This is a genomic window from Calothrix sp. NIES-3974, assembly GCF_002368395.1.
GTDB lineage: Bacteria > Cyanobacteriota > Cyanobacteriia > Cyanobacteriales > Nostocaceae > NIES-3974.
The window spans coordinates 3,575,635-3,633,305 of the sequence record NZ_AP018254.1 but is presented as its reverse complement, the minus strand read 5'-3'; the positions used below and the strand labels follow the sequence as shown (position 1 = coordinate 3,633,305).

Here is a 57,671-nt window from a genome sequence, read left to right as displayed (position 1 = left end):
AACGACTCAATTACTAATTGAAAAGGCTCGCACTCAAGCTGTTGTGGTTAGGTTGAAGGGTGGTGATCCGTTTATTTTTGGTCGTGGGGGTGAGGAAATGGAAGCACTTGTAAATGCAGGGATTCCGGTGGAAGTTGTACCGGGTATTACCTCTGGGATTGCCGCTCCTGCCTATGCAGGTATTCCCCTCACCCATCGATTATACAGTTCGTCTGTCACCTTTGTCACGGGACATGAATCGGTGGGGAAATATCGTCCACAAATTCAATGGCAAGCGATCGCTCAAGGTTCAGAAACAATTGTAATTTATATGGGGATTCATAATCTGCCAATGATTATAGAAAATCTGTTGAATGCAGGATTGAGTCAAGAAACACCGATTGCGTTGGTACGTTGGGGAACCCGTTCCGAACAGGAGGAATTAATTGGCGAGGTAGGAACAATTGTGTCCCTGGTGGAATCTTCAGGGTTTACTGCTCCGGCAATTGTTGTAATTGGTCAAGTTGTTAATTTACACTTTAGTCTAGGTAAAGGAGCAGCAAAAAGTAAAAACAACTCTTCCCACAATCTTTAATGGTTTACCGCAACTTCCGGTGTCACGACAAAAGTCAATACGGTTTCATCAACTCCTTTGAGTTCCAAGGAACTACCTTTAATAATTTCCTCGTCTTGCAGGTAATCAGCGACGGCTGCGGATGCTAGAATTGTCCCGGGTTCAGCTGCTTGTTGAAGACGGGAAGCAATATTGACACTGGGACCAACTGCTGTGTAGTCTGCTCGTTCGGAGCAGCCGAACATACCGACAACTGCTGTACCTTGGTGGATACCGCAACGAAATTGTAAGCCGTTACGCCCATCAGTTTCAAAAATACCCTGTTCTCGCCATTTCTGGTTTAATCCTTCTAAACCGTGTAACATAGCCCTGGCGGTATTAATTGCCCGTCGTACCTGTTCGTTGGGAGTAAGTTCTTCTGGTGCTCCATACAGGGCTAAAATTGCATCCCCCATGAACTTATCCACCGTACCTCCGTTATCAAATACGGCTTTGGTCATCACTTCCAAATATTCATTCAGAATTTCTGCCACTTTACGAGAGCGGAGGGTATTAGAGAGTTGGGTAAAACCGACAATATCGCTAAATAAAACCGTAATTAAACGAGGTTCGGGACGCAAATCTAATACTAATTCACCGCGAGCTGCTTTTTGAACTAAAGCACTAGGTAAAAACCGTTTTAAAACGGATTCGGTTAAATAATTATTTAATTCCAAAACCTGACGTTCTGTTGCTTTTAAGGCTAACAAATTACGGGTTTCAGCTAAAAGTTCGCGGTCATTAAAGGGTTTCGCGAGGTAAGCATCCGCACCCCGCTCTGTTCCCTCAATTCGGGTTTCCTCGTCCACTTTGGCTGTGAGCAAAATAATCGGTGTTCCCTTGAGGGTTTCATCACAGCGAATCATTCGAATCATTTCTAAACCTGTCACCAAAGGCATCATTAAATCAGTGACAATCAAATGGGGTTTGATTTCCTGTGCTTTATGGAAACCTTCGGCTCCGTTGCGAGCGGTTTGCACTTGGTAGCCACTATTTTTGAGGATACTAGAAACATAACTGCGCAAATCGGCGTTATCATCGACAACCAAGATAATTTGTTCCTTGGCGATCGCCGATGTTTCCTGACCGTTACTGACCTGATTTGTCACTGGTAATTCTTCTAGCTCACGCTCAAAACTATCAGTGGTCTCAAGTAGCTCTAAATCTGCTAACTCCACATTAGCACGGCTCAAATTTACTTCGCTGGGGGTGTCTAGCACCTGTTCGGGGGGAAGATGCTCATGACCGGGTTTGAGGTAAACACTAAAAGTTGTCCCAGAACCATAAACGGAATCAACGGTGACTTTACCGCCATGTACTTCCGTTAATTCTTTCACTAAAGCCAACCCTAATCCCGTCCCCTCATAGGAACGACTTTCGGAACCTTCCGCTTGGCGAAAACGCTCAAAGAGGTGGGGTATTTGTTCTGGAAGAATGCCGATACCCGTATCTTGGACTTGTAAGCAGCAACTACCATTCTGATTGCTGACCGTCACCGTAATTTTACCCCCATCAGGAGTAAATTTCATGGCATTGGAAAGTAGATTATAAACCACCTTGTCGAACTTTTCCATATCCAAATACACCGTTGGACAGGGGCTAAATTCGCTAACCACCTGCAATCCCTTCTTCTCACAGTAGGGACGGAAGGATTCGACGATTTGACCGACGAATTCGACCAAATCGCAAGGACGGAAACTCGGTTGCATCCTCCCCGCATCAATCCGTTGTAAATCCAGTAACTGATTGACTAAACGTAATAAACGACGGGAATTACGTAGGGCGATCGCACTTTGTTCGTAGGACAACCCCTGTTGATTGGCAACAGCCGATTCCAATGGTCCTTGAATCAGAGTAATGGGGGTACGAAATTCGTGGGAAATATTTTGGAAAAATTCTGTTTTTTGGCGGTCTAGTTCTAGTAAACGTTCTGCCTGCTCGCGGGTTTTTTGATACAAACGGGACTGTTGAACAGCGATCGCGGCTTGGGCTGCAACTGTTTTTGCGAGTTCAATTTCGGCCACTTGCCATTGGCGAGGTCGCGATTCTTCCCGCAAAGTAATACTACCAATACTTTTACCATCAGCCAATAGGGGTACAACCATCAACGAACGCGATCGCCCCCTCAAGGGTAACTCAAAGCCACTAAACTCTGGCGGACAATTTTGCATATCCGCAATAATTACTGGCTCCTGGGTGCGTAACATCTCTTGTAAAATCAGATTACCCCGAATTGGTGCTTGGGATTGGGGTAAAAATTGGTGATCAATCACCTTCGCCCCATCGGTGGCATCGTATAATCCCACACATTGGACGTACTCATCTTCTTCTGTCCACAGGGACAAAACACACCCATCCACCTGTAAAGCTTGACCAAGTTGTTGGGTAATTGCCGCAAAAATATCCTGGGGATTTAAACTGGAACGAATTGTACTGGTAATGGTGTTCACCAACGCTTCCCGTTGAGCAAGCGATCGCACCTGCTCGTAGGCATAGGCTTGGGATAATGCTAAGGCGGCTTGGTCTGCCACCATCATCACCAATTGTACCTCGTCCTCGCTCCAGGTTCGGGGTTGACGACATTGGTGTAACGCTAACACCGCCATCAATTCCTGACGCAAAATTAAGGGTACAATCAAACTGGAACAAATACCAGCCTTCCCAAAAGCCTGGGAGCGAATTTGTAACTGGGGAGTTTCCCCTTGAATTCGCTCATCGTTGACGACATCATTAATCACTTGGACTTCGTGGGTTTCCCAGATTGTCTGAGCTAACTGGGACTTGTCTACCCAATTATCCCCATCTCCCCCCAAGGTCTCCATACCCTGCTGATAAATAAACCCCTGATCACTTAGCTGACCATCTTGACAGGGACGCAGTAAACAAACATCCACCTCCAACATCTGACCAACGGTATCGACAATTGTTTGCAAAATCTGCCGATAATCCAGCGCACTACGAATTGTATTTGTTACCGTATTTAACAAAGACTCCTGTCGCAAAGTGCGGGTTAACTCACGGGTACGAGCTTTGAGAACATTATGGGTATCCAGAGCTTGACGAACCACCACCTTCAACTCTTCCGCTTCCCACGGCTTAGTAACATATTTAAACACCTTACCGGAGTTAATCGCTTCCACCAAGTCCTCAACATCCGTATAGCCAGTTAATATAATCCTAATGATATCAGGGTATTGGGTTGCCGTTAAACTTAAAAATTCAGTCCCGCTCATCATTGGCATTCTTTGGTCAGAGATGATTACAGCCACCTCTCCCTCTTCAGACAATAAATCAAGCGCAGCTGGGCCTGAAGTCGCTCTTAGCACCTTATACTCACGGTAAAAGGTGCGGTAAAGCAAGTCAAGATTGTCGGGTTCATCATCGACAACTAAGATTTTTGGCTTACTATTTCCTGGAGATTTCATGCACCGTTTTCCTGCTGCACTCGCAGTTGTGTAAAGAACAAATGTAATGATTCAAAATAGTTTGGAGTCCGATCTGCTTCGACCTGATTGACGACAGACCAAAAAAATAAAAGCAATTTTAGAGTTAGTAATTTTAAAATATCGAAATAATTCACAGTGATTAACCCATTGTCATTGTTGACAGTTGACCGCCAACAGAACTAAAACCCAATCACCTAGTTTATCTTCCTGCATTTTGCGTAGACCAGCTACGCATGGCGTTTTCTGCGACAACGCAAAGTGCAGCGTACACTCTTTACAGAGCAGTGAGCAATAAGCGTTGAGTAACGGGTTGATTTTCCCAGCACACCCCACTGACTGCAAGTTTTTGGAACTTGTGAGAAACCCTGGTCTTGTGGTGTTCCCCATAGCCACATATTTATGATTCCCAATCTCGGAGTGACATTAACAACCCCAAGTAAATTTTACTGATTCAAATCATGGTCTAAGTTACGAATATTACATTTTACGTCACCTCTCCTTCCGTGAAATCAGTATAATTAGAGACAAAAAAGTTTGTGTCAGTTAAGCTATCTGTCATATATTCTATGCGTATTTTATGTCAATATATTTGCCCAGAAATACGGTGATAAACCACCAGTATTCCCCATATATTCAAGATTATCGCCAAATTATATGCTATCTCCGGCAAAAAAATCTCATAATTTATACTTAAAAAGAGAGTGGAGAGATAGGGAGTGGGAGAAAAGTAGGTATTTGAGAGTACTTGTCAGGACTTACGCACTCGTTACGGGAAATCAGGTGTTTGGGATTGCTACGCAATCAAGTCGCAATGACGGTGTTTACGTCGTCCTTGCGTAAGTCCTACTTATATAAGGAACCCGACTTGAAGCTTGCTAAGTATATTGAGAAAGACAACCTTGCATAGCAAGCTTCTAAGCCAATTATTTCCTCACAAATAGGACTTTACACGGTTCAAAAGAGAGCTTTTCCTGGAAATAGTTAAGGTTTAAAGGTAAACTTTCATCAGTCAACTGTCAACAAACGAAAAGGGGAAATATATAAATTAGCGTGCGAAGTATATTAAAATCCTAATCTCCCTTTTTCTGTTGCTTCCCTCCCACCTATGTACGAATTTACCCACATACCCTACCGAAGAAAATTCATCCAACCTTTGCACACTAGTCATGGGGTTTGGCGGATACGTGAAGGTATTATTGTCAAACTCAGGGATGACCAGGGGAAAATTGGTTGGGGGGAAATAGCCCCGATTAGCTGGTTTGGTTCAGAAAGCTTTACCGCAGCACGGGAATTTTGTGAACAGTTACCACCAGTCATCGATGGGGAAAGGATTTTTCAGATTAGCGATCGCTTACCTGCTTGTCAATTTGGGTTTGAGTCGGCTTTGGCAATGGTTAAGGGTGATTTATCGTTAATTACCCCAGTTCCTCCGATTTTACCCCTATTTCGGTTGAGCGCTTTGCTACCTGCGGGGGAAAAGGCTCTAAGTACGTGGTCAAATCTATGGCAGCAAGGATATCGGACTTTCAAGTGGAAAATCGGTGTCTATCCCCTTGCAGATGAGTTATCAATCTGTCGGCAATTGTTGCAAACTTTACCTGCTGAAGCCAAACTACGTTTAGATGCCAATGGTGGTTTAGACTTTGACAGTGCTAGTTGTTGGCTATATACCTGTGATATGCATTCCTGTATGCACCCAAATCAGGCTAAAGTGGAATTTGTCGAGCAACCCTTACCCCCGAATGAATTTGCGGCAATGCAAACATTGAGCGATTCCTATGCAACCCCAATTGCGTTAGATGAATCTATTGCTAGTCTCCAGCAACTTCAATCCTGCTATGCACAGGGTTGGCGTGGGATATACGTGATTAAACCGGGGATTATCGGTTCACCTCGCCGTTTACAACAAATTTGCAGTGAATATCCCCTAGATACGGTGTTTTCCTCCTGTTTAGAAACGGTGATTGGTCGTAGCGCAGCCCTCCAACTCGCAAATAACATGTCATCTCCAGGATTAGACCCCCTCGGAACCACCCAAAAAATGCGATCGCTCGGTTTTGGGGTACAACAATGGTTCGCCGATGATGAGTACATCTGGCTAAAATCCCTATGGCAAAATTAAATCATCCATCTTTAGATACATATTTTCAATATCTTCACCATTACCCCCACCAGCTAATTATCGGTCACGAAAACCAAGTTTTACTGGAAAAAATCCAAACCGCTTCCACCCAGTTAAATCAAAGTTTAGCCGACCTATCCCTTCCCTATCCTCCCCGCATATTGATAATTGAACCCGAACCAGTTCAATTTATCAGTCTATTTTTAGCTGCATCCACCACCAACTCTCATATTTTTCTATGTAATCCCCACTGGGGTCAAAATGAATGGGAGCAGGTTTTTCACCTCACCCAACCGGATTTAATTATTGGTTCATACCCCCTCATTTCCACACCCATTCCCCTTCCCCTCCATCCCCCCCATCTCCAGACATCCCCCCAAATCATGATTCCCACCGGAGGAACCTCTGGTCAGATTAAATTCGCTGTCCACACCTGGGAAACCCTGTCAGCTTCTGTATCCGGTTTTTTACAGCATTTCCAATTATCCTCAGCCAATTTTATTTGCACCCTTCCCCTATATCACGTCAGTGGGTTAATGCAATTCCTGCGTACTTTCCTCAGTGGAGGAAAATTAGTCATTGCTGATTACAAACAAATCGAATCAGCCATCCTTCCCACCATTCATCCCCAGGATTTTTTCATCTCCCTCGTACCCACCCAACTTAGGCGTTTATTACAACATCCCCCCCTTATACCCTGGTTATCCCAAATGCAAGCCATACTACTAGGTGGTGCATCCCCAGGAATCGATTTACTCAATTTAGCCCGTTTCCACCATCTTCCCCTGGCTTTAACCTATGGTATGACCGAAACCGCATCCCAAATAGCCACCCTCCTACCCCAGCAATTTCTCCAAGGTGCAAACCACTGCGGTCAAGTTCTTCCCCATGCCCAAATTCAAATTATCGACGAAAATGGAAATCCATTACCAAATCAATCCATTGGTCAAATCCAAATTCAATCCGCTTCCCTAATGGCAGGATATTACAACCACAATCAAATTAATCATATTTCTCAAAATAACTTCCAACCCGACGATTTAGGCTTTTTTGATAGCGAAAAAAATCTCCATATTATCGGACGCAATAGCGATAAAATTATTACCGGGGGAGAAAACGTCTTTCCCGCAGAAATTGAAGCCATAATTCGCTCCACAGGCTTAGTTGCTGACATAAAAATTATCGGTATTCCTGACCCTGAATGGGGAGAAGCTGTCACCGCAATCTATGTACCCCATTCCCACAATTATTTACAACAAAATGTAATTAACACAATAAAATCTCTACTTCAAACTCAACTCAGCAAATATAAAATTCCCAAGCACTGGATACCCGTCTCCACAATCCCCCGTAATCCCCAAGGTAAAGTTAATCGCCATGAATTAGAAAAAATCACTTATGCTTACTTAACGTAAATTCGACGGATTCTCATAAACCCTCTCTTACTTTTGGAGAGAAGTTTGGGAAACATTGATTTTTTGTCAAAACTACGGATTTTCTGCCCCTATCTGAAGTCGGAGATGGGTTGGGGTGAGGTTGATCGAACTCACGTTTACTTACATCACCACATACAATTGTAGTATGAGATGTAATTTATCATACCTACGATATACTCGCAAACTAAAAATGACAGTTATAATCTGAATACACAGGGTTAAGTTATACCATTAAGACTTACGCGCGCAATACTTCTTTAGTTGATATTCCCTAATCCCTAACATTTCTAGGGATTTGAGAAAAACCATATATTGAGAATAAGTTCTACTAATCAGGATTGATTTGATATTCGAGACATTACAGCAGATTCGAGGTTTATGAGGTACAGTAGCAACAATTAGTAAACCAATTTTTTAGATGCTTTGGATCAACTAATGTCAGTGCAATTTTAATTAAACCATCAACTACAGATGCACTTTTAGGAGAAAACTGTTTTAAGAACGCTTTTAATTGTGACCACCAATGTTCAATTGGATTAAATTCAGGGGAATAAGGAGATAGATAAAGAACACTTGCTCCTACAGATTCAATCAAAGGCTTAATCTCTTCGACTTTATGTGCTGGCAGATTATCCATTACAACGACTGCACCAACCCATAATTGTGGAAGTAAAAAATGCTCTACAAAAACTTTATAAGCTTCTCCATTCATTGAGCCATTTAAAGTCATCACAGCTAAGACTTTTTTGAAGCTAATTCCTCCAATTACACTTATTTTTGCACCTCGGTAATATGGTTTAAAATCATAAGCTCTACTCCCGCGATCGCTTCGAGCATGAGTTCTAGTCAAACCAAGCAAAACACCCATTTCGTCTATAAACACAAGGTTTTCTGGGTCTATGTGTTTTACTTTCTCCCAATATTCTAATCTCAGTTTTTGGACTCTTTCTGTTTTCGCTTGGCTGCTACGTAAAGTCTTTTTTTTCGAGTTAATTCTTGTTTTTGCAATGCACAACACATCACACTTGCACACACCCAAATGTTATATTTTTCTCCAAAATACTCGCAATATTCCAATAAAGTTAAATCCGGGTAACTTTGAACCATTTCTGCTAATTCGCCACCGTAATCATCTAGCTTACCCTTCATTGCTCCACCTTGCTTTTTGGGTTCTAGATGCCCTTCCAATCTTTTTTGCCTGATTAGCTTCTGCACATAGCTTTTTGCTATACCAAACTGCACAGCTACTCCTCGAATTGATGTATCACCCTTTTCGTAAGCACTTACTATTTTTTCTCGTAAATCGATTGAGTAGGGTTTCATTTTAATTTTTGATGCACTAATAACAAGTGTACCTCATTTACCTCGAAAGTGCTGTATAGTGTGTTCTTTGTCTGTGGGTTTGCACAATTCGTATTACTTGTATTAACTCAACAGGAGAATTGACTAAAATTTATGTCAGATAATAAGAACTGTAGCTGTGGTCAATGCAGTAGTTGCTGTAATGGTTACGTTCGTGATGTGAAAAACCCAAATCGATACGTCAACTTAGAGACAGGTAAAGTTAGGGATTTAGATAAAAAATCCAATAAATTGGGAAACCTATTGTTTTTGTGGCTTGTCATTATTTGCCTACTGGCACTTTTGAATAATCAAGCAGTTAAAGACTGTCAAAACAACCCCAAACTATCAGATGGTACATACAAACAACACTGTACACCCCTTTCATCCCGTTAACTCGCAGCACATGCGGAGAGTAGGAAGTACTGGCGATTGATTAAGGAACGGGTGACGCTAATAGTTAGGGTTTGCGGAACAATCACTCTTTGGGTAATAGTTCGCAAACTCCTACATTCAGCCAAGAATTTAAAATTTAAATCTTTAATGATAGATTTTCTCTAAAGAAGAGTTGGGAATGTATATACAAGGACAAATTTTACGCCACTTTTTTTGCTACTATTTCTCAAGTATCTATAGCTCATCCTGATAGCTATTTGTATTACTTGACACTTAATTTAATTGCGTATAAGGTAAATATTAATGTTCCAATTCGGCATCGAACATGAAGTTGCATTTTTAAATTCAGAAGGAAGATTTGCTGACTTTACATCAACTGTTTTCACTGATTTTAGTCAGATTGTAAATGAATTGCCAATATTTAATCAAGATTATCCTTCCTTGCGAGTAGGGGATGCAGGAATTAAGCAGAAGCGTTGGTATATTGAAGGATTTGAACGGTTTGCAGACTCAGAAAAAGTGATTGAATGTGTGCCCAAAGGAATTGAAATTCGTACCTCAATTCATTCTAGTATTGATGGAGCGGTTCAAGAATTAGCAGATAATTTTAATTTACTCCAGTCAACAGCACTTAAATATGGATTTAAACCCGTATTAATCAGTTTTAATCCCTACCGAGCAGAATTCATTCCCCAACCACCCCTAAACCCCTACGAACTTCAGCGCAGACAAGCTTCTCCGGAAAAACAAACTGCAAATATACCCATGTTAACCTATGGGCCAGATTTGAATATTTCCATGCAGGGAATGACAACCGAAAAATTAATTGACATCGGGCAAAAATTAACTTACTACAGTCCCTATATTGTCCCTTTCAGCTTTAGTTCTCCCTTCTACCAAGGACAACTTTGGCAAGGTTTATCTGTGCGTACTTTTTTCCGTACAGGTAAGCGTCCCGCAGCGATGGTTTTTGTGGAAAAACGGGAAGATTTGATTAGTAGTTTTCCCTCCCTGACCAAAATAGCTCGTTTACCAGCAGAAGTTGGCCGAATTGAATTTAAAGCCTGTGATAGTTGTGATAATTTTGGAATTTATGCGGGGTTATTGGCTTTGTTAAAAGGATTAATTCTGGATACAAGTTTGAGTGGTCGAGCTATAACACCTGATGCCAAGTTACATCAATTTAGTGCTAAGTATGGCTTTGATGATGATAATATTTATAATCAAGCCAGAAAACTTTTAGATGCTGCAACAGAAGCCTTAGACAATGATGGAGATGTTAAATTATTGACAGAGTTGCAAGTTTTGTTAGAGAAACGGCAAACACCTGCTCATACATTAATTTATAGGTTTCAGCAATTGGGTAGTATTGAGGGAGCTTTGGGACAAACCTACAGTTAGGAAAGGAAAATTCATTATCTACTCTACTATTCGACCACATTTACTTTGATAGCTGAGAAAAGTTAGTAGTAGTGCAAAGAGTACCTTGATGTGAAAGCATTTTCGTAACTAAAGCCACTACTAAAAACCCGCTCTCTATAGGGTTGGCGAAATTCTTCGACCCCAACCAAGTATGGGAGTTGGGTAGTTTTTCATCAGTACATAAATGCAGAGGAGAAAATCACAATCTTGCCAATTTAAGCAACTAAATAGGAATTATTTAGGGGTTGAGATTTTGCTTGAGCTAGTAGTTGAGTTGCATCTTGTACTGATAGGGCTTTACTAAATAAATGTCCTTGCATTAATTCGCACTCTAGAAGGCGTAAACAGTTTAATTGCTCTGGAGTTTCTACCCCTTCAGCAACAACAGCTAAATTTAATCCGTGTGCCAAGGCAATAATTGCAGTTGTAATTGCTAAATCATGAGGATTGGAGGCAATTTCAGATACAAAGGAGCGGTCTATTTTTAAAGTCTTTAACGGGAAATTTTTTAAGTAGGATAGAGAGCTATATCCAGTTCCAAAATCATCAATTGAAAGTAGAATCCCCATGCGGTGTAACTCCGTCATGACTTCCTGGGTCTTTTCCACATTTTGCATGGCTAGACTTTCAGTAATTTCTAATTCTAAATTTTCTGGAGCTAGTTTTGTTTCTGCTAGTATCTCCTGAATTGATGTCGCAATATTTGGTTGCTGAAATTGACAAGCGGATAAATTCACTGCGATTGACAAATTCGGCAGATTAAACATTTCCTGCCAAATTTTAGTTTGCCGACAAGCACTGCGTAAAACCCATTCTCCTATTGGCACAATTAATCCGGTTTCTTCTGCAATAGGAATAAATTTACTAGGAGCGATAATTCCTAATTTAGGATGTCGCCACCTTAGTAGGGCTTCCATTTTGGTAATTTCTCCAGTGGAGATATTCACTTGTGGTTGATAATAAATTGTAAATTCATTCCGCTCCAGAGCGTAATGTAAATTATTTTCTAAAACTAGTAGTTCAGAGGCTTGGGAATTAATTGCTGAATAGTAAAATTGATATTTATTACAGCCTTGTGCTTTAGCCCGGTATAGTGCTACGTCAGCATTTTGAATTAATGTATCCCCATCACGTCCATGTAATGGATATAAAGCAATTCCGATACTTACACCTATATGTAAATGGTGATTATCAATATTAAAACTTGGTTTTAATGCGGCGATAATTCGCTCTTGAACCGTTGCAACAGCACGTGCATCACGAATATTAGGTAGGATGATTGTAAACTCATCTCCACCCCAGCGTGCAATCGTATCTTCTTCTCCAAGACAACTAGTTAAACGTTGGGCTACTGTCTGCAAAAGTTTATCACCGATTGGATGTCCCAGGGTATCATTAATGGTTTTAAATCTATCCAAGTCCAGAAAACAAACTGCTAAAGATTGATTGTTAATACGTGCATTTTGTAAAGCTTTAGCAAGTCGTTCATTAAATAGAACTCGATTCGGAAGATTGGTTAATAAATCATGTAAAGCTTGATGACGAATCTTGGCTTCAGCTAACTTTTGGGCTGTCACATCACGGAAACTCCACACCCGTCCGACGATTTTACCATTGATATATTGGGGTTGGGTGTATCGCTCGAAGATTCGACCGTCTTTGAACGAAATAGTATCATAAATCTGTGTATGGGGATTATTATTTAAATTCCGAAGTACTTTCAAATAATCCTGGGGATGGGTAAGTTGACGCAATGCCTTTTTTAAAGCTAGCCAATTATTTTCAGACATCATCATCTGCTCAGAAATATTCCACATTTGCAGAAATTTCTGGTTATATCCGGAGATATTTCCTTCATTATCTACCACTAAAATTCCATCTGCCGTCGATTCTAAGGTAGCCTGCTGTAGGGAGAGGGATTTTTCTAATTCATGTTGGATAGATTGTCTCCAAGATATTTCTCGCTCTAATTTGGCATTTTGCTCAATTACTTGAGATTCTAATTGCAGTTTCTCTAATAAATGGGTTGCATTCCAACGCTGATATGCAAGAGCGATCGCATTTGCTGTCACCTGCGAAAATATGACTATTTCTTCCAATTTAGATTGAAAAAAATTAATATCTTTGATTTCTAAAATAATACTTGCAATCCATTCTTGCTGCAACATTATTGGTTGCAATAATGTTGCTTTGACTTCACTATTTTCCCTAAATTTATATCCAGATTCATGTAATTTGTGAGTAATCAGATGTTCCTTTCCTCTAACTAAATTATTTTTACAGCCCGCCTCTAGATAATATTGTAATGTATAGTTAAAGTCAGTCAAAACTAGTTTTTTATCTCCAACATTCCATCCGGATACGACTATAAACTCAGTTTGACTATTATGAAATTTTTCTCGTTCGTGAATACATATACTATGAACATTAAATAAATCAGCTAGTATCGGTAATATTTGACTATAGGCTTCTTGATTTGTTTGTGACTCTAATAATATATGTTCTATTCTGACTAGCCCTTGCAGAGTGTTAAATGGCGATAATAGACCTTTATTGGAGCTAAAGTAAGATTCACTTTGATGCGATAAATTATGATTGTGTAGATGATGACTATGCAGTTCAATATGACTATTTAAAGGTGTTTGTTGGTGGGTTTGAGAACTTAGAAACCCACTCTTTTTGGGAAATATATTTTTTTCACCTGGTTATAATCTATCTGGAGATGATGATATGATATTTCGGGACAGACTTTACAATCAATTGTAAACAGGGAATAAAATAAACTGTTATCAAATTGAATCTTTTCTGATATTAATTGTAGTATATATATACATTGATTAAATATATAATTATAAAAAATGTATATGTTTTTTGAAAAATCGTAAATAAATCTTAGGATATTTGTGATAATACAAAACAAACTTTCTTGTAGCCATAATGAATAGACAAATATTCTATTTAGCTGTTTCAGAAGGTTTCTCCGAGAAGGTAATTTAAGTTGTTGTAAATGATTAGCAGGTTTTTTATTACTGTTTATTTGACACTTTAAATAAACATCGAAATAGGAAAAGATACTTTTCCTTCTGGTAAATACACCGAGCAAGAATCCCATCATAATCTAATTAAATAAAAGGAGCTAAATCGTGATTCATTGCTAATACTATAAGAATGATAACGCCAAACCCTGATTAGGAAATTGTTTATGAAAGTCTAAGTATTTAAAATTGTCATTTCATGGTGCTTCATTCCGAAAAATTGATCACCAGAATGGAAATATATCCATCCAGATTTTATTAATTGGATTATGTATCACCTGATAAGACTTATGATAAGTTTTCTTCGTGATGAAAGTTAAGTATTATTATTCCCATGAATAGGATAAACAGTTCATGTTTTTCGATAATAACCGATAGATTGGTAATGTGGATAATTTTTAGCCATTTCTGTAATATTTTTACCTGATTTTCAACTAATTAACTAAATTCAGCTAGATTCACGAAGTAGATTGAATAATACTGGAAAAATCACAAATAAAAGTGCTTATTGAGGATAGTTTTATCGAAGAATTACTGATAGTTTTATCATTTATTCAGAATTTAGCAAATGTGTTGTGCTAATAGTAGGTAGAAATTACTTAACTAAAATATTAAGTTCAAGAGACAAAAGAGAGGAAAATACGGAGCAATTAAAAAGTCGGGAGGTTGCTAAACTGGAATATAGCTAGTTAAAAAGACATTTAACTCAGTATTTTCCTCCTACTCAACTATGGCACCATCCGTTAGAGGTTGTTTAAAAAGTCATTTTTAATACTTGAATTATCGTTTTTGGGGGAAGAGACGCGACATGTCGCGTCTGTACGGCAATAGGGAGAGACGCGACACGTCGCGTCTGTACTCTCAAAGGAAAAATCAGCTTTATAGCTCCATGTCCAAAGTCTGGACGATAGTCAAAATAATGATAATTAATAATTGACAAACATCCTCTTAGGGGGTTGTAAATCCCTTTGTAAAGGAAAAAGTCCTTCAAAGTCTACACTACTCCCTATTTTCTTGTTAGGGTATAGAATAATCTGGGATAACTGCGAGCATGGCGAAAAATGTCTGAAATCAAAATTGGGATTATTGGTGGTAGTGGCTTATATCAGATGGAAGCACTACAGGATGTGGAAGAGGTGGAAATATCTACTCCCTTTGGCTCTCCCTCGGATGCATTGGTTTTAGGTACTCTTGAAGGAACTAGAGTTGCTTTTCTTGCTCGTCATGGTAGAAATCATACCCTCCTACCCAGCGAATTGCCTTTTCGAGCCAATATTTATGCAATGAAAGAATTGGGGGTTGAGTACATTATCTCCGCTAGTGCAGTTGGTTCCCTAAAAGCAGAGGTCAAGCCTTTAGATTTAGTCATTCCTGACCAATTTATTGACCGTACCCGTAACCGCATTTCTACTTTTTTTGGGGAGGGAATTGTTGCTCATGTCACCTTCGGTGAACCCATCTGCAAAAACCTTGCTCAGGTATTAGCTGATGCGATCGCTCAACAAAATTTTTCCGATGTCACTTGTCACCAAGGTGGTACATACGTTTGTATGGAAGGGCCAGCTTTTTCGACAAAAGCTGAATCCAATCTGTATCGAAGTTGGGGAGCAACGGTAATCGGGATGACTAACTTACAGGAAGCAAAGTTGGCTAGGGAAGCGGAAATAGCATATAGTACATTAGCTTTGGTGACAGATTACGATTGTTGGCATCCCGACCATGACAGTGTAACGGTGGAAATGGTTGTGGATAATTTACACCGGAATGCAGTTAACGCTCAGAAGGTGATTCAAACTGCGGTGAAAATGATTAGGGAAAATCCACCGGAATCGGAAGCTCACACGGCTTTAAAGTATGCGATTTTGACCAATTTAGATCGAGTTCCGTCTGCAACGAAACAGAAATTGGCGGCTATTTTGAAAAAGTATATGAAGTAGGGGGAGACAGGGGGAATATGTTGACCGTTAACTGTTGACTGTTAACCGTTAACCCCAAAAATTACGAATTAGTAACTTAGTTAAAAGCCTTCGGGAAGTTTTCATCCCTGGACTAAAGCCGCGGGGTTTTCAACTAAATTATTGATCAATACAGGTTAACTCCGAATCAAATAATCTCACATCCAAAATCGAATGCTTTCTAAAGACACCCTATTTGCAGTATCTTTATTTCCCTATCTTGGTTTTTTGTGGTATCTCACCCGCAGTCAAAAAATGCCCCGTTTAGCACTTTACGGCTTTTACGGTACGCTAGTATTTGTGGCGGTAACGATTCCTGCTGGAATTTACGCTAAAGTCAGTTTACATGCAGCTTTAGCCAACGTCGATTGGTTGCATGGGAGTGCGGAAGTATTTTTGACCTTGGCAAATATTTTGATTGTGCTGGGATTTAGTCAAGCCTTGAGGGAAAAGGAACAGTCAACGGCTTCAACAAGTTCAACGCAAGCGGTCAATAGTCAAGAGTTTTCTGATCAATGATTGTATGGGGGGTTCGATGGAAGTAATTCCGGCAATTGATTTATTGGGTGGCAAGTGTGTCCGACTTTACCAGGGTGATTACGCACAATCACAGGTGTTTAATGATAATCCGGTTGATGTGGCGCGTCAGTGGGAAGAAGAAGGAGCGACACGGATTCATATTGTGGATTTAGATGGGGCAAAAACGGGAGAACCTGTGAACTTAAATGCGATCGCGTCGATTGCTGCTGCTGTGTCCGTACCGATTGAAGTTGGTGGAGGATTGCGAAGTTGCGATCGCGTTCGGGAATTATTCGCATTAGGGGTACGTTGGGCAATTTTGGGTACTGTTGCAGTTGAACAACCGGATTTGGTGGAAACTCTTTGTACGGAATTTCCTTCCCAAATTATTGTCGGCATTGATGCACGTAATGGAAAAGTTGCCACCCGTGGTTGGTTAGAAACTTCAGAGGTGGACGCAAAAACCTTGGCTACCCAAATGGAGGATAGGGGAGCAGCCGCAATTATTTATACTGATATTCACCGTGATGGCACCCTGACTGGACCAAATTTAGATGCATTACGGGAGCTTTGCCAAACCATTTCCATTCCTGTGATTGCCTCTGGTGGAGTCAGTTCGATTACTGATTTATTAAGTTTACTAGCTTTGGAACCCCAAGGGGTAATTGGGGCAATTGTTGGACGTGCTTTATACACGGGGGATATTTCTCTTGGGGAAGCAGTGCGTGCTGTCGGTCAGGGTCGGCTACAGGATATACCACCCGATTTGGGGTTTTCTAGTTTTGCTTGATTTTAGGGAATCGGGAATTGGGAGTTGGATTGGAGCAACAGAGTTATTTGAGTTGTTTCGGGAATCGGGATAGATCGAACTCACTCCCCTGCTCCTGTTTTTCTTGCTCAATAAGCATAAAAATCCTGATTTTATACATTTTTTCGGCAAAAAATTAGAGGGAATTAGGTATTATGGGTGTGGCTTTTGGATCAGACGTGGCGTTAAAAATCTAATTCCGATGCAAATACATAAGTATAAGTTAATTAAATCTCTGGTACTGGGGATAGTTATCACATCAGCGACTGTATTGGCTAACTCAAATCCGATACAAGCTCGATCCCCAATTCCCCTCTTGAATGCCAAGTGTGTCAGTAGTGGAGAAGGGAATGTACGGGAACAAAAACAAAATGTCTCCATTGGCAAAGCTGTGTATACCAGCTTATTTTTTCTCGGTCCAGGGTATCGTTCCGCAGCGATGACCTGTCGAATTAGACCAGAGAACCGTCCTAATCCGGTATTTCAAACTTTGAATTTAGGATTTGGTATACGGGATAACGATGCTGATAGTCCGAATGTGCAGGTAAATATTTTTGTGGATGGTCAGCAGGTGGAAAGTCGGAGTATTGCTCCTGCGCAAGCGCAAAATGTGGTTTTAGATGTCAGCCAAGCGAGTAACATTGCCATTGAAGCAACCTGTACAAGTGGGGTGAGGTTTTGTCCCCGTGTACATTTCTTTCGAGCAAATTTGGAGCGCATACCCAGGAATGCGCAGAAACAGAACTAGATCAAACTGGAAATTTAATCAACAAGTGCGGTTTCCTCCGAATCCGCATTTAAACTGTGAACTACAAACGGTAGCTCCGCACCAAGTAATCCCCGTTGAATGCGATCGCTGGTTTCCGGAAAAATCACGAATAATGGGTATAGGGTATTCGTACCCTGATTGAGGATATGACTGTGACGGGAAGGCATTAACCATTCATATTCTTGGTCTAGGTAGATTTGGCATTGTCGCCAACGTTTTAACAAATCGGAAAAATCCTCATGGGGACGGTGGATAAAAATGAGGATTTCCGAATCAGTTTTAATTTTCCATTCAGGGTCGCACATCACGATAGCGATGTCGCAGGGAAGACTGGTTGCTACTGCTTCTTGGTGATTTTGCCGTAGACGGACGATGGGTAAAGGTATGGTAATAATACTTTCATCCGGACGACGCAAACTCGGAAGCATTTCCAGATAGGGACGGTGTAGCTTTAAAAGTGCGATCGCAGCTGTAGAATTACTATATTCTGTCAAACTTGCTTCGTAATCTGATTTTAAAACCGGCATATGTATGAATAAGTAAGAAAGGGGGAGACGACCCGTAGAAGCAGGTAGCATGTTTTCTCATCGAGTCGGGTCGTCTGAATTCGGATTGTCTGTAATAAATTCAGCATTTGGAAGTGTTTAATTATTAACCCTCCTGTATTTTGTCTCCTTTATCCCAAACTATCGAATACCTTAAACATCGGTAAATACATGGATAACAGAATCACCCCAACCATACCCCCAAGAACAACAATCATAATTGGTTCCAGAACACTAGTCAGAGCTTTAACTGCTTGTTCCACCTCATCTTCGTAGAAATCGGCAATTTTCATCAACATTGCGTCAATTTCCCCAGTTTCCTCTCCAATACTAATCATTTGAATCGCCATTGGTGGAAACACAGCTTCCTTCTGCAAAGCTAAACTAATCATTCCTCCCTGCTGAACCTCTACCCGTGCTGCATCAATGGCATTAGCAACAACCTGGTTTCCAGAGGTATCACGAACAATTTCTAGGGAAGTTAAAATTGGCACACCAGACCGGGTAAGGGAACCAAAGGTTCGGCTAAAACGCGCAACAGAAGACTTTTGAATCAAATCGCCAAATAGGGGCATTTTTAAAGATAAACGGTCAATAGTTTGGCGACCAACGGGGGTTTTGTAATACTGTTTGTAGGCAATCCAAATACCAACACAAATACCGATTACTAGAAATAATCGCCAACTGCGCAAAATTTCACTCACCCACAGCATAAACTGGGTCAGGGGTGGTAATTCTGTTCCCAAATCTTTAAAAATATTGGCAAAAATTGGGATCAAAAATACGGTCATCCCAATAAAAATGGATACAGCCAAAAAACCAACCACGGTGGGATAGGAGAGTGCTGCTTTAATTTGGTTCTGCAAACGAGCTACATCTTCTAATAATTTTGCCAGTCGGTTTAAAACTTCATCTAACACACCACCCACTTCCCCAGCTTGCACCATACTCACATACAGACCATCAAAACATTGGGGATGTTTACGCATAGCATCTGATAGATTTAAACCATTTTGGACATCATTACTGATATCGATTAAAGCACTTTTTAATTTTGGATTTGTACATTGCTCTGACAGAACACCCAAACTGCGAACAATAGCCACACCCGCATTCACAAGAGCAGCAAATTGACGGGAAAAAACCGCCTTATCTTTCACAGAAACCGTGGCAAATTTACTATTTAAATCACCAAGACTAAATCCACCACCAGTTTTTTTCAAATCCTGAACAACGTATCCCTGTTGGCGTAAATTTGTCCGAGCTTTGGCGACAGTTTCGGCGACAACTTTTTCGGTTCGGGAATTACCTTTTTGGTCTCGTATTTTTGCTACAAATGTTGGCATATTTAAGATGTTTTGATAATTTTAACTTAATTTAAAATCCAAAATCCATAGACCCGTAGAGTCTTACCGTAAGGGTAATCCAAAATCCTTTAATGGGCGCGTACCGGAGTTTTAGCAGCCTGCGCCTGGGGTGGTGCACCACCGATAAGACGTTGGATTTCATCAGGTTTAGAAGTTTTAGACATAGCAGCTTCAAAGGAAATGGTTCCCGCCTTATATAAATCAGCTAAAACCTTTTCCAAGGTTTGCATTCCTAATTTTCCTCCCGTTTGAATTGCGGAGTAAATTTGTGCTGTTTTCCCTTCCCGAATCAAGTTAGAAATAGCAGGAGTAACAATCATAATTTCCTGAGCCATGACCCGACCGAATTCGCCAGGTTTAGGATTTTTCCGAGGAACTAAAGTTTGACTAAATACGGCTACCAAGGAGTTAGATAACTGAACCCGTACCTGTTGTTGTCTTTCCGTGGGAAATACGTCAATAATCCGGTCTACGGTTTGTGCGGCGGAACTAGTGTGGAGAGTTCCAAATACCAAGTGTCCAGTTTCGGCGGCGGAAATTGCGAGGGAAATTGTTTCTAAATCCCGCATTTCCCCCACAAGAATAATATCTGGATCTTCCCGCAAAGCTGCTTTTAAAGCATTGGCAAAACTTTTTGTATCTTCCCCTAATTGACGTTGGTGAATCAGGCTTTTAATTGGTTCATAGACAAACTCAATCGGGTCTTCAACGGTGAGAATATGTTCGGCACGGGTACGATTGATTAAGTCAATCATGGCAGCTAATGTGGTGGTTTTTCCTGAACCAGTGGGTCCTGTCACCAAGATTAATCCCCGTGGTTTTTCCGACATTTCTCGAACGACATCGGGTAAACCTAATTTATCAAAGTTAGGAATTTTTGAACTTAAAGCACGTAAACAAGCTGCATAGGCTCCCCGGTCTTTATAGACGTTGACGCGAAAACGTGCTAGTCCTTTGACTCCATAGGAACAGTCCAACTCCCAAGTTTGTTCGAGGGTTTTGCGTTGGCTATTATTGAGCATACTAAAGATTAATCTTTGGCAATTATCAACGCTTAAAACACCATATTTATCTTGGGGTGTCAGTTTACCACTGACACGAAAATAGGGAGGTAAACCCGCAGATAAATGCATGTCTGAGCCGCCTTGCTCAATCATATCTTCCATCAAATCTTCAATCATGTAATCCATATTTTTAGCTCCTTAATTCTTGATATTATTTCCGGTTGTACATCTCATAAAAACCTCACCCATTCGCCCCTAGGTGTTCCCGTATTTGATGCTGGATTTGATATAGAGTGCATTTATGGGTTGTTGGAGATTGATTAGCTGCTAACATGTCTACGCAATGACAAAAACTCCTGTTTTAATTAACGAGGTTTAATGGCAAATTAGGTAGATGCGTAGTCACTTACCGTAGGAGTATTCACATTGACTCCAATCCAACATCTAAAATCTAAAATCCCTTCAGTCTTGGAATCTGGGGGTCATACAATAGGGACAATCTAGCCATTCTGGTTGGAGTTGAGCATGACATGTTCGACAGGTTAGACCGCTTTTACGTTTCGCTTTGAGTTCCGCTTCTAAACCAGTATCGGTAAACGTTACCCGTTCAACTTCTTCCAGGGTGGTTTGTCCTTGTTTGACCAAATCTAAACTATAGGCAAGTAAGGTTTTCATTCCCTCCTCTACAGCTACTTCTTTGATCCGTTCTGTGGGTGCTTCTTCGTTAATAAGTGTTTGTAATTGTTCGGTAACTCGCATCACCTCATACACACCACATCGACCTTTGTAACCCACCCCATTACAAGTAGGACAGAGGGTATTATTATTTTTCGCAGTTTGAATTTGCTCATTACTGAGACTATTCGCTTTATAGAAAATGACCCCTTCGGTTTGGGAAGCAGATAGACCGTAGCGGGCTAATTCTTCAGTGGTGGGTGTGTAGGGAATCCGACAATCGGGACAAACCCGTCTGACTAAACGTTGTGCTAGTACACCAATGAGAGAACTGGAAATCATGAATGGTTCGATACCCATTTCCCCTAAACGGGCGATCGCACCCGGTGCATCGTTGGTGTGGAGGGTGGTCAAAACTAAGTGTCCAGTTAATGCGGCTTCGATGGCGGTTTTAGCTGTTTCTTTGTCTCGTGTTTCCCCAACGAGTAAGACATCCGGGTCTTGACGCAAAAATGCTCGCAAAGCGGTGGCAAAATCTAAACCCTTTTCCCGAATCACCTGGACTTGGGTAATCCCTGGCAAACTATACTCAATCGGGTCCTCTACCGTACTAATATTAATCCCTGGTTCGTTCCGTTCAGCCAGTGCTGAATATAAGGAGGTGGTTTTTCCGGAACCCGTAGGTCCTGTCACCAAAATCAAGCCGAAGGGACGAGATACCATATCTTTGACAATGGAAAGGGTCTCCGGGTCGGTAATTAATTTATCTAAGCCTAATTGGGTGGCAGAGTTATCTAAAATCCGCAATACGACTTTTTCACCGTAGCGACTAGGTAGGGTATTGACCCGAAAGTCAACTTTTCTACCTTCAAACATCCGCCGAATCCGACCATCCTGGGGTAAACGACGTTCGGCGATGTCTAGTTGGGCAATAATTTTAAAACGGGCTGTGACAGCCGGAATAATTTTTTTCGGTAGGGGGTCGAAGGCTTCCCGCAATACCCCGTCTTTACGAAAACGGATGCGGAGGTTTTCTTCTTGGGGTTCAATATGAATGTCTGAAACCTTATCTTGTAGAGCTTTCGCCAGAATTCGGTTGACCAGGTTAATGATGGGTGCATCTTCTGCTCCCTTCATTGCAGAACCAAGGTCAACTTCCCCTTCTTCTGGTGCATCCGCTAAATCCAAATCACCAAGGTTTTCCAGGTCTTGGTTGATGTCGGTATAGCGTTCCTGTTCAATATGTTTCTGTTTAACCGCTAAATCATCCAAATAACGGTTAATAATTTGTTGGTAATCCTCCTGGGTGATTACCATGCGTCGCAAGCTCAAACCCTGGGGACGCAAAATCCGATTCAAGTCGTCGGATGCTTCCAAGTTGTCTGGATCAACCATCGCAACTAACACCGATGGCGGATTTTCCTCCTCATTTTTGGAGAGGGGAACCAAACGATGACGACGACAAATATCCACTGGAATCAGAGTTTCGATTAATTGACCAACCAAGGAATTACCAATGGTGTTAATTTCTGGGTCAAGGGAATCAACTCCGTACAGGATTTTGAGTTCAAATAATTGTTGCTTTTTATACAGTCTTAATAATTCCGGTGACAATTGGCGACCGGAGATGGATTCAACCACCTCCGTTAAGGGTCTACCGGATTTGCGGCTTTCGATTAAAGCTTGCCGCATTTGGTCGCTGTTGACAAACCCTGATTGAACTAACTTGTTACCAAACGGCGAAAATTCCGTTCGTGTAGTCAGAGCAACACTACGTCTTTGGGGGGACGAATAAGTCATATGATAAAAATTGACTAGCCAAAACCTCTGATTAGATTATTCCCACTCAATCGGGTATAACTTTCATCGTCATCAAGTTATTTAGAAAATTTTGGCTTGGTGCAGAGGGAGTAGGGATTAGTGAGTGGGGAAAAATCACTTTCAGATGTTCTGGTGTACATAGTTCTCTGCCATAAGGCTATTTGACGACAACACTACCCATAGGCACTTCTCATGGAGATGGCTACTCCCTATTCCCTACTCCCTACTCCCTCTATGTAAGTGGAAAAATTTACAACAACTGGTACGACTGGTATAACTTTTGGCGCTGATGGATATTTATAAACAAGCTGTACGTCCGTTTCTGTTTAATGTAGTCAAGGCAGATCCGGAGTTGATGCATAATTATGCGATCGCAAGTTTAAAGGGTTTGGCAAATGTTGTTAGTCAGCCTGGTAATCAATGGCTAAATTCTCGGCTCCAAGGGGCTTTTGGTGTGAATGATCGACGGTTACACCAATTGCTGTTTGGGTTAAATTTTCCCAATCCGGTGGGTTTAGCGGCTGGTTTTGATAAGGATGGGGTTGCGGCTGCGGTTTGGGGTAGTTTGGGGTTTGGGTTTGCGGAGTTGGGGACGGTGACATGGCACGCTCAACCGGGAAATCCCCAACCACGTTTGTTTCGATTGCCACAGGATTTGGCGGCTTTAAATCGGATGGGTTTTAATAATCAAGGGGCACAAGCTTTGAGCCAGCGTTTACAAGCACTACGTAGCCGCTTTACTTCACCAATACCTTTAGGTATAAATTTAGGCAAATCAAAAATTACCCCCCTAGAATCTGCCGCCGAGGACTATTGTCAAAGTTTTCGCCTTCTCCAACCCTACGGTGATTATTTTGTGATTAACGTTTCTTCTCCGAATACACCAGGATTGCGATCGCTCCAGGATGCAACGATGTTAAGCACAATTTTGGCCGCACTTCAAGCAGAAAATAGCCACCATAAACCCATATTTGTGAAAATCGCACCCGATTTAGAACTGGATGCGATCGCGGATATTATTCAATTGGCGAAAACCTATGGGTTGGCTGGTATCATCGCCACCAATACGACGATTAGCCGTGAGGGTCTCAAAACCCAAATTATCCCAACGACAGGAAAACCACCCCAAGCAGAAGCAGGGGGAATTAGTGGTCTACCAGTTCGCGATCGCGCAACCGACATTATCCGCTATATCTACCAACAAACTGATGGCAAATTACCTATTATCGGTGTTGGCGGTATTTTTACCGCCGCAGATGCTTGGGACAAAATCACTGCTGGAGCTTGTCTGGTTCAAGTTTATACGGGTTGGATTTATGAGGGTCCGGTGATGGTACGTCGTATCCTCACCGGATTAATTGAGCAACTTGAACAACACCAGTTAAACTCGATTAGCGAGGCGATTGGTTTAAATGCCAAAAAATATGGGTAGACAACTAACTGTTAACCGTTAACTTTTAACTGTCAACCTTCAAGCCTTATCTTCTAGCGGGAAAAATTCCTTGCTTTTGCGGTCATAACGCCAAGCAATTCCATCCGGATCTCGATTGCGGCTCCATTCGGGAAAATCAGGGTCACCACGTCGCTTGAAAACTGTGCTGGAATAGACATTCAACCTTTTCGCCAACTCCGATTGAATCAGGGAACCAAATACTAATTGTTCGGCGATCGCTTTCTTGGTTTCGGTGACTGGTGGTGCAGTTTCCTCCACCTCGACTTGTTCCTCAACTTCTGTATGCTGCATTGGCATAGTCAAAGTTGCGGTGGTTTGGGTCTCGACTGCGGGGGTTTTTTCTGGTGCAGCTAGCAATAAATTGCCAGAATTAGCAACTTTTTTGCCGGGAATTTTGGCAACAGGTTCACTGCTATCGAAAATATCACTAATCACATTGGCGGTCATAAAGTAATAAACTTTACTACCATCTTCTTGATTAAGGATATTCGCGCCAAATTCATGGGCTTTTGTATCCAGATAGCGTTTTGCCACATCACCAGAAAATTTGCCATTGGCGGCTAATTCCATCGGTGTAACCCGTCCTTGATTTCGCTCAATTATCTGGTGAAACATCGGGTTCACCTGATAACACCACTGCTCCCAGCGATATCGCTGCCAAAGGTTAAATCCCATGATTACCATTGTCAGCGCTAGCAAAATCCGCCAAGTTACTGCCAGGAAAATAACCAGGAACGAGACAGGCAAAATCATTACGAGAAACCCTTTCCCGTAATTCTCAATCGTTTTTTCACTCATACCGGCTATTACCCAGATTACTGATTTGGGAAATATTTGGAAATAATATCATCTTGGCAAAAACTGTGACATAAATTTGTAGCTTTTGTTGATTTGCCACCAAAATATCCCCGGCAAAATACTTTTTGCCGATGTATAAATTTGGCAAATGTATGGCAAATCTAGCTATATTCCTCTATTTAAAGTGTTTTTATATACCAATTATTGGTTTATGTCTTACTGATATCGATGAAGCTAAATTAGATGTTATCAGACAAAAATTGGGTGAAATCAGTCATTAAAAGGTTTTTAAATATACTTTTAGTTAATTTATACTCTTTTGGTTGTAAATGCTTGCTCTATATTAATTTTGTAGTTTGATTTTTGCCCAGTATATGTAGATTTTGCCTTGATTTTTGAGCAGCAATTATGACGTGATACCTGTCAGTAATCGAGCAGAGACGGTTTTAGTAACGAAATCTAAAGAAAAATCAAATTTAGTTAAGGATATTTGGCAAAGTGACGAGGTAGCGATCGCCTCTTGCGTCCATTGGTCTTAATTTCTGATGGGTCAAACTGATAAGTATCCCCCTCTCGTCATTCAAAAATAGTTGTTTCCTACCATGTTCCTGAAGATAAGCGTCGTACTAAGATTCACAAAATTCTCAAGTCCTATGGTCAATGGATGCAGTATTCTGTGTTTGAGTGCGATTTGACCGAAACTCAGTATGCTAAACTGAGGATGCGTTTATCCAAGTTGATTAAACCCACTGAAGATAAGTATCGGGATCACATTCCAAGATGCCCATCGTGGCAATTGCAATTCAAATTAATCCCTATTAGGGATTGAAACGGTGCGACTCGTTTTTGAGTAAAAATACGCACCAGTATATAGCTCAAAGTGAGAACGACAAGGACTAAAGCCTTTTCCCTCGCTCCCATGCTCGGTGTGGGAGCGAATTCCACGAGGCTCTAGCCTCGTAACAGAAGGCGGAGCCTTCCTAACTGCGTGACCACGCGGAGCATGGTCACGAGATAATAGATTGGCATCAATCGCACTTCCAACCCTCACCTGACATGATGTCGCGATGTCATAGACAAGCCACTTCGCGATCGCTTGAAGGTGAATTGATCTGCTTTTCGGCAAAGGCGATTACCAGTTACGAATAATTATAAAAGTTCGCGCTAGGCTGGAATATATACCAATGAAACCCATCCAGTGATTTAGAGAGCGGTCGTGTCCCACGTTAAGCATAGTGCGATTCACTGTATCAACCCGGAATGTGCAAACTCGTTTCCTCAACCGTGGGGAAATCGATTTTGTACTAGTTGCGGTGCGCAATTAGAGTTACTTGAACGCTATGTTCCCCTGAAACGCTTGGGTTCTGGCGGTTTTGCCCAAATTTATACGGTTTGGGATTTGGTGATGCAGGTAGAAAAGGTTTTGAAGGTTCTGATTGAGGATTCACCAAAGGCATTGGAATTATTTGCTCAGGAAGCGGAGGTGTTGTGTCATTTAGAACATCCGGGGGTTCCCCAGGTGGATGTTTGTGGTGATTTCCAGGTACAGGTGAGCTATCCCCGTCAGCGAGTTTTGTCCTGTTTGGTGATGGAAAAGATTGAAGGGTTGACCCTGGAGGAGATTCAAAGGCATTATCCCCAAGGTTGTCCCCAGGGTTTGATTATTAATTGGTTGACCCAAGCGATTGATATTTTGGAACATTTGCATGAGCGTAATATTATCCACCGTGATATTAAACCTTCAAATATGATGTTACGGAGTGCGGTGTTTTCGCGGGGAGGGACACGGGGTGATCAATTGGTGTTAATTGACTTTGGAGGGGTAAAACAGTTTAGTTCAGGTAGGTTGCGTCTTACAGTGCGTTCTACGCGGTTATTTTCCTCTGGGTATAGTCCTCCGGAACAGTTGATTGGTGGATATGTGGGTCCCCAAGCGGATTTTTATGCCTTGGGACGGACGATTATTGAATTATTGACAGGTAAGAATCCTACCGAATTGGAGGATGCACACACGGGTAAATTGGAATGGCGACATTTAGTCACAGTAAAACCCAAGTTAGCAGACTTGTTGGATGAGATGGTACATCTAGATATGCGATCGCGTCCAGCGAATGCGGCTATTATTAAGCGTCGTCTCCAGCAAATTTCCATCGCGAGTAATACCCAGCCGATTTTTGCTCAATTACAGGGAACTGTACAGCAAAAGATTAATCAAACCATTAGTCAGGTTTCTCAACGGATTAATTCCCAAAATATCAATACCAGTCATCATCACAATACCTACCCCATCACCCAATTTGTCAGTCAAGCATCTGGTCATATTACCAACGCAGTTAATACGGCTATAACAGCAGTTTCCCAGACGATTATCGTGACTTTAAGGGGAATTAGAGATGTTGCGATCGCGGTTTTTAGTATTATCCTGTCTATGTTATTAGCATCCATTGGTGCAACCCTGGGGACAATCATCGGTTTTCTGATTGCTTACCAAACCAGGTTGGGAACCGGTTTAAGTCAATTTATTCAAAATCGTTTTGCTGCGGTGATTCCGAATACCGTAGATATTGCCGGAGCAGAAATTTTATTATTTATTGCAGCTGGTTTGGGAACTACCTGGGGTCTGACTACAGCTGGTGCATTTGGTCAAAAACGTCAATATATCAGTGCTTCGGTGACGAGTATAATTGGCTATGGGCTAGGTTGGTTGGCACTGCAATTATTAACCTCCAATAGTCAGGGGGAAGGGATAATGGGATTAATACTAATTGCCGTATCCTGTTCAACCTTGGGTTTAGGTTTTAAAAGCCATAAAATTGTTTACGCAGTGACAACAGCCTTTGGAACAGCACTATCTTTTGCTATTTTAATTTATTTTGGCTTTTTCCCAATTGAAAATTTTGCCCTACCAATGGAACCAATCGTTTCCAACTTACCATTAAAAATTATATTTTTTACCCTTGCAGGGATTTTGACAACTTTATTCCTTGCCCTCAGTCATTACGTAATTGTACCAGGTTTAAAAGCTCTTGGTTGGCGATAGTTGGTGTCATTATCAAAGATTTATTGGGTGATGTGCTACTAGTTTATCTAGTTGATTTTAGTGGACGTTATGCTAATCAAAAAAAGAATGCAACAGATAAATTTTGTAGAGACGTGATATTATATCGCGTCTCCTATTCTAGATGTGTTGCCAAAATTTTGGGGGTATTGCCAAATAAAAATATTAATTTAAAAATTATCGTAGAGACGTAGCATTGCTACGTCTCTACAACCACAAAAATATTGCTACAACAAATTAAAAAATCCTCTCCAACCATAAATTTTCAAACTATCTATATATTTTTCTGCCACTCTCCGTTTTGAAGAGAGGTTTTCTGATAAGATTCTAAGCAGCACATAATTGTCGATTTAAACGTTGTGTACAAAGGGATTTTTCCTGACTAGTTAATTCTTGCTCTTTCACATCCTGTCGGAGAACTATACCGTTATGACCCATCAAAAAACGCGGTAATTCTTGATTTTTAATCACCTTCAAAGTCCGGATATCATAGGTCGTATAGTTAGTAAGTTGGGGTTTTTGGAAATCAATATCAACAACCGTCAAGGTTTTCGGGGAACGGTTTTCTTGATCAACTAACGGTCGGGGTCCAGAACCCAAAAGACCTGAATGTAATAGCTGCAATTTACCACGATGACCAGGATAATAGGCGTGATGATGACCGCTAATATAGGTATGAACGTGATATTTTTCCAACATTTCCCGAATTTTGTCGGCATTTTCCATCACATCACCCGGTTTATTACGACCAACTGCAACTGCATACAAGGGTAAATGACCAAGGAGAATTCGCATTTTTGCCGATTGTGCTGCGGGACTTGCAAGGGTTTTTTCGACCCATTTCCATTTATCATTGGGAATACGACTGGAGGAACCATCCCAAACCAGGAAAAAAATATCTTGATATTTAAACGTATAATAAAAAGGAAATTCAAATTTATCGACAAATTCCACTCCCGGATTATGTTTCGGGTCATTCCAATAGGCTGATGCTAAATCCCTTTCTGTTTGAAAGATAAAATTTCCCTCTGTTTTGAAAGCTCCACTTGCATCATGATTACCAATTGTCAGACCCAAGGGAATTCTCAAACGACGTAGGGGTGCTGCAACACGCTGATCAAATGCAGACCACATGGCTTGAATTTGTGCTGGGGTAAGGGAAAGTTTTTGACCTGCAACCATATCTCCAGCACATATAACTAAATCCGGTTGCCAAAATGGAATTAATGCTACACCTTTATCTACTTCTGGGTCGTAATCAGTGGAACCGTAAGCACTATTCAAGTCACTAATCACCACAAAACGAACATTACCACGTTTGGGATTAAACACACCCCCAGAACCCGCACTTTTGAGGATCGCAACTGTTTCTGCTGGTAAGGATGGAGAGGAAGTTTGTTGGGTTTGGGGAGATGGTGTTGGTTGGGGTGTCGGTGCTGCTTGACAAGCATGTAAAATAAGGACAAGGCATAATCCAAGTATGCATCCGATAATGGAAATTTGACGGGAAATAAATCTCCAACGCATTATGATTCACCAAATTCAGGATGATTTTTACCGACAACCATAACCCATAGTCGATTTTGGTAATAGGATGTACCTATACATCTGTGGGATGAACAACGCATTGGTAGAGACGTAGCAGTGCTACATCTCTACAACACAATGTAAATCAATTCATATTTGTATTCAGCAACGTCCAATTTTTTGACTGTAAACAAGACATCTAAACACAGATTCACGAGCTAGCAGTGAAATAGTGCCACAGCACAAACTCTAAATGCCCGTAGTGGGGAAATCAACCTGTTACTCAAACTTTATCGCTCACTTTTTCCAAATCCCAAATTATTTGGTATGATATTCATCAGTATGAGTGGGGTAATAGTATCCTATGGGGCAAAACTATGACAACTTTCTTTCGCTCCGATGCTGACTTATATTTCCCCGACAGCGACGGCAAACCAATGGCAGACAATACCGAACAGTTTAAATGGATTGTCCTGATTAAGGAAAATCTGGAAATATTGTTTGCTAACGATCCAAATGTTTTTGTCGCTGGAGATTTGCTGTGGTACCCGGTCAAATCCCGTATTATCTCTCCTGTTGCACCGGATGTGATGGTGGTATTTGGTAGACCCAAGGGACGAAGGGGTTCCTATAAACAATGGCAAGAAGATAATATCTCTCCCCAGGTCGTTTACGAAATTCTCTCACCTAGCAACAACCTGGAGGAGATGGAGCGCAAACTAGAGTTTTACCAAACCTATGGGGTGGAAGAATACTATCAATACGATCCAGATCGTTACGAACTCAAAGGATGGTTGCGACAAGGAGAGCAACTAATACCAATCGCTCACATTGACGGTTGGACGAGTCCCCGTTTAGGAGTAAGCTTTTCCATCGATAATCACGAATTAATTATTTACCGTCCAGATGGAACTCCCTTCCTCACACCAGTGGAACTGGAGCAAAAAGCACAACAGGAACGTCTACGAGCAGAACAGGAACGTCTACGAGCAGAACAGGAACGTCTACGAGCAGAAGAGACTATGCAACAATTAAGAGATGTGGAGACATTGCTACAAAAATACCGCGATCGCTTTGGAGAATTAGATTCTTGATTGGTTCTTGATGAGTTTTGTTTTCAAGTCTGACGGAGATAAGTTAGCGAATAAATTTGATATGCGATCGCAGAAAAATTTTACACGTCTTTCCTACACTAATGGCTGTAATACAACCCCGGTAATGGTTTAAATCTAATACGTAGGAACCGTGTAGAGTAGAGACGACCCGACGGATCGTCTCCCTGATCTCAACGACAATTTTTACTTATTAAATATTAATCCGACCCGTAGTTAACATTTGATATCCACCAACAAAGGAAGCAAGTGATAGACAAAATTGCCAAAGACTAGTTGGACTGAGAACAGCCTTACTACTGAGAAAGACGAACAAAACACCTATTGCCATTATTATCCAACCGATGGTTTTATCTCGACTGGGGAGAATAAACAGGAGTACAATTCCTAAAGTGAGAGAAAGTATGGAAAAATCGGCTGCTATTCCTCTCCACCAATAGGGATATACATTGGTAGTAAAGTAGATATTCTGTCCGAGGAAATATAAACCTGTTAGTAATAATGCAAAACCGATTAATTTAGATATTAATCTCATCTTAATTTATCCTGAAAACTCTCAGTTATAGATTAACCTGTTGGGGTACTGTATTTGTATGTTGCATCTACGGAAAAATATTAATTTATTTCCAAATTACATCGAACTCGACGTAATTTTTGATGATGTTTAGTACATGGTGAATAGTTTTTAAAAACTATTTGGGGAATTTGACAGTTTTGGGAGGTAAATAAAGTTTCCATCTTTTGACAGATGGATGATTCTATTTCTGCTTTATTTGTTCCCCCAGAAAGCTTTAATTCTATTTCAATCATATTTAGACTGACTTGAATCACTTGATATTCCAGAATTTTTGAAGATGCGGAAATAATTGCACGACGGATAAAATCAGGGAAAATAGGTTGTAATTTTCCCTGGCTAATATGGGGTAAATAAAATATATCATCTTGTCTGCCTTCAATGCTCGCGATCGCAGTTAAATTAGAACCGCAGAGACAAGGTTGCTGGGCTTCTGTTAAAATGTCATTGAGGCAATAGCGAATTATCGGTTGGCTGCGGCGATTAAAGTCTGTAATAATGGGCATAAATTTGCCCTTATCTTTGTCTATATATTGTTTTTGAATGACTAAAATATCTTCATTTAAATGTAATGTGCCGTATTTACAGGTGTAACCTAAGAATCCTTCTGTACATTGGTAAAATTGATGGATAATTTGACCGAATACTTGACTAATATATTGATTATCAATTGGGTCTAGAACTTCAGCAACGGAAATAATTTTGCGAGGATTAATTTTTAAAGTTTGATTTTCCTGAGATGCTGCAATTATCCGTAACATTGAAGGGGGAGCAACTAAAATACTCGGTTGATAGTTGTTTAATCTTTGCAAGTTACTTTCTACTGGCTCAAACAAGTCAAAATACTCGAATTGAATATGTTGCCGTTTAACGGTTTGATATAAATTACTATTTGCTCGTAAAAAAAAGGCAATTTTCTGCGGTTGTAAAATTGATGTAGGTAATCCTTTAGCTAAAATTGCACCCGCCCATTTTTGCTGCTCTTGTTGACTTACAATAAATAATCCTCGATTTCCACTTGTTCCCGATGACATACCGATGGTAAAACCATTTAATGTGGAAGCAAAGTAACGAGATTTTTCCGCTTGTAAAGCAATATCAAATGCCTGTTGTTTGCTAATCCCCACCGTATTCAAATCATCAAAATTATCCATCATGATGGATTTATTAATAGTCGGAAAATCTCGCCAATTAGCTATATCCAAACCTTTATAGTATGTTTGATAGAATTTAGATTGGGGAATGATTTGGTGTAAAAATTTTTTCACCTGTTCTTCTTGCCATTTTTCCAATTCTTGACGACTATTAAACTTACGTAGGTATTTAGTTTGCAAATAAGACCAGAAAATTTGCATTAAACCGTTCATAGCCAGAATTTTTCCCCAAACATGTCATATTCCCATCATCACCCAATTAATCCACGCGCTACAGGTTATCCACAAAACTTGTTATACCAAGCTTCATTTCCCCAGAATGACTAAATTCTGTATCCTGTATTCTATATGCTCGATTTTCCGCAATTATGCACCAAGTCAAAGTTTTCCTGTTCTTAATTGTCTTGATTTTTAGCTTGATTCTTCCCCTACCAGCCAATGCAGTAGTGTGTCGAGATGTCAATGGCCATCATATTTGTATTTTAAATATTAAGCGCAGCGCCAAGAAATACTGGGAATATCGTGCGACTGCAAGTATTGACGGCATTACCCAACCAAGTAAAATTTACGAATGCCGCGATCGCGTGAAAATTCTCCCTAACGGTACCATCCTCCGTTTTGCTAACGAGGATGTAACAGAGGTTATATGTAGCATCTTTCGACGCTATTGATTTAGACAATTCTACCCTGGTTACCTGGATTTAGGGGCAAACAAGACAATTGTCACAACCACGACGAGCAAACCTAAATAACCAGATACCATCAGCCATTCCTGCCAATTTCCACCCCAGCTTTCCATTGATTCCCGCAGCAAACAGACGAAATTCCCAAATCTATGTTAATCTTTGTAAAGAAAAGGTTTTCTTTTCCCAGATAACATTCCCAGTATAATCCAAAGCGGTTAGGAAGAGGATGCAAAATCAAGAATAAGGTCGTCAGAGCCATTTGTAAACTCGTTGCTGAATCAAGCTGGAAATTACTTCAAAACAAAAATGGTACATTATTGAATTGATTCGATATTCTTCTTTTATGAGTAAGTTTTGGCTTTTAAATTGAATGATACTGATTAAAAAAAATGTTTCTAAGAGGATGTTTTAAAAGTCTGATGTTACACTTAACAAGCTCGTTTTTTGGGAGTAGGCAGAAGGGAATCGGGAAAGACGCGACATTTCGCGTCTGTTTCTCAAGATAAATATACCGTTTGAGGCTATTTACTCTCTTCAATCTCTTCAATCAGTGCTTGATAAAGTATTTATTGACACTTGAAAAACATCCTCTAACACACCCAGAATATAAGATGCAATATATTGGGTTTGGTCTAACAAAATTCATATGTGGCATTCTTCTTTCTCAAATTGGTATTATCAATTAGGTCATGATTGACTTTCATGGATTTTTGAAGTTAATTGACTAAAAATCTAACTAGTTACAATATAAAATCCAAAATCCAAAATCGATTATGCGTTTAACTTGGCTTGATAGTAATTCGTGGTTAATTGAAACCAAGCAGATGCGGATATTGCTTGACCCTTGGTTAGTAGGTGACCTGGTATTTGCTAACCAAACTTGGTTTTTTAGAGGATATCGTCAGCAACCGCGAGCTATTCCGGAAAATATTGATTTAATAATCCTTTCCCAGGGATTAGAAGACCATTCCCATCCTCCAACCTTAAAAGCACTTGACCACAACATTCCGGTGGTAGCTTCTCCCAATGCAAGTAAAGTGGTGAAAGAATTAGGCTACACCCAAATTACCACCCTTGCTCACGGACAGGAACAGATAATTCCTGGTAAATTGAAAATCACAGCGACCCGTGGTTCCCAAGTTGGTATGAGTTCCATTGAAAATGGTTATTTAATTCAGGACTTGGATGATAAGACCACCATTTACTATGAACCCCACGGTAATCACTCTCCCCAATTGCAAGATATACCTCCCGTGGATGTGGTAATTACCCCGACTATTAGTATCGACATTCCCTTATTGGGTGCGGTGATTAGAGGTTTAGAAAGTACGGTACAGGTTGCCAAATGGTTAAAACCCCAATATATTATTCCTACAGCCGCAGGGGGTGATGTGGAGTTTGAGGGTTTGCTTTCATCTTTGTTACAAGCTAAAGGTAGTAACGAGGAATTGCGCGCCTTACTGTTGCAAAATCAGCTAGACTGTCAGGTATTAGAACCGCAACCAGGGGAAGTTGTGGAAATTGGTCGGAGTATGGTTGGTCAGTAGGCAAAAGTTTTACCCTTAAATATTTTCGATAGGGATTTTCGATAGGAATTAGGGAATGGGGAGTAGGGAGTGGGGAAAAATCACTTTCATCTTCAAGAGAACTGTGCTACGCGCATCTGTGGTTTTGGGATCAGCACTACCTGTAGGCTACTTATACAGATTTGCAAAATGTTTGTAACACATCCACGTAGAGACGTATTATATTACGTCTCTACAAATTTTTTTCATTTCGGCATTAACAACACTTTCCTGATGTCTTCTGCTACCTTTTCCCAGGTAAAATGACTGAGGGCATATTCACGACACTGATTGCGGGAAGGAATGGGAATTTTTCCCTGTAGCGCGTCGATGATGGTAGTAGCGATCGCATTTTCATTGGTGGAGGAGGTAATTAATTGGGGGGAGAAGGGGGTGAGAATTTCTGGCATACCTCCGATGGGGGTGCAAATTACCGGAGTCCCACAGGCTAAGGATTCGACAATGGCTAGACCAAAGCCTTCAAAGGATTGGCTGGGCATAATAGTTAGGTTAGCAGCTTGATAGGCAATCGGTAAATCCCCATCTGGTAGAAAACCGACGAATTTGATATTATCCTCTAATCCGAGGGCTTGTACCTGAGCTTCTAGGGTTTCCTGGAGATATCCCCGTCCCGCGATCGCTAACCAAATATCGGGGATTTGGGTTTTAATTTGGGCTACTGCGTTAATCAGTTTGTCTAAACCAACTCGTTGTACTAAACGGCGGGCTGTGTATAAAATAGGACGTTCTGTGTGCCAGCCTAATTTTTCCCTAGCTGCTTGTGGAGAAAGGGTAGGTGCGAATCTTTCCGTTTCGGCTGCACCGGGGATAATATGGATTTTTGACCAGGGGATATGGTATTCTTGGTGGAGAATTGTACCGAAGGCTTTACTAAGAACGATAAAGCGATCGCAGCGATTGTAGGTACGTTGTTCGATTAACCAGCGTTTGAGGTTGTCAAGTAGTTTGTTCCTGTCGGTTTCTTCTTGACTTTCGGAGACCCAAGGACCGTGAAAATTAAAGGTAATCGGTACGTCTTTGGGTAATAAATCTAGAATTGGGGATGCATAGAGGGCAAAATGTAAATTAATTGCATCTGGTTTTTCCTGACCACGGGTAGCGCGAAATTGCCGACGACAGGATTGTAAACGGGACAGGATTGAGGTGTCCGGTGCAGCTAAATTAGTCAGTTTCAGGTGAGGATTGCTTGTTTGTGGTGGTAAACCCACACCACACAATTCCACGCGATCGCCTTTGGTTGTTAATTGATGGGTTAATTCGTATACATACCGTTCTAAACCTCCTGGACTGGTGGGAAACCATCCTAATCCTAAACATAAAATTGATGCGGATTCTAATTGCTGATAATTTTCACTTCGGTTCACCAAGTTTTCTCCTCGTCATTGAATATTTTGGATTTTGGATTTTGCGGAAAGTTGGGGAAGAGAAGTTACCGGGAAGATTTTCTTCTGACAAAGTTCTACGGTGGGAGTATCTCCCCGTAGACTTTGCGCTTTCCAGTAAACTTCGGGGAAGATTTATTCTTCCACAAAACCTTGCAACACAGATTTTGGATTATTTTTATCTGTTGGAATCATTTTTCAACATAGATATAGTAATCCGTTAAGGATTTATAAAATCTTACATGTAGATTTGTTGACTATTAACCATTGACAGTCATAGACAAAACCTTTCCACAGGGTACAGTCAAAACCGGGTGACAAAAAATGGGCAAACCAAAGATTAATTTTTTTGCTGTTGAATTAATTTAACTATTTCTGATTTTCCCAATTTCTCCGCAAGTTCTAAAGCAGTTTGACCATCCATATTTTGAGTATCAATATCTATACCTCGGGATATAAATAAATTGACAAATTCTGTTTGTAGCGACGTTGTCATTTCATTTTGCCGAATCACTTTCATCAAAACAGTTTCTTGATTGTAGGAATCAACTTCATTAATGTCAACACCATGATTTAGTAGTAATTTTGCAGTATCTAAATCTGGGTGTATAATTGTATAGAGGAGCAAATTCTGTTGTTTTTCTACTCCTTTTGCTAACAAAATTTTGATAATTTCTTGTTTGGCTTTACTTGGTTTCCACCTAGCCAAAACAGAATGCAAAGGAGATTGGTAACTGTCATTATTTACATTTGCTCCTCGATTAATTAGTACTTTCATTGCTTGTACATTCCCATGCATGGCTGCTAGAGTCAGAGCAGTAATTTTATCTTGATCCAGCATATTCAGATCCACACCGTTAGCAATTAATAATTCAATCATTGCCGCATTTCCTCGAATCGCTGCTTTGTGCAAAATTGTTTGTCCTGTCTTATCAATCGCATTGACATCAATTCCTTTATCAATAAATAATTGAACTATGGATTTATTATTTCCAATCACTGCTGCGTGTAACAAAGTTTGGTCAAGTTCAGTTTTAAAATTAATATCCGCACCTTTTGCCAAAAATTTTTCTACTTCTTGTTGATTTCCCGTATAAGCAGCACTAAATAAAAGAATATTGATGTCATTTATTTTAGGTAAATTCCACTTTTCTGCCACTGGTGTCACTGTCACTCCATCACCTAACCAACTAATATCAATCAGTTGAACCATTTCAATATTTTTACTGTTTAATTGATTTCCTGTGGCATCATAAAGATATACCGTCGCGGGAGCGTCGCTTCCCCCTCCTGGCATTGCAAATAACATTGGGTGTCTTTGTGTTAAAATAAAATATTTTCCATCTGGACTAATGATTGGATTTGTGAAATCGCCTTGAAGGGAAGTTTGAGATAGATACATCAATAAACCAGTACTAATAGTTAAAAAGCTCAAAATACCAACATATGAAAAATGAAATTTATTTACCATAACTCTAAAAATTATAATTTAACATCAGGTCGATGGGTTATAAACTCTGAAACTCTTGTCCAGTATCATTCGTAGGTAATCCAAGTTTCTAAAAACCTCCTAGTATATTGAGAATAAAATCATTCAATCTGGAATCAGTCAGTTATTGACTTTGTTCTCAACTAATGAATGAGGTTACTTTAAACTTTAACATTCAAAATTATTGATTTACAGGAATTGTAGCGTTTGCAATCTGTCGAATTCACGTCAATTTAATAAAAATTCTCGATATATTAGTCCACAAATGTTTCTGAAAAAGAAAGTATGCTGAAACATATATAAAAGTCTATTTTTATCTAAGTATTTTCCCTCTTTCTTTGCAATTATGATTGCCATAGGGAAATTTTCTCGAATCACTAACAATGCTTAGAGAATAAAGCTTTTAGGAGTTTTGTGAATCAACCGAATCCTGACGTTAAATAAATCTAATTTAAAGAAATAACCCTTAATGATGAAATTTTCATGAAATTAATGTTAGCTGAGGGTATTTTTGCTAGTTTACAAAATAAATCATTTCGACAGCAGTGATTAATGGGGAACCCCAAAAAACACAGTAGGTAATAATCGTCATGACATAAATTACACCGACACTGATGAAATTTGCTTTTTCCTACTCCCAATTCCCTACTCCCAACTCACTTATAAGTCAGGGATTAGTAAATATAATTACCCAATTAAATTACTGCGTTTTTTCGGAAAATCATCCAACAAACCAAAATAAATCATAAATAAATCATAATATTGATGATTTTTAAACACAATCAACACACAGCTACATTTTTTCGTCCCCTACTAGTTAAATTCATCCTGGGGATATTTGCCAGCGCTTTACTATTGGTATTGATTCAGACCCATTTTCAGCTTGGTAACGTTCCTATCACCCAAGCTTACAAAAGTTCCTCACCTACCCATAAAACCTCATGGATTGGGAACACCTTTGGTAATAACAACAAATGGGTACAAATCGATGTCCGCTCCATTTACGTCAGTGGTGATGGGACAATCTATACCAATAGTCCTTGGGACGAAGCCTCACGGGAAGCGGGTATCTATAAAAACGGTGATGTTATCGGCATGGCCAAGGATTTGCATGGTTGGGGTCGCTTGGGTGGAGTTGCCGTCACCGCCGATAGTAAATATATTTACTTAGCAATGCAGCAATTTTTTGAACAAAATGCTGACCCCAAATTCGATTATCCACCCAAGGGTACGGATTGGCACTGTGTCCGACGTTATACTCTGAATGGGGAACCTGCACCTTTTCCGTCGGGAAGGGGACATGATAAAAGTATGGCGATTGTCAGTACCGCGAATGAAGTTACGGGTTTAGCTGTAGCTGGGGATTTATTATTTGTCAGTGAAGGTAAAGGGAATCTGGTACATGTCTATAACAAGACGAGTATGCAGCCTATCCGTAAATTTGCGGTGAAAAATCCGGGTGCGATCGCAGTTGGGAAGGATAATACCCTGTGGATTGCCCAAACTGGTCGGGTATCCCATTATTCCCGTGAAGGTAAGCTGTTAGCGGGAGCGATTACCGATGTGGTGGAACCAACTGCTCTAGCGCTGGATAACCAGGGAAGGTTATTGGTGGCAGAGAATGGCCCTCGACAACAGGTATTAATTTATGCTTTGGGTAGCCAACCCAAGCAGGTAGGAACTTTTGGGGTGAGAAACGGTGTATTTGCGGGAGTACCGGGACAAATTCAAGACCAAAAGTTGTACGGTATTAGTGGCTTAGGGGTGGATAGGCAAGGTAATATTTATGTGAGTAATAATGGTTTTCATCGTTCCGGTGTGGATTTGCGGGCATTTAGTCCCAATGGTAAATTAAAATGGCGGTTATTGGGTTTACACTTTATTGATAATGCCGATGCAGACCCAGCTAATGATGGAGCGAGTGTATTTGCCAAGCAGGAACGGTTTGCAATGGATTACAGCAAACCTCCAGGGAAACAATGGAATTATACTGGCTATACGGTGAATCCCTTCAAATATCCCCAAGACCCCCGTTTACACTCAGCTCCCGATGCGGCAATTATCCGTCGTATCCAGGGACGTTTGTTAATGTACTTGATGGATATGTACGGGGGGAAGGTGCAAATATACCGATTTAATCCCAAAACCGATGGAGAAATTGCCATCCCTTCCGGTCTACTGGTGGGAACCGATCCCCAAGGAAAAGCTGCATTTAGCGGAACATGGCCACCCAATCAACCCCAAAAAGGAGAATGGATTTGGCGCGATCGCAATGGTAATGGTAAATTTGAAGCCCAGGAGTACGACCAAAGCGAAGATTATCCCTACATTGGGGGTTGGTCGGTAGATAGTCGAGGGGACATTTGGAAAACTCTGCGTACTCAGGATGGTAAGGGTATTCGTCATTTTCCGTTACAAGGATTTGATAGTCACGGCAATCCGATTTACAGCTATGCCAAAATGGAAAAACAAACCCATCCCGATTTTATTGGCGACCTGCGACGAATTGAATATTTCCCCGAAAGTGATACGATGTATTTATCTGGGTTTACCAAGGATAATCCGGCTGTTGGTAGTGATTATGCCAAGGATATCGGTTCGGAAATTGTCCGGATTGATAACTGGAGCAAAGGAAACCGTAAACCCCGATGGCGAATTGTTCTCCCAACTGACAAAAGTCACCCCCCCGAAGTCTTAACTCCTGTAGCAATGGATGTGGAACGCGATCGCATTTTTGTCACCACAGCCAAAACCTGGGAAGTCTTCGTCTACGACACCCAAACTGGTAAGCGACTGCAAACCCTAAAACCAGGTCCAGAAGTATCCGGAGAATTAGGTTGGGTTGACATTGCCTACGGTATCCGTGCTTACAAGCGTAAAAATGGCAACTTTTTAGTGTTTGTGGAGGAGGATTTCAAAGGAAAGATTATTATGTATGAGTTGCCGAAGGGAAATTCGTAATTCGTAATTATAGAAAAAAGAATGCGACGAACAAATATTATTGTAGAGACGTAATATATTACGTCTCCTTCTCACCACCGCAATACATGGGTGTTGCTGAATTTGGGTATGAATTATGATTATTTACATTTTATATTGAAACCACAATCGTCGTAGAGACGTGGCATTGCTACGTCTCTACACAACGTCAAATTTTCAATTCATATTTGTATTCAGCAACGCCATACATGAATATATATTTGAATATATATTAATATTACGCCTCCATGTATTACGTCTTCGTCTTACCACCGCAATCAGGATTTAATTCCCTGAACGGGAACGATTTGGAGCAAGGACAATCAATGAATCAAATTGTTCACCATTGGGTATCTGGGAAGCGGTGGTAGATAAACTATACACCGAACCAATGGCTTCCTTAAACGTGCGAAAATCCTGATTTGCATGGAATTCTGCGGGAACGAATCCATATATCCAGGAAAGCAGGGAACCCATATTCATGTAAAAGTATCCCTTGTTGGGTTTGGGCAAAGAATTAGTGGCAGTGGTAAAATTATAGGCAGTATTCAAAGGTGAACGGGGATTGGGAACTAGTTCCGCGATCGCACCTGCACCACTACCCATCATGATTGTATTGGGGTTGAGCCAACTGTAGGCAAATAAACTTTGATTTGCTTCCAATTCCCAACTAGTTACTGGTTGTCCCTGAATACTACGATTAGCAACTTTGAGCGCACCTCCACTGACGGATTTGAGTAAAGTTTCTAATTTGTTCAGGGTATTTTTCGCTACCTCTGGCTGCTGGGTTTCCACGACAAATCCAAATCCGGCATTAAAATTGGGCAAAATTGTATTTAAAAATCCGCCCTTGGTTGGGTATAGAAACAAACCATATTCCCCATCAATCCAACCCAGGATATCCTTGTCAAAATCTAAACCAGTGCTAGTACGGAAAAATTCCCTAAAACTATTTAAACCATCTTGGAATTCCTTGATTCCCCCGAACAGATTGACAATTCCTTGCCATTGTAAACTTAAATTGCTACTACTAAAACTAGTATAGGTAGCACCCGGCATTCTTCCCACCACTGGAACCGGTTTTGCATCCTTGAGTTGCTTATTAGCTGCATCTGGATGATTATGAATAGCAAACTGTATGCGTACACCTTCCGGTTGTAACTTGAATAAACCTTGGGAATAGCGATAGCCTTTATATTTATCTGGATTTAACAGGTCTTGAATAAACTGGGGTAATTCCACCTGTCCCATCCCTAAATTTGGATCCTTGAGAATATCTTGGTACAACACCATCGTTTCTCGCGGATTTTGGTAAAGAGAAATTAAAACCTCCTCAGATTGCGATCGCCTCCAAAATTCCTGAAAATCTTGATTATTCCCCAGATGATTCCCATTCCCTTGATAGTTATCAATCACCTGTTCAATTGCACTTCCACTCAACCCCGTCACCATATACCCCGGTAAACTAGCAACCGCAATCGTCCGAGATTGACCACCCAAAATAGTAGTTAACGTTTGCTCCGGTAAAGCCTTCGGTACTGGTTTTGGTTTCGGTGGAGTTGATAAATTCGGGGTAGTCACCTCATAAATTTTAATACCCTTGTAATCACGAGTTTTCACCCGTGTTTGGTCAGTTTCCAAAAAACCCAAAAACATCTCAGCACGGGATTGATCACGCACCGGAATCACCCCAATATAACTCGACTCCAAAGTTGCTAAACTACCCTGACGCTTCGGTAAAAACCCGAAGACAACCTGCTTACCCAACCAGGATTCCACATCCCGTTGATAATCAAAACTAACACCCTGGGGAGCAAACTGGGCGATCGCTTTTTCCGCTAAACTGTAGAGATGAAACTGCTGTAACCCCCGCCACTTTTTCGCTTCCGTACTCACAAAAATCAGATAGGGTGTATTGGAAGCAAACAATCGCTGCATTTCTACCACTGGTGTGGAGGGTGGCACTTGTAAAGGTAGAACCGGCTTTACCCGCGATTTCGTCCCCGCCAAACTTAAATTCTGGGCAACGTACTTGATATTACCTTTTAGTTCAGTAAATTCACGTTCAATACTTACCGTGCTGCGAGCAGCTTGTCGGGGAGAGCGAACATTAGCGGCATCAACAACACTCATATTGGTGGATAGAATTACACCAAGACTGACCGTAACTCCAATCGGAAACAGGGATTTCATGTGATTTTCTCTATCCTAGATTTTGTGTATTTTTTTACTAACACAGAAAAATCAGCCCCAACCTTAGTGCTTATTCGCGTTTATGAATGTAGCGTATTTTGGGGGCAAAATCTGTATTCTTCCCCTAGTCAACACAAAACTTAGAATTATCTGGGCAAAATCAAAATATTGGACTTCTGAGGAATTTTTTAGGGAGTAGGGAGTATTAGTAAAGAAAGGCATTTAGTTGCACTTTAGCGCTTTATATTAAAACTTTTTCGGAGCTAAAGCCAAACTATGAACCCGTCAGAACCTATCCTGAAATTCTCACAAGCAAGTTGTAATATCGTTTACGCTAATGCTTGCTACTATCAGGGGCTGTAACCGTTAATTATTCTAGTTTCATTTATTTCAAAGTACAAGATAGAAGTACAAGATAATCGATATAAGCCTTGAGTAACGGATTGATGTTCCTTCTACTCACTACTCCCTACTCCCTATTCCCTGTGAGTTTTAGGGTTTTGTGAGAAATGCGGGCTATGTGGTGAAGTAGTCGTAAATAGTGCTAATGCTTGTCTGAGCAAAACCGAACCAAGCAGTTAATGCCCTAAATACTTTATTATTCTAAAATACATACAGAAAGCCGTCGGACAAAGACCAGGCTCTAGACCCAATTTTTGGTAAAAATACCCCATGTCACAACAACCAATACATGTCATTGGCGGTGGACTCGCAGGAACCGAAGCAGCTTGGCAAATAGCCCAAGCTGGGGTTGCGGTAATTCTCCATGAAATGCGTCCACAACGCTTTGGAGGAGCGCATCACACCGAACATTTGGCAGAATTGGTGTGTAGTAACTCCTTTGGAGCCATGAGCAGCGATCGCGCAACAGGCTTACTCCATGAAGAGTTGCGACGTTTAGGGTCGGTGGTCATTAGTAAAGCCGATGAACACCAGGTTCCTGCGGGAGGAGCTTTAGCAGTGGATCGAGCTGTATTTAGTCAGGATTTAACCACAACCCTTACACAACACCCTTTGATTGAGTTGCGACGGGAGGAAATCACCACCATCCCTTCAGGAATTGTCGTCATTGCCAGTGGTCCATTGACAAGTCCAGCTTTAGCGGAAGATTTACGCCGACTGACGGGGATGGAATACCTCAGCTTTTTTGATGCAGCCAGTCCCATTATTGTCGGGGAATCGATTAATCGTGAGATTGCCTTTATGGCTTCCCGCTACGACAAAGGGGAGGCAGCATACTTAAATTGTCCCATGAATAAGGCCGAATATCTACGGTTTCGCGAAGAACTTTGTCAAGCAGAACAAACCGAATTAAAGGACTTTGAACGGGAAAGCGCCAAATTCTTTGAAGCCTGCTTACCCATCGAAGAATTAGCTCTCCGGGGAGAAGATACTATGCGCTACGGTCCCCTCAAACCCGTCGGTTTAGCCTCACCCAATGCACCCTTGCGGGAAGATGGTAAACCCCAGTGGGCCTATGCGGTGGTACAATTACGTCAAGAAGACAAAGCTGGGCAACTCTGGAATATGGTCGGCTTTCAAACCAATCTGCGCTGGGGTGAACAAAAGCGGATTTTCCGGATGATTCCCGGTTTAGAAAATGCCGAATTCGTCCGCTTAGGGGTGATGCATCGTAATACCTTTATTAATGCACCCCAATTACTGAATGCCAAATTGCAATTTAAAAATTATCCCCACATCCTCGCCGCCGGACAGTTAATTGGTACAGAAGGATACACAGCCGCCGCCGCCGGAGGATGGTTAGCTGGAACCAACGCCGCCCGCATAGCATTAGGGAAAGAACCTGTAGAACTGCCCAAAACCACCATGATGGGGGCACTCTTTGAATTTATTAGTACCGCAGCACCTAGGTATTTTCAACCAATGCCACCAAATTTTGGTATATTACCAGACTTGGAAATAAAAATTAAAAGCAAACCTGAAAGATACGGCAAATATCGCGATCGCGCCTTAGCTGATTTAGAAAATTGGCAAGCCACACTTTGAACCACAAATCACAAATTACGTGCGCGAAGCATTGCCGCAGGCTATTACGTAACCTGCTCCCCACGTAGCGAGTATTACAAATTACAAATTACGTACGCGAAGCGTTGCCACAGGCTATTACAAATTACGAATTACAAATCACTCCCCTTTTCTTATGAAATAGGTATTATTTACTGCCGAAACCGCCATGTTCAGGTAAAATTAAGTAAAGGAAAATAATATTTAGTTTACAAACTTGATAAAAAACCCCATGCAATCGATTGAGCGTGCATCCTGGAACCCCATCTCTGCCTTACTTTTAATTGCCCCCTTCTTTTTATGGGGAACAGCGATGGTGGCAATGAAAGGAGTTATACCCCACACATCTCCCCTATTTATGGCAGGAGTAAGGGTAATACCAGCTGGGGTGTTAATTTTAGTGGCGGCAATTTTCATGGGTAGACCCCAACCACGGGGATGGAAAGCATGGCTATGGATTTGTGGGTTTGCCCTGATTGATGTTAGTCTATTTCAGGGTTTTCTCGCAGAGGGTTTAGTGAGGACGGGAGCAGGTTTAGGCTCGATTATGATTGATTCCCAACCCCTAGCTGTAGCCCTATTGTCCCTATGGTTATTCGGCGATCGCATTGGTATCTGGGGTTGGTTGGGGTTAGTTTTAGGGGTGGGAGGAATTAGTTTAATTGGTATACCAGATGAGTTTCTCTTCAGTATTTTTACTGATAATTTGACATCAAATAGTTTGGGATGGCAATCGATTTTTGTAGGTGGGGAATGGCTGATGCTATTGGCAGCCCTGTCAATGGCGATTGGGACAGTAAGTATCCGTTTTGTCAGTCGTCATGCGGATGTGGTGACAGCGACGGGATGGCATATGATTATCGGTGGCTTACCATTATGGGGTTTGTCAGGTTGGAAAGAATCCCAACAATGGCAAAATTTAGCTGGGAATGATTGGATTGCGTTAGCATATGCAACCATATTTGGTAGTGCGATCGCCTATGGGTTATTTTTCTATTTCGCTTCACGGGGAAACTTGACTAGTTTAAGTTCGCTGACCTTTCTCACACCTGTTTTCGCCTTGTTATTTGGGAATTTGCTCCTCCAGGAAACCCTAACTAGTTTGCAGTGGACAGGTGTGAGCTTTACCCTCGTCAGCATTTTTTTGATTAATCGAAGAGATATGCTCTCTGGGAAAAAATCACCTGAAACCCTCAAGGAAATCACCAGCACATCCTCCCAACCTGTGAGTGCTGTGACTATTCCTGTACGAGAGTCGGAAGTAGATATGGTTCCTTAGTACCTTGTCCATCTAGCATTAGTCGATTCCTTCGCAGCCATTATCAGGTCTGACAATTCGCCAAGTTGCTTATCAATCAGCAGATTATTGAATCGCGCGATCGCTTGTTCAAGTAATTTGGTCATCGGTCTTAATCTATGTAGTGTTAGGTTGACGGTCGTATGCTTACTAACTTCACTTGGGTAATATTCCAGGTATTCGCTTTAAGGGGTTAATCCCAATGCGGTGTTAAGTTTTTCACTGGGGATAGGGTAATAGATTTAAATCTTGAATAAACCGGTAATCTCGTTGGTTCTTGGTAATGAAAGGATAGTTCCATGTAATTGCTGTAGCTGCGATCAAGCTATCGGCAATAAGTAAACCATGACTTAGCCGATACAAACGTAACAAATCAACTGCTTTATCTGATATGGGCTGATCGATCCCAAGTATGTCGAACTGTTGAAGAAACTTTTCGAGGGTCTGTAACTCTGACTTGTTAGCGCAGCCAACCATTAACTCCATTTGAGTAACTACGCTAATTGCCAGTCTAGAACAAGATTTTAGAACTTGTAGGCAACTCACGGCTTCAGGACTACCACGACCGATATCAATAATTATGTCGGTATCGATGACCGTTGAACTAGTCATGGGATTTTGACCATTCGCTTTCTCGGATATTGCGCACCCAAATAGTACTATCTAAATCCTGACGATCACGCCACATTCCAATAAATTCATTATTGACTAAATCTGTATTCAATCCTGAAGAGAGCGGTTCACCATATGTATACTTTTGTTTGAAAAATGTGATTAGCCTAGCTACTTGACTCTGTGCTTCAGCAGGTAGAGATAAAAACTCACTGAAAAGCTCTTGGTGTGTCATACTTGTGTTTCTCAAATAGTGTTGAGAATACCTTTGATTGATTTTATAGACTATTATACTAATTTGTTTTGTTCTTTTTCCCATAAATAAAGCCTTGCAAAAAACCACTCACGCTAAAATTAGGGTGGCAATTCGCCGAGTCGCTGATCAATCAGCAGGGTTTTTAATCGCGCGATCGCTTGTTCAAGTAATTTGGTCATCGGTCTTATACCCATGCAGTTTTCCCAGGACAACTTGTATCGAGTATGTCCCTATTAAATTTCTGGCGTTGCATAAGTGCGGGATGAATAAGTATTTGAAACCATCGAAAAATCGTTGAAAATGTGGTCAAATCATCCCCTAATTCAGCAACGCCAAAATTCTTTTTCTTTTATGTCCCTATTAAAATTAGGATTGCAATCAGCACAGTTCGTACTCCACGAATAATGAAAATAGATGAACGTTTCTGCTACTATGAGGATATAGTTGTTAGGACTTGACATCCCCGTGAGAATGATAATCGCCTACAAGCCTTAGAAACAAATCAAAGTGGAAACGTCATAATTTGATTGATCCATTCCTCAGCCGTAGATGCCTCCCAGACTAAGATAATTGCATCAATCGCCTCGCCAATAGGAAGATTCTGCGAAAGAATTAAAACACCTGAACTTGTTTGCGAAGCAATAAATTGGCCGAACTCTGTTGGCATGGTTTTGCGATCATGAGTGACTAGCACTCTGCCATTTTTTGCTGCAATTGCTAAAACATCTGAATCTTTGATCCCCTCAAGCTCTGCTTCATTGGCTGAACGAAAATCCAGCCTTGGTTGTCTGCGGAGTGTACCAGTCACGATTGCTTGTTTAAGATCCGCATCTGCCTGAAATCGAATTACTGTCATGCTGCACTTTACTTTTGGGCTTGAGCCGCTTTTAATTTCTGGTACAGCAAAGGACTTTTTTCCTGACACGACTTTTGTAGTTGTCGAAACTCGGCTTTGCCCTCTTCTAAGTAGGCATCCACAAGCTCTCGATTTGCAAGATAGAAAGTGATTGCACCATAAACTTGTTCCAGCGTCAGTAGTGGGAAATTCTGGGCAATGCTTTCGGGAGATTCTCCGCTTAAAAAAGAATAAACAATTGAATCGAGGGAAATGCGTGTTCCTACGATCCAATATCCTTTACCTCGCTGTTCGACATATTGCTTTATTTTAACTGGTGCTAACGCCATGAAACTAACGCTCACTCAATACCTATATAATAGGCGATGACCTGTAATTTTCTGGATTATTTCCCCTCAGATAGAGGGAGACCTAAGTATGATCGTCGATTTGCTGATCAATCAGCAGGGTTTTTAATCGCGCGATCGCTTGTTTAAGTAATTTGGTCATCGGTCTTATACCCATGCAGTTTTAAAGTTCATCGAACTTACATTTGATTATTAGGTCAAAAACAACAGCTTTACCATTCTGGTGCAGTCGGAATCAATATATTAAATAGTACAGGTTGGCTGAAATAAACCGAGTATTAACTTTTTATCTAGTGACCACGCGGAGCATGGGAGCGAGGGGAAAGGTAGGTATATTTATGCCGCGCGGTACTAGTGCGCGAAATTTAACTGGTGTCGTGAGTACATCATATTGCGATGAAACACAGGAATAGAAAGCAGCACAACTAGACTCTTAAAGTAAAATTGTTCTGGTTCAGATTCAAAAGGGGATTTCATCCTCTTCCTCCGCTTCCATAACAACCTTTGACCAAACCAATGCAAGATTCATCAAATAAAGAATAGCCCTGCTCCATTTGTCTGACTGGGTGAAATTAAAGGGAGGATGTGCGAAACGGTTGCGGATATGGTTCAATATATAAAGTATATTTATAGGTTTAATAGTTGGATCTGAGTTATCACTGAAAAATACATTTTCATCTTTGGCTCTTTTTATCAGCTCGATGAAGTCTACACGATCATCCTCATCTTTAAGAAACTTGCTAAGATGTTTTTTGAGAAACTCGTGAGTTTCGTTGACAAAATCAGCCGGACGGCTAAGAGGGTGATGTTTACTTACCCATTGGCGAAATAACCGCTCTTCCTTGCCAACTGTGAGACAAGCAAGTTCAATGAGTGCTTTTTCGAGCAACTCTTTTTCTTTAGGCTCATCCAAATTCAGAAATTTGGGAAAAACTTCATCTGCTTCAGTTTTAACTATCTGTTGTATTGGCTGCTTAAACTTAGTGAGTGTATTAGAAGTTGCTTCCTGATTGACACGTAATTCTTCGAGTATGAGGTTTTGCTTTGCGGAGGTATCACGAAGTGACTCAATCATCACTCGAATTTGTTCAAGCTCACTGAAAATATTGCCTCGATTCCCACCTATGACACCATTAAAAGGAATTTCTTCGAGAAACTGACTGTCAAATTCACCGTTATCTGGTTCATTAACGGGTGTGTTGATTCCAACAGGAGGCTCTGTTCTTGGTCGTTGGATATTGAAGTGATCGGCATCTCTCTGAAACTCTACAACTAGGGCTTCGTAGGTTGCGAAATTTTTAGGGTAAACCCAAGCCGTTCGATTTCCGTCCCATTGTCTTCCAACAATTTTCTTTGCCCGATTTCGGTCTTGGGGATGGATGCGAACCAGAAAATGTGTATTATCCTCAAAAACTTCGATCGGACCATGCTTTCCATTAAGAGTATATTCATTCATATTGAATAAAAATATTAGAACTCTATTTGTAGGGTTCTCAAATTCATGGAGATTTTCACGTCTCAAGGAATTGCCACAGTACGCAACAACCTATCAATAATGTGATGCGATCGCCTACCGCTTGCGGGTATAATTCGATGTCCGAGGACGTGGGGGACAAGGAATTTAACATCATCGGGTGTGGCATAATCGCGACCATCGATGAATGCTAGAGCTTGGGTGGCTTTTTGCAGTGCGACTGTACCCCTGGGACTAACTCCAAGGGTGATTTCTTCGTCCTGACGGGTGGAGCGGACTAAATCTAAAATATACTGTTGTAAACTGGGTTCTAGCTTGACTTGGCTGCATTCTTGCTGTAACTGTTCCACTTCAGCTAGGGTAATACAGGGTTGAATTTCCGCGAGATTAATTCCCTGTTGTTGGCGTTGTAGCATTTGTAACTCTTCTGCTGCCGAGGGATAGCCCAAGCTTAAAGTTAACATGAACCGATCCATTTGGGCTTCTGGGAGGGGAAAGGTACCTTGATATTCGACAGGGTTTTGGGTAGCGATCGCAAAAAATGGATGGGGTACGGGACGGGATACACCATCGACTGTCACCTGGTGTTCTTCCATCACTTCCAATAATGCGGATTGGGTGCGGGGTGTTGCACGGTTGATCTCGTCTGCGAGCAAGACATTGCTAAAAACAGGTCCTGCCATAAAGCTAAATTCCCCGGTTTTGGGATTCCAAATATTTGTACCTGTAATATCGGTTGGTAATAAATCAGGTGTACATTGTAAACGTTGGAATTTACCATCAATTGAGCGAGCTAAGGATTTTGCTAGGAGGGTTTTACCAACACCGGGAACATCTTCGAGTAAGGCATGTCCCCCCCCAATTAAGGCGACTAAAACTAGTCGAATTGCCTCGTTTTTACCAACAATAGTTCGATTTAAATTTTCTATTAAAGCGTTAATTTTGTCTGTCATTGGGATTTTGGATTTTGGATTTTAGATGTTACTGAATAAAAAATATGAATTAAAAATTTTACGTCACGTAGAGACGATTTTGGTTGGAATACAAAATGTAATAGATAAGGGCAAAAACAGGTGTCTTGCCCTTTGTTTACTTCTTGAGTCCTATCTTTAGTGTTCCCCAGTCCAGCCAAAATTAACACTTAACAGTGAAAAAAATTCTGAGCAATTACACAATCTGCTTGAATCTGGCTTTTTAATGCATCTAGGGAGGGAAATTTCTGTTCTGGACGGATAAATTTTTCCAGATAGACGCAGATTTTTTCACCGTATAAATCCTGATGCCAATCAAATATATGTACTTCCACCGTGAGATTTTCACCCGCAACCGTGGGACGTGTACCGATATTCATCACACCATATTTGACTGCATCGCTAGCACCAATAGTAATTCTGACTGCGTAAACACCCGTTTTTGGCAAAAATTTATCTGGAGGTAATTGCAGATTGGCGGTGGGAAAGCCGATGGTACGTCCTAATTGTTTTCCCTGGATAACTTGTCCTGTTAAAGTATAGGAGCGTCCCAATAGATGATTAGCACATTGGATATCTCCTTGGGCTAATGCATCACGAATCCGGGAGGTACTAACTCGTCCATCCCCATCCCCAGAAGAGGATATATCTGAATGGCTATGGGTTTCTAAACAAATAATTTCCACCGGAATAGAAAATTTAGCCGCGATCGCTCGTAAATCTTTGGCAGTACCTGTCCTTTTGGCTCCAAACCGAAAATCTGCACCGACACTGATACGAACAGCACACAATTGCTCGACTAAAATTCTTTCCACAAAGTCTTCGGGTGCAAGGGCAGATAATTCACGGTCAAATGGCAAAAGTACCAATTGATCAACATGGAGTGACTGGAGATATTGAACCTTTTCCTCTAGGGGAGTTAACAATGCACGGGGTGTACCACTAAAAAATTCCTGCGGGTGTGGGTGAAAAGTGACAACTGTGGCATAGGTAGGACTGCTTGTGGTGAAATCGCGATGCTGGATAATTGAGTCAATTACCCGTTGATGTCCGCGATGGACACCATCAAATTTTCCTAGGGCGATCGCAGTTGGAGTTCGAGCTAGCTGAGTTGAAGATGTAACCCACACAGAACACCCATTTGATGACAGATTTGGCACGTCGAGTTTGGGATTTGGTTTTGCTACGTGAACTGTAAGCGCGTGGAGGATTGATTGACATCACGGTTAAGCTGAAGACTTTGGCTTCCATCGTCACCGGAATTGACAAATTACCAAAAAACGCGCTCCATCACCAATCTAATCTAAAATCGCCAATCACTTCGATGACTATCGTTACGTGTTACGCCGAAAATTGACCGACGTGACTCGCGGTCAAATTCTGTGCCGCAACATGTGAAACCGCAACTTCCAACTTCATCCCTTCTTTGGCCATTACCGCACCGGGGAACTTTTCGGCAGCTTGCATACCAACGTTGTCTAGGAAGTCGTCATCATGGGCTGGGTCGTGGTGAAATATAACTAGGGTTTTTACGTTCGCTGCTTGGGCTACTTTGACCGCTTCTTGCCAAGTTGAATGTCCCCAACCGATTTTTGGCGATTTCGGAGAATAATATTCCTCATCCGTATAGGTGGAATCATAAATCAATACATCCGCATCCCTCGCCAACCATAAGACATTCTCATCCAACCTGTCGGGAAAATGTTCGGTATCGGTGACATATACGGCTGCACCTCCCCGCCAATTGACGCGATAGCCCACTGCTTCCCCAGGATGATTCAGGGGGGCTGTTTCTACGACAATATCATTGATTTGGATTGAATGCCCTGGGATGACATGGTGAAAGTCTAAATCCGCTTGCATAATTTGCAACGGAACCGGAAAATTCGGATGCAACATTTGGTCATTCAGCCTTTGCTCCACCGTTGATCCATCCGGTGCGATCGCTCCATAGATGTCGAAATGATTCCCTTTGACAAATCCTGGCGTAAAAAAAGGAAATCCCTGCATGTGATCCCAATGGGAATGGGTAAAGAAAATATGAGCAGTAGTTGGCATTTGCCGCATTAGGGATTGCCCTAAAACGTGCAGTCCTGTTCCACCATCAAATATTAAGCGCTCACCTCCTGCTCGCATCTCTACGCATGGAGTATTACCACCGTAACGCACGGTGTTTTGTCCTGGGCAAGGTATACTACCACGAACGCCCCAAAAATGCACAGTAAATTTAGTTTCGTTCCTAGACATGGGTTTGGCTCGCAAAGACTGAGCGGGCGATTTTTACAAAAAAATTACTTATTTTGTCTAGTGTATGCTGTAATGCCATCAATGCTAGATGAGTAAATATACTGATAAAGTCGTAAACCTTGAATACATGAACTCGCCACCGAATCTGGGAACTCCAGCATTACAGAATTATTAACCAATTGTATAACTAAACAAATCAGTAACTATTACGACCATTATTTATTTATAGCCTATATTTTCTAACCCTGCATCTTGTATTTATGCCCGTGATTATCCCAATTTGACAATCGGTCATACTTGGAGTAATCAAGCACTAAATACGACTGTTTATATCAGTCATAATACTGAAATTATTACAGGCCAACAGCCCCATCTTCCCTAGGGAAATAGGGACATTTTCCTAATCAAACAATATCCGATTACTGCCAAGTAAGTCAGCAAAAATAAACATAACTATATAACAAGCGAGGTAATTTAGCTTGACCTCGCTTCTAAATCGGAAACAGGGAACAGTAGTCAATCAACTCCCCTACAAATCTATCCGCCAATCAGATAAATCATGAATTCCGCCTGTGTAGGTTAAATTATATTGCAATGGTGTAATACTAATGTAGTTATCACGAATCACATGAACATCAATGGGTACATCAGGAGGTAAATTTAAACTAGCAGGTGGTTCCACATCCTCTAAAACCTCCCCAGTCAGCCAGTAATAGGTTTTACCGCGAGGGTCAGTACGGCGGTCGAAAACATCGATATAGCGACGTACACCTTGACGGGTGATTTTGACTCCAGCCAACTCTGGATAGGAAACTGGTGGGACGTTAACATTCAACAACATTAAATTAGGTATAGGTGTTTGAGCTAGTTGAGTAACTAGGACTTTAGCGAAATTAGCAGCTGGTTGGAAATCCGTATGGGTATGGCTAGTTAAACTCAAGGCAATACTGGGAATTCCTTCGATTAATCCTTCCATTGCGGCGGAAACAGTACCAGAATAAAGGATTTCCGTTCCCACGTTAGCACCCTGATTAATACCAGATAGAACCAAATCGGGGGGAGAATCCAATAAAGCCCACAAAGCTAACTTGACGCAATCAGAAGGTGTGCCATCACAAGCCCAAGCACGAATTGATTCGTCAAACACGGATTCAATAATTTCTGCCCGAATTGGTTGGTGTAAAGTTAAACCATGACCGGTCGCTGAACGTTCTCGATCTGGAGCAACGACGGTAACTTGGTGGCCAGCCTTTGCCAAGGTATTAGCGAGGGTACGAATACCAGGAGCAAGAATTCCATCGTCATTGCTGATCAGTAATTTCATAGGTTGGGAGGATAGCAATTTTCAATATCTTTAAATAATATTACTATTGCCGATTCAGAGTATCCTTGCTGGTAAATAGGGAGTGGGGAGTCGGAAGTTGGGAGCAAGGTTCTGGTTGTGTACAAAAGTTCTCTAGGATAACGCTGCATCCGTAGGGTAATCCCAAATCCACAGACCCACGTAGTGTGATTTCCCTAGGAAAATCCAAAATCCATAGACGCGTTGGCGAAAGCCATGCCTTTAGGCTAGCGGATCGACCGAAGGGTAATCCAAAATCCAAAATCTTATAGAGCAAAAAGTCCTGTCGCACTCTAAACTGATATGCATAGCCGCACAAAATCTGAGCGACAAACCCAAAAATTAAATTTAAGTTAAAGACGATTATTAGAACCAAACTCCCATGAGCAATCAATTAAGTAATTTAGAGGCTCAACTTGAAGCTCTCCGTCATGAAGGTGAAAATGCGATCGCGGCTGCGGATAACCTGGAACGTCTCGAAGAACTGCGAGTTAGTTATCTCGGCAAAAAAGGACAATTGTCTGTGTTATTGGGAGGAATGGGCAAATTACCTGCCGAAGAACGTCCGAAAATTGGTGCGATCGCTAACACCGTTAAGGAGGCTTTACAAACTGGTATCGAAAAACAACGCCACAATTTGGAAGCAGCAAAAATTCAAGCCCAATTGGAATCGGAAACCATTGATGTGACTATGCCGGGGGAATATCGACCCCAAGGGAATATCCACCCCCTCAACGGTATTATTGACCGCACTTTGGATATTTTTGTCGGTCTGGGTTACACTGTTGCCGCCGGGCCGGAAATGGAGAGTGATTATTATAACTTTGAAGCTTTGAATACTCCCCCTGACCACCCTGCCCGCGATATGCAGGATACCTTTTATTTATCCGATGGCAATTTACTACGTACCCACACATCATCAGTGCAAATTCGCTACATGGAACAGGAAGAACCACCGATTCGGGTGGTGGCTCCGGGACGGGTCTATCGTCGGGATACGGTGGATGCAACCCACTCGGCTGTATTCCATCAAATTGAATTGTTAGCGGTAGATGAGGGTTTAACTTTTACTGACCTTAAAGGTACGATTAAAGTCTTTTTGAATGAGATGTTTGGTGATTTACCTATTCGTTTTCGTGCTAGTTATTTCCCCTTTACCGAACCCAGCGCTGAAGTTGATTTACAATGGAATGGACGCTGGTTAGAGGTCATGGGATGTGGGATGGTAGACCCCAATGTTCTCAAAACTGTTGGTTATGACCCGGAAGTTTACACTGGCTTTGCTGCTGGGTTCGGTGTCGAACGTTTTGCGATGGTTCTGCACCAAATTGATGATATTCGCCGTCTTTACAATAGCGATTTACGATTTTTACGACAGTTTCATTAGTCTTTACCTGGATTTTTCATGAATCCCTCAAACTTTCAGGGAGTAGGGAGGGGGGAATCGGGAGTAGTAATACCGTTTGACATTGAAGTTGATACATTTAGGAGAGTAGGCCCCCATTTCTCACAAAACCCTAAAACTGATAGGGAGTAGTCCGTGACGGGAGTAGAAGGAAAATCAATCCGTTACTCAGGGCTTACAACTTACTCATAGTAGCCGCTCTAGCGCCTTTATTTTTCGAGGCTAGAGCTACTACTACAAACCCTGTATTTTTCAGTTATCAGACCACTAGCTGGAAAAAATGAATGCGATGGATGGGTATTTAAATCGTCAGGGTAATCTAAAATCCAGAATCCATAGACGCGCGTAGCGCGGATCGACCGAAGAGTAATCTAATGGTATTATTTGCGATCGCAGTTGCCAATTAGGCGTAAACTGTGCCGTCTGGCATAATCGCCCCATCCCAAGTCGAACCACTTAAATATGCACCATATAAATTTGCTTTCACTAATTCCGCCGCAGTTAAGTCCGCATCGACTAAATCAGTCATTTTTAACTGCGCACCAGTTAAAACTGCTCCGGTCAACTTGGCTTCAAATAAGTTTGCTCCACTCAAGTTGGCTTGACTGAGATTTGCACCGGTTAAATTGGCACGGACTAAGGAAGCTTCTGTTAAGTTTGCACCAATTAAGGTCGCATGACTCAAATCTGCTTCACAAAATGAAGCCCCATAAAAGTCTGCCCCACTCAAATCAATGCCATTTAAATATAAACCGATTAAATTCACACCACGAAAATTTCTTTCCCCTGCCTGATAGCGGCTCAAAAGTTCCTCAATGCTCATTTTTTGTCAGACTAAAATAAAAATTGTTTATTACTAGCCTGACGGGAAGATGATTATTTAACAGTTTTTTACGTTACTTCCGTTTGCAAGTAAAAAGCTCAAAATAATCTAAATCGAAAATTTAACATTGCCCCTGACAACAAACCTCTGATGTCTGCTCCTGTTCATCATCAAAGCTAGCTGCATCCGCCAAAACTGTGTAAATCTCCCAATCGGCTCCATCCGGGTCTTTTAACCATATTTTGTCTTGTAAGGCATAGCAACAGGTTGTTTGGGCTTCAGGTCGCACCGAGAGGTCTATTTTCTGCAAGCGATCGCTGGCTTGAAAAACTTGCTCCGATGAATCTACCTCAACCCCCAAGTGATTTAAACTACCTGCTGCATCCGGATTTTCCATTAAGACCAACTTTAACGGTGGCTCCGCGATCGCAAAGTTTGCATAGCCAGGGCGACGTTTCACTGGTTCTGTCCCAAATAGCTTGCTGTAGAAGTCTACCGCCACATCAATATTACTGACGTTCAGCGCTAATTGAATCCGAGACATATTTTTGATGTTCCTTATATGGATTTAACTCAATATTTAAATATTTAAATATATTGATATTGTGGTAAAAGATATTGATGTATGTCAATATAGGAAGTATGAATTTATCTAAACCGATAGTGAGTTGCTGTTCTCCCTTGTTAACGGGTCGTCTGACACCAGAAGAAGCGACCCAGTTAGCAGCAATTTTTCGTGTGTTAAGTGAATCGGTACGCTTACAGATGTTAA

The 57,671-nt window shown here is 41.2% G+C and carries 46 protein-coding genes and 1 pseudogene (2 of these 47 only partly in view); 19 read left to right on the top strand and 28 right to left on the bottom strand.

All coding sequences use genetic code 11. The features are described from left to right. Positions 1-574, top strand: partial view of a uroporphyrinogen-III C-methyltransferase gene (gene cobA / locus CDC37_RS14650; RefSeq protein WP_096622676.1) — the 3' portion only. 233 nt of this gene lie to the left of the window's left edge; the window shows 574 of its 807 coding nt (coding positions 234-807); the start codon falls outside the window, past its left edge; its stop codon occupies positions 572-574. Here cobA and CDC37_RS14645 read toward each other — a convergent pair. Beyond that, positions 571-4,017, bottom strand: a complete 3,447-nt coding sequence (locus tag CDC37_RS14645) for a response regulator (RefSeq protein WP_096622675.1) — start codon at positions 4,015-4,017, stop codon at positions 571-573. The genes cobA and CDC37_RS14645 overlap by 4 nt on opposite strands. A gap of 1,126 nt (positions 4,018-5,143) precedes the next feature. Between CDC37_RS14645 and CDC37_RS14640 the strand changes: the two genes are divergently transcribed. Together CDC37_RS14640 and CDC37_RS14635 are read left to right on the top strand one after the other, a co-directional pair. Then, positions 5,144-6,160 carry an o-succinylbenzoate synthase gene (locus CDC37_RS14640; protein WP_096622674.1) on the top strand — a complete coding sequence of 339 codons (1,017 nt, stop codon included), beginning with the start codon at positions 5,144-5,146 and terminating at the stop codon, positions 6,158-6,160. Further along, complete coding sequence (locus CDC37_RS14635) at positions 6,148-7,575, top strand: 2-succinylbenzoate--CoA ligase (RefSeq protein WP_096622673.1); 1,428 nt, start codon at positions 6,148-6,150, stop codon at positions 7,573-7,575. The genes CDC37_RS14640 and CDC37_RS14635 overlap by 13 nt, the downstream gene beginning before the upstream one ends. Positions 7,576-7,972: 397 nt before the next feature. Here the strand turns inward: CDC37_RS14635 and CDC37_RS24395 are convergent, their stop codons facing one another. After that, a complete protein-coding gene (locus CDC37_RS24395) occupies positions 7,973-8,614 on the bottom strand; it encodes an IS630 family transposase (protein ID WP_197707004.1) in 642 nt (213 codons plus the stop codon). Next, complete coding sequence (locus tag CDC37_RS24955; protein WP_096620491.1) at positions 8,527-8,919, bottom strand: helix-turn-helix domain-containing protein; 393 nt, start codon at positions 8,917-8,919, stop codon at positions 8,527-8,529. Before CDC37_RS24955 ends, CDC37_RS24395 begins: the two co-directional genes overlap by 88 nt. 717 nt (positions 8,920-9,636) lie before the next feature. Here CDC37_RS24955 and CDC37_RS14620 point away from each other — a divergent pair. After that, the gene (locus CDC37_RS14620) at positions 9,637-10,734 is read left to right on the top strand and encodes a glutamate--cysteine ligase (protein WP_096622672.1); all 1,098 of its coding nucleotides are present in this window, start codon (positions 9,637-9,639) and stop codon (positions 10,732-10,734) included. 236 nt (positions 10,735-10,970) lie between these two features. On the opposite strand, the gene CDC37_RS14615 is transcribed toward CDC37_RS14620, so the two are convergent. Next, positions 10,971-12,923, bottom strand: coding sequence for a putative bifunctional diguanylate cyclase/phosphodiesterase (locus tag CDC37_RS14615; RefSeq protein WP_096626239.1), 1,953 nt, complete (start codon positions 12,921-12,923; stop codon positions 10,971-10,973). Between the two features lie 1,928 nt (positions 12,924-14,851). Between CDC37_RS14615 and CDC37_RS14610 the strand changes: the two genes are divergently transcribed. The 4 genes from CDC37_RS14610 to CDC37_RS14595 all read left to right on the top strand — a co-directional run bounded on the left by CDC37_RS14610 (position 14,852) and on the right by CDC37_RS14595 (position 17,820). Continuing rightward, positions 14,852-15,727 (top strand): S-methyl-5'-thioadenosine phosphorylase, encoded by an 876-nt coding sequence (locus tag CDC37_RS14610; protein WP_096622671.1) that lies wholly within the window; start codon positions 14,852-14,854, stop codon positions 15,725-15,727. A 192-nt stretch (positions 15,728-15,919) separates the two neighbouring features. Next, a complete protein-coding gene (locus CDC37_RS14605; RefSeq protein WP_096622670.1) occupies positions 15,920-16,264 on the top strand; it encodes a DUF3593 domain-containing protein in 345 nt (114 codons plus the stop codon). 16 nt (positions 16,265-16,280) lie between these two features. Next, positions 16,281-17,054, top strand: a complete 774-nt coding sequence (gene hisA, locus CDC37_RS14600) for a 1-(5-phosphoribosyl)-5-[(5-phosphoribosylamino)methylideneamino]imidazole-4-carboxamide isomerase (RefSeq protein WP_096626237.1) — start codon at positions 16,281-16,283, stop codon at positions 17,052-17,054. Positions 17,055-17,274: 220 nt separating this feature from the next. Beyond that, a complete protein-coding gene (locus CDC37_RS14595) occupies positions 17,275-17,820 on the top strand; it encodes a hypothetical protein (RefSeq protein ID WP_096622669.1) in 546 nt (181 codons plus the stop codon). Positions 17,821-17,834: 14 nt separating this feature from the next. On the opposite strand, the gene CDC37_RS14590 is transcribed toward CDC37_RS14595, so the two are convergent. From CDC37_RS14590 to CDC37_RS14575, 4 genes are all read right to left on the bottom strand, one after another. Further along, complete coding sequence (locus tag CDC37_RS14590; RefSeq protein WP_096626235.1) at positions 17,835-18,368, bottom strand: hypothetical protein; 534 nt, start codon at positions 18,366-18,368, stop codon at positions 17,835-17,837. Between the two features lie 149 nt (positions 18,369-18,517). Next, complete coding sequence (locus CDC37_RS14585; RefSeq protein ID WP_096622668.1) at positions 18,518-19,732, bottom strand: type II secretion system F family protein; 1,215 nt, start codon at positions 19,730-19,732, stop codon at positions 18,518-18,520. An 89-nt stretch (positions 19,733-19,821) separates the two neighbouring features. Then, positions 19,822-20,943: a type IV pilus twitching motility protein PilT gene (locus CDC37_RS14580; RefSeq protein WP_096622667.1), complete on the bottom strand. Its 1,122-nt coding sequence runs from the start codon at positions 20,941-20,943 to the stop codon at positions 19,822-19,824. Positions 20,944-21,219: 276 nt separating this feature from the next. Next, positions 21,220-23,232 (bottom strand): GspE/PulE family protein, encoded by a 2,013-nt coding sequence (locus CDC37_RS14575; RefSeq protein ID WP_096622666.1) that lies wholly within the window; start codon positions 23,230-23,232, stop codon positions 21,220-21,222. 310 nt (positions 23,233-23,542) lie between these two features. On the opposite strand from CDC37_RS14575, the gene CDC37_RS14570 reads away from it, so the two are divergent. Further along, the gene (locus tag CDC37_RS14570) at positions 23,543-24,685 is read left to right on the top strand and encodes a quinone-dependent dihydroorotate dehydrogenase (protein WP_096622665.1); all 1,143 of its coding nucleotides are present in this window, start codon (positions 23,543-23,545) and stop codon (positions 24,683-24,685) included. 39 nt (positions 24,686-24,724) lie between these two features. Here the strand turns inward: CDC37_RS14570 and CDC37_RS14565 are convergent, their stop codons facing one another. Both CDC37_RS14565 and CDC37_RS24390 read right to left on the bottom strand, forming a co-directional pair. Further along, a complete protein-coding gene (locus CDC37_RS14565; RefSeq protein ID WP_096622664.1) occupies positions 24,725-25,504 on the bottom strand; it encodes a hypothetical protein in 780 nt (259 codons plus the stop codon). Further along, on the bottom strand, positions 25,497-25,652 hold the full coding sequence (locus CDC37_RS24390; protein ID WP_157780757.1) for a hypothetical protein: 156 nt from the start codon (positions 25,650-25,652) through the stop codon (positions 25,497-25,499). Before CDC37_RS24390 ends, CDC37_RS14565 begins: the two co-directional genes overlap by 8 nt. 438 nt (positions 25,653-26,090) lie before the next feature. Here CDC37_RS24390 and cas2 point away from each other — a divergent pair. Together cas2 and CDC37_RS14555 are read left to right on the top strand one after the other, a co-directional pair. After that, a pseudogene (gene cas2, locus CDC37_RS14560) lies at positions 26,091-26,270 on the top strand (CRISPR-associated endonuclease Cas2); the annotation flags it as partial. A 450-nt stretch (positions 26,271-26,720) separates the two neighbouring features. Further along, the gene (locus CDC37_RS14555; protein ID WP_096622662.1) at positions 26,721-28,544 is read left to right on the top strand and encodes a serine/threonine protein kinase; all 1,824 of its coding nucleotides are present in this window, start codon (positions 26,721-26,723) and stop codon (positions 28,542-28,544) included. Positions 28,545-28,889: 345 nt separating this feature from the next. Here CDC37_RS14555 and CDC37_RS14545 read toward each other — a convergent pair whose 3' ends face one another. Further along, a complete protein-coding gene (locus CDC37_RS14545) occupies positions 28,890-30,089 on the bottom strand; it encodes a metallophosphoesterase family protein (protein WP_096622660.1) in 1,200 nt (399 codons plus the stop codon). Positions 30,090-30,466: 377 nt separating this feature from the next. On the opposite strand from CDC37_RS14545, the gene CDC37_RS14540 reads away from it, so the two are divergent. Beyond that, positions 30,467-31,183 carry a Uma2 family endonuclease gene (locus tag CDC37_RS14540; RefSeq protein ID WP_096622659.1) on the top strand — a complete coding sequence of 239 codons (717 nt, stop codon included), beginning with the start codon at positions 30,467-30,469 and terminating at the stop codon, positions 31,181-31,183. Positions 31,184-31,394: 211 nt separating this feature from the next. Here the strand turns inward: CDC37_RS14540 and CDC37_RS14535 are convergent, their stop codons facing one another. Together CDC37_RS14535 and CDC37_RS14530 are read right to left on the bottom strand one after the other, a co-directional pair. Further along, positions 31,395-31,736 carry a hypothetical protein gene (locus CDC37_RS14535; protein WP_096622658.1) on the bottom strand — a complete coding sequence of 114 codons (342 nt, stop codon included), beginning with the start codon at positions 31,734-31,736 and terminating at the stop codon, positions 31,395-31,397. A gap of 80 nt (positions 31,737-31,816) precedes the next feature. Next, complete coding sequence (locus tag CDC37_RS14530) at positions 31,817-33,142, bottom strand: F390 synthetase-related protein (RefSeq protein ID WP_096622657.1); 1,326 nt, start codon at positions 33,140-33,142, stop codon at positions 31,817-31,819. 155 nt (positions 33,143-33,297) lie between these two features. On the opposite strand from CDC37_RS14530, the gene CDC37_RS14525 reads away from it, so the two are divergent. Together CDC37_RS14525 and CDC37_RS14520 are read left to right on the top strand one after the other, a co-directional pair. Beyond that, positions 33,298-33,600 (top strand): hypothetical protein, encoded by a 303-nt coding sequence (locus CDC37_RS14525; RefSeq protein ID WP_096622656.1) that lies wholly within the window; start codon positions 33,298-33,300, stop codon positions 33,598-33,600. 788 nt (positions 33,601-34,388) lie between these two features. Then, positions 34,389-35,162: an MBL fold metallo-hydrolase gene (locus CDC37_RS14520; protein WP_096622655.1), complete on the top strand. Its 774-nt coding sequence runs from the start codon at positions 34,389-34,391 to the stop codon at positions 35,160-35,162. 224 nt (positions 35,163-35,386) lie between these two features. Here CDC37_RS14520 and CDC37_RS14515 read toward each other — a convergent pair whose 3' ends face one another. Further along, positions 35,387-36,568: a glycosyltransferase family 4 protein gene (locus CDC37_RS14515; protein WP_096622654.1), complete on the bottom strand. Its 1,182-nt coding sequence runs from the start codon at positions 36,566-36,568 to the stop codon at positions 35,387-35,389. A 355-nt stretch (positions 36,569-36,923) separates the two neighbouring features. Next, a complete protein-coding gene (locus tag CDC37_RS14510; RefSeq protein WP_096622653.1) occupies positions 36,924-38,054 on the bottom strand; it encodes an ankyrin repeat domain-containing protein in 1,131 nt (376 codons plus the stop codon). 783 nt (positions 38,055-38,837) lie between these two features. On the opposite strand from CDC37_RS14510, the gene CDC37_RS14505 reads away from it, so the two are divergent. Then, positions 38,838-41,033: a hypothetical protein gene (locus CDC37_RS14505; protein WP_096622652.1), complete on the top strand. Its 2,196-nt coding sequence runs from the start codon at positions 38,838-38,840 to the stop codon at positions 41,031-41,033. Between the two features lie 303 nt (positions 41,034-41,336). On the opposite strand, the gene CDC37_RS14500 is transcribed toward CDC37_RS14505, so the two are convergent. Next, positions 41,337-43,244 carry a DUF3352 domain-containing protein gene (locus CDC37_RS14500; RefSeq protein WP_096622651.1) on the bottom strand — a complete coding sequence of 636 codons (1,908 nt, stop codon included), beginning with the start codon at positions 43,242-43,244 and terminating at the stop codon, positions 41,337-41,339. Positions 43,245-43,916: 672 nt separating this feature from the next. Here CDC37_RS14500 and trmFO point away from each other — a divergent pair. Next, positions 43,917-45,251 carry an FADH(2)-oxidizing methylenetetrahydrofolate--tRNA-(uracil(54)-C(5))-methyltransferase TrmFO gene (trmFO, locus tag CDC37_RS14495; protein ID WP_096622650.1) on the top strand — a complete coding sequence of 445 codons (1,335 nt, stop codon included), beginning with the start codon at positions 43,917-43,919 and terminating at the stop codon, positions 45,249-45,251. Positions 45,252-45,501: 250 nt separating this feature from the next. Beyond that, positions 45,502-46,548, top strand: coding sequence for a DMT family transporter (locus CDC37_RS14490; RefSeq protein ID WP_096622649.1), 1,047 nt, complete (start codon positions 45,502-45,504; stop codon positions 46,546-46,548). Here the strand turns inward: CDC37_RS14490 and CDC37_RS25540 are convergent. From CDC37_RS25540 to surE, 10 genes are all read right to left on the bottom strand, one after another. Next, positions 46,545-46,673, bottom strand: a complete 129-nt coding sequence (locus CDC37_RS25540) for a hypothetical protein (RefSeq protein ID WP_255408809.1) — start codon at positions 46,671-46,673, stop codon at positions 46,545-46,547. The genes CDC37_RS14490 and CDC37_RS25540 overlap by 4 nt on opposite strands. A 112-nt stretch (positions 46,674-46,785) precedes the next feature. Continuing rightward, positions 46,786-47,178: a type II toxin-antitoxin system VapC family toxin gene (locus tag CDC37_RS14485; RefSeq protein ID WP_096622648.1), complete on the bottom strand. Its 393-nt coding sequence runs from the start codon at positions 47,176-47,178 to the stop codon at positions 46,786-46,788. After that, complete coding sequence (locus tag CDC37_RS14480; RefSeq protein ID WP_096622647.1) at positions 47,171-47,413, bottom strand: hypothetical protein; 243 nt, start codon at positions 47,411-47,413, stop codon at positions 47,171-47,173. Before CDC37_RS14480 ends, CDC37_RS14485 begins: the two co-directional genes overlap by 8 nt. Positions 47,414-47,936: 523 nt before the next feature. Then, positions 47,937-48,290, bottom strand: coding sequence for a DUF5615 family PIN-like protein (locus tag CDC37_RS14475; protein ID WP_096622646.1), 354 nt, complete (start codon positions 48,288-48,290; stop codon positions 47,937-47,939). An 8-nt stretch (positions 48,291-48,298) separates the two neighbouring features. Next, on the bottom strand, positions 48,299-48,619 hold the full coding sequence (locus CDC37_RS14470) for a DUF433 domain-containing protein (protein WP_096626233.1): 321 nt from the start codon (positions 48,617-48,619) through the stop codon (positions 48,299-48,301). A 478-nt stretch (positions 48,620-49,097) separates the two neighbouring features. Further along, entirely contained in the window at positions 49,098-50,093 is a 996-nt protein-coding gene (locus CDC37_RS14465) for a hypothetical protein (protein ID WP_096622645.1), read from the bottom strand. A 62-nt stretch (positions 50,094-50,155) separates the two neighbouring features. Next, entirely contained in the window at positions 50,156-51,064 is a 909-nt protein-coding gene (locus CDC37_RS14460) for an AAA family ATPase (RefSeq protein ID WP_096622644.1), read from the bottom strand. Between the two features lie 188 nt (positions 51,065-51,252). Beyond that, positions 51,253-52,242, bottom strand: coding sequence for a bifunctional riboflavin kinase/FAD synthetase (locus CDC37_RS14455; protein WP_172892786.1), 990 nt, complete (start codon positions 52,240-52,242; stop codon positions 51,253-51,255). 181 nt (positions 52,243-52,423) lie between these two features. Continuing rightward, a complete protein-coding gene (locus tag CDC37_RS14450) occupies positions 52,424-53,329 on the bottom strand; it encodes an MBL fold metallo-hydrolase (protein WP_096622642.1) in 906 nt (301 codons plus the stop codon). Positions 53,330-53,858: 529 nt separating this feature from the next. Continuing rightward, positions 53,859-54,653 carry a 5'/3'-nucleotidase SurE gene (surE, locus tag CDC37_RS14445; RefSeq protein WP_096622641.1) on the bottom strand — a complete coding sequence of 265 codons (795 nt, stop codon included), beginning with the start codon at positions 54,651-54,653 and terminating at the stop codon, positions 53,859-53,861. A 400-nt stretch (positions 54,654-55,053) separates the two neighbouring features. Here surE and pheS point away from each other — a divergent pair, with 400 nt between their 5' ends. Next, the gene (gene pheS / locus CDC37_RS14440; RefSeq protein WP_096622640.1) at positions 55,054-56,058 is read left to right on the top strand and encodes a phenylalanine--tRNA ligase subunit alpha; all 1,005 of its coding nucleotides are present in this window, start codon (positions 55,054-55,056) and stop codon (positions 56,056-56,058) included. Between the two features lie 421 nt (positions 56,059-56,479). On the opposite strand, the gene CDC37_RS14435 is transcribed toward pheS, so the two are convergent. Together CDC37_RS14435 and CDC37_RS14430 are read right to left on the bottom strand one after the other, a co-directional pair. Next, a complete protein-coding gene (locus tag CDC37_RS14435; protein WP_096622639.1) occupies positions 56,480-56,899 on the bottom strand; it encodes a pentapeptide repeat-containing protein in 420 nt (139 codons plus the stop codon). 121 nt (positions 56,900-57,020) lie between these two features. Then, complete coding sequence (locus CDC37_RS14430; protein ID WP_096622638.1) at positions 57,021-57,443, bottom strand: ArsI/CadI family heavy metal resistance metalloenzyme; 423 nt, start codon at positions 57,441-57,443, stop codon at positions 57,021-57,023. A gap of 98 nt (positions 57,444-57,541) precedes the next feature. Between CDC37_RS14430 and CDC37_RS14425 the strand changes: the two genes are divergently transcribed. Beyond that, a protein-coding gene (locus CDC37_RS14425) for an ArsR/SmtB family transcription factor (RefSeq protein WP_096622637.1) crosses the window boundary here: on the top strand, positions 57,542-57,671 show its beginning. Its footprint extends 200 nt past the window's final position; only the first 130 of its 330 coding nucleotides appear in the window; the start codon lies at positions 57,542-57,544; its stop codon lies off the right edge, out of view.

Excerpts from the sequence above, each read along its gene's own strand:
- CDC37_RS14520 (WP_096622655.1), top strand. The coding sequence starts at position 34,389 with ATGCGTTTAACTTGGCTTGATAGTAATTCGTGGTTAATTGAAACCAAG.
- CDC37_RS14595 (WP_096622669.1), top strand. The coding sequence starts at position 17,275 with ATGCAAATACATAAGTATAAGTTAATTAAATCTCTGGTACTGGGGATA.
- CDC37_RS14570 (WP_096622665.1), top strand. The coding sequence starts at position 23,543 with ATGGATATTTATAAACAAGCTGTACGTCCGTTTCTGTTTAATGTAGTC.
- CDC37_RS24955 (WP_096620491.1), bottom strand. The coding sequence starts at position 8,919 with ATGAAACCCTACTCAATCGATTTACGAGAAAAAATAGTAAGTGCTTAC.
- pheS (WP_096622640.1), top strand. The coding sequence starts at position 55,054 with ATGAGCAATCAATTAAGTAATTTAGAGGCTCAACTTGAAGCTCTCCGT.
- CDC37_RS14490 (WP_096622649.1), top strand. The coding sequence starts at position 45,502 with ATGCAATCGATTGAGCGTGCATCCTGGAACCCCATCTCTGCCTTACTT.
- CDC37_RS14620 (WP_096622672.1), top strand. The coding sequence starts at position 9,637 with ATGTTCCAATTCGGCATCGAACATGAAGTTGCATTTTTAAATTCAGAA.
- CDC37_RS14640 (WP_096622674.1), top strand. The coding sequence starts at position 5,144 with ATGTACGAATTTACCCACATACCCTACCGAAGAAAATTCATCCAACCT.
- CDC37_RS14430 (WP_096622638.1), bottom strand. The coding sequence starts at position 57,443 with ATGTCTCGGATTCAATTAGCGCTGAACGTCAGTAATATTGATGTGGCG.
- surE (WP_096622641.1), bottom strand. The coding sequence starts at position 54,653 with ATGAAATTACTGATCAGCAATGACGATGGAATTCTTGCTCCTGGTATT.
- CDC37_RS14465 (WP_096622645.1), bottom strand. The coding sequence starts at position 50,093 with ATGAATGAATATACTCTTAATGGAAAGCATGGTCCGATCGAAGTTTTT.
- CDC37_RS14485 (WP_096622648.1), bottom strand. The coding sequence starts at position 47,178 with ATGACTAGTTCAACGGTCATCGATACCGACATAATTATTGATATCGGT.
- CDC37_RS14500 (WP_096622651.1), bottom strand. The coding sequence starts at position 43,244 with ATGAAATCCCTGTTTCCGATTGGAGTTACGGTCAGTCTTGGTGTAATT.
- CDC37_RS14475 (WP_096622646.1), bottom strand. The coding sequence starts at position 48,290 with ATGACAGTAATTCGATTTCAGGCAGATGCGGATCTTAAACAAGCAATC.
- CDC37_RS14610 (WP_096622671.1), top strand. The coding sequence starts at position 14,852 with ATGTCTGAAATCAAAATTGGGATTATTGGTGGTAGTGGCTTATATCAG.
- CDC37_RS14580 (WP_096622667.1), bottom strand. The coding sequence starts at position 20,943 with ATGGATTACATGATTGAAGATTTGATGGAAGATATGATTGAGCAAGGC.
- CDC37_RS14585 (WP_096622668.1), bottom strand. The coding sequence starts at position 19,732 with ATGCCAACATTTGTAGCAAAAATACGAGACCAAAAAGGTAATTCCCGA.
- CDC37_RS14535 (WP_096622658.1), bottom strand. The coding sequence starts at position 31,736 with ATGAGATTAATATCTAAATTAATCGGTTTTGCATTATTACTAACAGGT.
- CDC37_RS14590 (WP_096626235.1), bottom strand. The coding sequence starts at position 18,368 with ATGCCGGTTTTAAAATCAGATTACGAAGCAAGTTTGACAGAATATAGT.
- CDC37_RS14635 (WP_096622673.1), top strand. The coding sequence starts at position 6,148 with ATGGCAAAATTAAATCATCCATCTTTAGATACATATTTTCAATATCTT.
- CDC37_RS14480 (WP_096622647.1), bottom strand. The coding sequence starts at position 47,413 with ATGACACACCAAGAGCTTTTCAGTGAGTTTTTATCTCTACCTGCTGAA.
- CDC37_RS14435 (WP_096622639.1), bottom strand. The coding sequence starts at position 56,899 with ATGAGCATTGAGGAACTTTTGAGCCGCTATCAGGCAGGGGAAAGAAAT.
- CDC37_RS14565 (WP_096622664.1), bottom strand. The coding sequence starts at position 25,504 with ATGAGTGAAAAAACGATTGAGAATTACGGGAAAGGGTTTCTCGTAATG.
- CDC37_RS14510 (WP_096622653.1), bottom strand. The coding sequence starts at position 38,054 with ATGGTAAATAAATTTCATTTTTCATATGTTGGTATTTTGAGCTTTTTA.
- CDC37_RS14575 (WP_096622666.1), bottom strand. The coding sequence starts at position 23,232 with ATGACTTATTCGTCCCCCCAAAGACGTAGTGTTGCTCTGACTACACGA.
- hisA (WP_096626237.1), top strand. The coding sequence starts at position 16,281 with ATGGAAGTAATTCCGGCAATTGATTTATTGGGTGGCAAGTGTGTCCGA.
- CDC37_RS14505 (WP_096622652.1), top strand. The coding sequence starts at position 38,838 with ATGATTTTTAAACACAATCAACACACAGCTACATTTTTTCGTCCCCTA.
- CDC37_RS14525 (WP_096622656.1), top strand. The coding sequence starts at position 33,298 with ATGCACCAAGTCAAAGTTTTCCTGTTCTTAATTGTCTTGATTTTTAGC.
- CDC37_RS14540 (WP_096622659.1), top strand. The coding sequence starts at position 30,467 with ATGACAACTTTCTTTCGCTCCGATGCTGACTTATATTTCCCCGACAGC.
- CDC37_RS14530 (WP_096622657.1), bottom strand. The coding sequence starts at position 33,142 with ATGAACGGTTTAATGCAAATTTTCTGGTCTTATTTGCAAACTAAATAC.
- trmFO (WP_096622650.1), top strand. The coding sequence starts at position 43,917 with ATGTCACAACAACCAATACATGTCATTGGCGGTGGACTCGCAGGAACC.
- CDC37_RS14470 (WP_096626233.1), bottom strand. The coding sequence starts at position 48,619 with ATGGCGTTAGCACCAGTTAAAATAAAGCAATATGTCGAACAGCGAGGT.
- CDC37_RS14460 (WP_096622644.1), bottom strand. The coding sequence starts at position 51,064 with ATGACAGACAAAATTAACGCTTTAATAGAAAATTTAAATCGAACTATT.
- CDC37_RS14615 (WP_096626239.1), bottom strand. The coding sequence starts at position 12,923 with ATGTTGCAGCAAGAATGGATTGCAAGTATTATTTTAGAAATCAAAGAT.
- CDC37_RS14645 (WP_096622675.1), bottom strand. The coding sequence starts at position 4,017 with ATGAAATCTCCAGGAAATAGTAAGCCAAAAATCTTAGTTGTCGATGAT.
- CDC37_RS14450 (WP_096622642.1), bottom strand. The coding sequence starts at position 53,329 with ATGTCTAGGAACGAAACTAAATTTACTGTGCATTTTTGGGGCGTTCGT.
- CDC37_RS14605 (WP_096622670.1), top strand. The coding sequence starts at position 15,920 with ATGCTTTCTAAAGACACCCTATTTGCAGTATCTTTATTTCCCTATCTT.
- CDC37_RS14545 (WP_096622660.1), bottom strand. The coding sequence starts at position 30,089 with ATGCGTTGGAGATTTATTTCCCGTCAAATTTCCATTATCGGATGCATA.
- CDC37_RS25540 (WP_255408809.1), bottom strand. The coding sequence starts at position 46,673 with ATGACCAAATTACTTGAACAAGCGATCGCGCGATTCAATAATCTGCTG.